The sequence below is a fragment of the Candidatus Acidianus copahuensis genome, from assembly GCF_000632495.1.
Classification (GTDB): Archaea; Thermoproteota; Thermoprotei_A; order Sulfolobales; family Sulfolobaceae; genus Acidianus; species Acidianus copahuensis.
Window position 1 is genome coordinate 1 of the sequence record NZ_JFZT01000066.1, and the last position, 42,147, is coordinate 42,147.

General features: G+C 36.2%; 32 protein-coding genes, 1 pseudogene and 1 CRISPR repeat array. Of the genes and pseudogenes, 23 read left to right on the forward strand and 10 right to left on the reverse strand.

The genetic code is table 11. From position 1 onward, the window contains the following. Window positions 1-36 precede the first annotated feature (36 nt). Window positions 37-5,530: direct repeats of the CRISPR family, unit length 25 nt; unit sequence CTTTCAATTCCTTCTAGGATGCAAC. Between the two features lie 1,024 nt (window positions 5,531-6,554). Then, window positions 6,555-8,039, forward strand: coding sequence for a D-glyceraldehyde dehydrogenase (locus CM19_RS12035; protein WP_048100700.1), 1,485 nt, complete (start codon window positions 6,555-6,557; stop codon window positions 8,037-8,039). Between the two features lie 208 nt (window positions 8,040-8,247). On the opposite strand, the gene CM19_RS12040 is transcribed toward CM19_RS12035, so the two are convergent. Then, the gene (locus CM19_RS12040) at window positions 8,248-8,994 is read right to left on the reverse strand and encodes a zinc ribbon domain-containing protein (protein WP_048100701.1); all 747 of its coding nucleotides are present in this window, start codon (window positions 8,992-8,994) and stop codon (window positions 8,248-8,250) included. A gap of 429 nt (window positions 8,995-9,423) precedes the next feature. Between CM19_RS12040 and CM19_RS12045 the strand changes: the two genes are divergently transcribed. The 3 genes from CM19_RS12045 to CM19_RS12055 all read left to right on the forward strand — a co-directional run bounded on the left by CM19_RS12045 (window position 9,424) and on the right by CM19_RS12055 (window position 12,893). Further along, window positions 9,424-10,176, forward strand: a complete 753-nt coding sequence (locus CM19_RS12045) for a plastocyanin/azurin family copper-binding protein (protein ID WP_048100702.1) — start codon at window positions 9,424-9,426, stop codon at window positions 10,174-10,176. Between the two features lie 847 nt (window positions 10,177-11,023). Then, the gene (locus CM19_RS12050) at window positions 11,024-12,400 is read left to right on the forward strand and encodes a selenium-binding family protein (RefSeq protein WP_048100703.1); all 1,377 of its coding nucleotides are present in this window, start codon (window positions 11,024-11,026) and stop codon (window positions 12,398-12,400) included. Beyond that, window positions 12,369-12,893, forward strand: coding sequence for a hypothetical protein (locus CM19_RS12055; protein ID WP_048100704.1), 525 nt, complete (start codon window positions 12,369-12,371; stop codon window positions 12,891-12,893). The genes CM19_RS12050 and CM19_RS12055 overlap by 32 nt, the downstream gene beginning before the upstream one ends. Before the next feature lie 673 nt (window positions 12,894-13,566). On the opposite strand, the gene CM19_RS12060 is transcribed toward CM19_RS12055, so the two are convergent. The 4 genes and pseudogenes from CM19_RS12060 to CM19_RS12070 form a co-directional block, all read right to left on the reverse strand. Continuing rightward, entirely contained in the window at window positions 13,567-14,247 is a 681-nt protein-coding gene (locus CM19_RS12060; protein WP_150111450.1) for a hypothetical protein, read from the reverse strand. A gap of 546 nt (window positions 14,248-14,793) precedes the next feature. Then, window positions 14,794-15,174: a heavy metal-binding domain-containing protein gene (locus CM19_RS12065; RefSeq protein WP_048100726.1), complete on the reverse strand. Its 381-nt coding sequence runs from the start codon at window positions 15,172-15,174 to the stop codon at window positions 14,794-14,796. 108 nt (window positions 15,175-15,282) lie between these two features. Continuing rightward, window positions 15,283-15,354 (reverse strand): annotated as a pseudogene (locus tag CM19_RS13350) (zinc-ribbon domain-containing protein); the annotation flags it as partial. 624 nt (window positions 15,355-15,978) lie between these two features. After that, window positions 15,979-17,415 carry an MFS transporter gene (locus CM19_RS12070; protein WP_048100706.1) on the reverse strand — a complete coding sequence of 479 codons (1,437 nt, stop codon included), beginning with the start codon at window positions 17,413-17,415 and terminating at the stop codon, window positions 15,979-15,981. 894 nt (window positions 17,416-18,309) lie between these two features. On the opposite strand from CM19_RS12070, the gene CM19_RS12075 reads away from it, so the two are divergent. Beyond that, window positions 18,310-18,975: a helix-turn-helix domain-containing protein gene (locus CM19_RS12075; RefSeq protein WP_160164889.1), complete on the forward strand. Its 666-nt coding sequence runs from the start codon at window positions 18,310-18,312 to the stop codon at window positions 18,973-18,975. Between the two features lie 446 nt (window positions 18,976-19,421). On the opposite strand, the gene hypF is transcribed toward CM19_RS12075, so the two are convergent. From hypF to CM19_RS12090, 3 genes are all read right to left on the reverse strand, one after another. Further along, complete coding sequence (gene hypF, locus CM19_RS12080) at window positions 19,422-21,656, reverse strand: carbamoyltransferase HypF (protein ID WP_048100708.1); 2,235 nt, start codon at window positions 21,654-21,656, stop codon at window positions 19,422-19,424. Between the two features lie 357 nt (window positions 21,657-22,013). Beyond that, a complete protein-coding gene (locus tag CM19_RS12085) occupies window positions 22,014-22,769 on the reverse strand; it encodes a P-loop NTPase (protein ID WP_081801293.1) in 756 nt (251 codons plus the stop codon). Next, complete coding sequence (locus tag CM19_RS12090; protein ID WP_048100709.1) at window positions 22,744-23,178, reverse strand: hydrogenase/urease maturation nickel metallochaperone HypA; 435 nt, start codon at window positions 23,176-23,178, stop codon at window positions 22,744-22,746. The genes CM19_RS12085 and CM19_RS12090 overlap by 26 nt, the downstream gene beginning before the upstream one ends. A 281-nt stretch (window positions 23,179-23,459) precedes the next feature. On the opposite strand from CM19_RS12090, the gene CM19_RS12095 reads away from it, so the two are divergent. The 16 genes from CM19_RS12095 (at window position 23,460) to CM19_RS12170 (ending at window position 36,994) form a co-directional block, all read left to right on the forward strand. Further along, window positions 23,460-24,713, forward strand: coding sequence for an NADH-quinone oxidoreductase subunit B family protein (locus CM19_RS12095; RefSeq protein WP_048100710.1), 1,254 nt, complete (start codon window positions 23,460-23,462; stop codon window positions 24,711-24,713). A 5-nt stretch (window positions 24,714-24,718) separates the two neighbouring features. Further along, entirely contained in the window at window positions 24,719-25,549 is an 831-nt protein-coding gene (locus CM19_RS12100; RefSeq protein ID WP_150111452.1) for a hypothetical protein, read from the forward strand. Next, on the forward strand, window positions 25,549-26,907 hold the full coding sequence (locus CM19_RS12105; protein ID WP_048100712.1) for a (Fe-S)-binding protein: 1,359 nt from the start codon (window positions 25,549-25,551) through the stop codon (window positions 26,905-26,907). The genes CM19_RS12100 and CM19_RS12105 overlap by 1 nt, the downstream gene beginning before the upstream one ends. Window positions 26,908-26,987: 80 nt before the next feature. Beyond that, complete coding sequence (locus CM19_RS12110; protein ID WP_048100713.1) at window positions 26,988-28,889, forward strand: nickel-dependent hydrogenase large subunit; 1,902 nt, start codon at window positions 26,988-26,990, stop codon at window positions 28,887-28,889. Beyond that, window positions 28,886-29,209, forward strand: a complete 324-nt coding sequence (locus CM19_RS12115) for a Rieske (2Fe-2S) protein (protein WP_052349558.1) — start codon at window positions 28,886-28,888, stop codon at window positions 29,207-29,209. The genes CM19_RS12110 and CM19_RS12115 overlap by 4 nt, the downstream gene beginning before the upstream one ends. Then, window positions 29,202-29,822 carry a hypothetical protein gene (locus CM19_RS12120; protein ID WP_048100714.1) on the forward strand — a complete coding sequence of 207 codons (621 nt, stop codon included), beginning with the start codon at window positions 29,202-29,204 and terminating at the stop codon, window positions 29,820-29,822. Before CM19_RS12115 ends, CM19_RS12120 begins: the two co-directional genes overlap by 8 nt. Further along, complete coding sequence (gene hypD / locus CM19_RS12125) at window positions 29,823-31,010, forward strand: hydrogenase formation protein HypD (RefSeq protein ID WP_048100715.1); 1,188 nt, start codon at window positions 29,823-29,825, stop codon at window positions 31,008-31,010. Beyond that, entirely contained in the window at window positions 31,010-31,324 is a 315-nt protein-coding gene (locus CM19_RS12130; protein ID WP_048100716.1) for a HypC/HybG/HupF family hydrogenase formation chaperone, read from the forward strand. The genes hypD and CM19_RS12130 overlap by 1 nt, the downstream gene beginning before the upstream one ends. Next, window positions 31,317-32,324, forward strand: coding sequence for a hydrogenase expression/formation protein HypE (gene hypE, locus CM19_RS12135; protein ID WP_048100729.1), 1,008 nt, complete (start codon window positions 31,317-31,319; stop codon window positions 32,322-32,324). The genes CM19_RS12130 and hypE overlap by 8 nt, the downstream gene beginning before the upstream one ends. 8 nt (window positions 32,325-32,332) lie before the next feature. Then, window positions 32,333-32,551: a hypothetical protein gene (locus CM19_RS12140; RefSeq protein ID WP_048100717.1), complete on the forward strand. Its 219-nt coding sequence runs from the start codon at window positions 32,333-32,335 to the stop codon at window positions 32,549-32,551. After that, window positions 32,548-32,976 (forward strand): hypothetical protein, encoded by a 429-nt coding sequence (locus CM19_RS12145; RefSeq protein WP_048100718.1) that lies wholly within the window; start codon window positions 32,548-32,550, stop codon window positions 32,974-32,976. Before CM19_RS12140 ends, CM19_RS12145 begins: the two co-directional genes overlap by 4 nt. Further along, a complete protein-coding gene (locus tag CM19_RS12150; RefSeq protein WP_048100719.1) occupies window positions 32,961-33,440 on the forward strand; it encodes a hydrogenase maturation protease in 480 nt (159 codons plus the stop codon). Before CM19_RS12145 ends, CM19_RS12150 begins: the two co-directional genes overlap by 16 nt. A 37-nt stretch (window positions 33,441-33,477) precedes the next feature. Then, window positions 33,478-33,975, forward strand: a complete 498-nt coding sequence (locus CM19_RS12155; protein WP_048100720.1) for an NADH-quinone oxidoreductase subunit B family protein — start codon at window positions 33,478-33,480, stop codon at window positions 33,973-33,975. Next, complete coding sequence (locus tag CM19_RS12160; RefSeq protein WP_048100721.1) at window positions 33,975-35,507, forward strand: nickel-dependent hydrogenase large subunit; 1,533 nt, start codon at window positions 33,975-33,977, stop codon at window positions 35,505-35,507. The genes CM19_RS12155 and CM19_RS12160 overlap by 1 nt, the downstream gene beginning before the upstream one ends. Before the next feature lie 136 nt (window positions 35,508-35,643). Next, entirely contained in the window at window positions 35,644-36,051 is a 408-nt protein-coding gene (locus tag CM19_RS12165; RefSeq protein WP_048100722.1) for a hypothetical protein, read from the forward strand. Between the two features lie 550 nt (window positions 36,052-36,601). Then, the gene (locus CM19_RS12170) at window positions 36,602-36,994 is read left to right on the forward strand and encodes a hypothetical protein (RefSeq protein ID WP_048100723.1); all 393 of its coding nucleotides are present in this window, start codon (window positions 36,602-36,604) and stop codon (window positions 36,992-36,994) included. A 207-nt stretch (window positions 36,995-37,201) separates the two neighbouring features. Here the strand turns inward: CM19_RS12170 and CM19_RS12645 are convergent, their stop codons facing one another. Then, window positions 37,202-38,116 (reverse strand): energy-coupling factor transporter transmembrane component T family protein, encoded by a 915-nt coding sequence (locus CM19_RS12645; RefSeq protein ID WP_052349559.1) that lies wholly within the window; start codon window positions 38,114-38,116, stop codon window positions 37,202-37,204. Between the two features lie 620 nt (window positions 38,117-38,736). Continuing rightward, window positions 38,737-39,135 carry a hypothetical protein gene (locus CM19_RS12180; RefSeq protein ID WP_048100724.1) on the reverse strand — a complete coding sequence of 133 codons (399 nt, stop codon included), beginning with the start codon at window positions 39,133-39,135 and terminating at the stop codon, window positions 38,737-38,739. Window positions 39,136-40,030: 895 nt separating this feature from the next. On the opposite strand from CM19_RS12180, the gene CM19_RS12185 reads away from it, so the two are divergent. Both CM19_RS12185 and CM19_RS13160 read left to right on the forward strand, forming a co-directional pair. After that, window positions 40,031-41,260, forward strand: coding sequence for an MFS transporter (locus CM19_RS12185; protein WP_048100725.1), 1,230 nt, complete (start codon window positions 40,031-40,033; stop codon window positions 41,258-41,260). Window positions 41,261-41,860: 600 nt separating this feature from the next. Continuing rightward, a complete protein-coding gene (locus CM19_RS13160; RefSeq protein WP_160164890.1) occupies window positions 41,861-41,998 on the forward strand; it encodes a hypothetical protein in 138 nt (45 codons plus the stop codon). Window positions 41,999-42,147: the final 149 nt, after the last annotated feature.

Below are 42,147 nucleotides of genomic sequence, written 5' to 3' on the forward strand. Positions count from 1 at the left end.
ACCAAAAGGCAGTCTCGCCAGCCAACGCCAACTCAACTTTCAATTCCTTCTAGGATGCAACAGCAACCAAAAGGCAGTCTCGCCAGCCAACGCCAACTCAACTTTCAATTCCTTCTAGGATGCAACAATATCAAATCGGTCGAAAGGGACAAGAAGTACACCTTATCTTTCAATTCCTTCTAGGATGCAACATCTGACTATTCACTCGCTGTTTCAGGTGGTATTAACTTCTTTCAATTCCTTCTAGGATGCAACATTATGACTTCTACAATTTTTACCGCTCGAAGCTATCTGACTTTCAATTCCTTCTAGGATGCAACTCGAATTGACATATAAAATTATGTATGAAGAAGTTTTTGACTTTCAATTCCTTCTAGGATGCAACACGTGACAAAGAAGATAGAGAGTAGAGACAAAGAAGAGTCTTTCAATTCCTTCTAGGATGCAACTGCGGATGATACAGAACACCTATATCTCGCGATACTGTTGCTTTCAATTCCTTTTAGGATGCAACTCCCGTTCTGTATTTGGGGGAAGGATTGAAGTTTAACTTTCAATTCCTTCTAGGATGCAACATTCATTGCTGACAGTGCTATTTATTATTATTGCAACAATCTTTCAATTCCTTCTAGGATGCAACTTTTCTAATGGCTAAGCATTTGCCATTGCTTGTTTGCACCTTTCAATTCCTTCTAGGATGCAACCACTAGGTGGCATTAGCAAATCTGGTACGAACAACCAATCTTTCAATTCCTTCTAGGATGCAACCTTCAATCCTCTCGTCCACATATGGACCAGTCTCTAACTTATCTTTCAATTCCTTCTAGGATGCAACATGATTTTAAACAAACAAACGAGATAGAAAAGAAGTTATCTTTCAATTCCTTCTAGGATGCAACAAGAAATAATGAAGGTGATAGAATAAATGCAAGTTTTTTTCTTTCAATTCCTTCTAGGATGCAACGTATAGCACAGGCACAACCACCTGTGAAACCAAAAGGCTTTCAATTCCTTCTAGGATGCAACATGGGTTCAACCCAGTATAAGGATACTGTGATGCGTTTCCTTTCAATTCCTTCTAGGATGCAACTAGACAACGGTAAAGGGATATATCAATTAAAGCATTTATTCTTTCAATTCCTTCTAGGATGCAACACAAGGAACTAATGCCAGTAGTTATATTGGCATACAATAACTTTCAATTCCTTCTAGGATGCAACAAGGATGTGTGGCGCATAAAGGTAACCAGAGGGGTAGTCTGCTTTCAATTCCTTCTAGGATGCAACGAAATTAACTGAAATTTGTCTCTGGTATATCTGTTATCATCTTTCAATTCCTTCTAGGATGCAACAATCAAAAAGAAATAAAGATAAGATATTATGGAGAGGGGGCTTTCAATTCCTTCTAGGATGCAACACATTACTGTTCGTGTTCGTATTAAACTGCTGTACACATATGGAGAGGGGGCTTTCAATTCCTTCTAGGATGCAACGCGGTGGTGATGTTTTAGTGAAGCACCTAGAGTTTAAAGTCTTTCAATTCCTTCTAGGATGCAACTACTGTAGCATAACGTTCCTTAGGGATAATGTTAATGGCTTTCAATTCCTTCTAGGATGCAACCTGGCTTTAGCAGAGTTATTGAGCAATGATGTTTGCTTTCAATTCCTTCTAGGATGCAACTTTACGACGGGGTTGCAGACAGCAGTGACACTTTCTGCTTTCAATTCCTTCTAGGATGCAACAGTTGGCGGAAGAATGGATGTTAGAGTCAATTGGTTTGAACTTTCAATTCCTTCTAGGATGCAACATGATTTGTGGTATGATGGGGTATACAGCAAAAGTGCTGTCTTTCAATTCCTTCTAGGATGCAACATTAACGGAACTGGGAAAGAGAGTTGTTAAGGAGTTCTGCTTTCAATTCCTTCTAGGATGCAACAGCGTACATAGGGACTATCACAGACAGAGACAACACTATACCTTTCAATTCCTTCTAGGATGCAACTGATACGTGGGGCGTTGATGTATTGGCTGGAGAAGAGGCTTTCAATTCCTTCTAGGATGCAACACTGATGAATGGGAAATATCACTAAGTATCAGCAAGGCTTTCAATTCCTTCTAGGATGCAACTACGGCTAGCCAACGACATACCTCATCGTCGAATCTTGATCTTTCAATTCCTTCTAGGATGCAACTAGCCCCTTCAAGATATGACGTAGAAGGCGGAGTGTGTAGCTTTCAATTCCTTCTAGGATGCAACATTAATTTCAACAACAACACTATTACTGCCGTAACCAACGCTTTCAATTCCTTCTAGGATGCAACGAGGATTAGTCACCGCGAACCCACCGCAAGAACTCGAATCTTTCAATTCCTTCTAGGATGCAACAAGGGTTCCCGCCAGAGGATATCCCCTTTATTGCCAAGACCTTCTTTCAATTCCTTCTAGGATGCAACGGGATATATTAAGAGTGTTGAGGGCGACAAATAACCAAGTTCGCTTTCAATTCCTTCTAGGATGCAACTTTTTGAAATTGGCACTATCTCTATTAGCAAAATCTTATCTTTCAATTCCTTCTAGGATGCAACCGAAATTGAAAATCCTTACACTGTTACCAATAGGGTTGTCTTTCAATTCCTTCTAGGATGCAACACAACGAAACACTGTCAACACTTGCCGGCGTACTAACGAAACTTTCAATTCCTTCTAGGATGCAACAAACGTCTGTATTGGTTCTAAATATTCGCATCTCACTTTCAATTCCTTCTAGGATGCAACAACGAAGTGAAAACGAATATCTTCTAATAGTTCAAAAATACTTTCAATTCCTTCTAGGATGCAACACAGTATGAGCGAGGTATCGCTCATCACTTATTATCCGCCTTTCAATTCCTTCTAGGATGCAACCTGAAATAAAGGTAAACGCGTAGTAGTATATGACGAAACTTTCAATTCCTTCTAGGATGCAACCCCACACTCCCCCTGTCCCCCCCCACTCACTCTCACTCCACCTTTCAATTCCTTCTAGGATGCAACCCCTCAGCATCGCCTTTTGGATAGGAATGTAAAAAATGAACTTTCAATTCCTTCTAGGATGCAACATAATGATTTTGCATATTAGGCCTACTAGGCCCCCCTATGCTTTCAATTCCTTCTAGGATGCAACGCAATTTATAACGATAGCTGGTATGCTAACTTAACAAATAACTTTCAATTCCTTCTAGGATGCAACATCGCTTAATGCTTCCTTGTAATAGTCGGAAATTTCCTCACTTTCAATTCCTTCTAGGATGCAACTGGCTTCAGTTCACCAAAGCTTCTCACACTTACCCAACTTCTTTCAATTCCTTCTAGGATGCAACTTAATAGGATTACTATTGCAAGATGAAAAAAGGAACTTTCAATTCCTTCTAGGATGCAACATGAAAATCAACTAGGAATTGTTTACGGAGGGAGAAACTTTCAATTCCTTCTAGGATGCAACCCTCATTAAAATATCAACTGTCCAATGAAACATACCCTTTCAATTCCTTCTAGGATGCAACGAGCACACAGTAACGGTTTGTATTAAGGAATGGGTTGAGGCTTTCAATTCCTTCTAGGATGCAACCGTTATTACTCTTCTTTGTTGACGCCCGAAGAGAAAGCAACTTTCAATTCCTTCTAGGATGCAACTACTAGATACTACGTTCAATACCCTAATGATGTGGCATTTCTCTTTCAATTCCTTCTAGGATGCAACTCCGTGAAGGAGTGGTAATGTAACCTGCAAACCAGCATTAACTTTCAATTCCTTCTAGGATGCAACTGTCAGTACAATATTTGCTACAACATTCTATTAAACTTTCAATTCCTTCTAGGATGCAACATACCACTTTATAAACTCGTTAGGTCTGTCAGTCACACCTTTCAATTCCTTCTAGGATGCAACATAAAGCAGAAGGCGAGAGTATGAGGCCATGGAAGACCGCTTTCAATTCCTTCTAGGATGCAACATAAAGATAGGGGTGAAAAAGAATGAGCAACCAAAACCACTTTCAATTCCTTCTAGGATGCAACTATATCAATCATTTGTTAGATTTAGTAATAGGAATAATTACTTTCAATTCCTTCTAGGATGCAACAAGGAAAGAGGAAAGAAGCAAGAGAAGAAATACAGAAGTTCTTTCAATTCCTTCTAGGATGCAACGATGACAAGTTGCTACCGTATGGCGTGATAAAGCCAAACCTTTCAATTCCTTCTAGGATGCAACATATAGGATAATCCAGGATGCAATAGAAATTATACGTAACTTTCAATTCCTTCTAGGATGCAACGCTTTAACCGCAAATCCAATATTGTAGTGAGATAGTCATCTTTCAATTCCTTCTAGGATGCAACTCAAAATTTCGCCATTCTCCCGATTTACATAAACACTTTCAATTCCTTCTAGGATGCAACTCTGCAACTTTATCGTAATTAATTGTAGCTGATGTGAATCTTTCAATTCCTTCTAGGATGCAACAAAGTTAAGAGGGAATTAAGACTGACTTAAGAGAAAATTACTTTCAATTCCTTCTAGGATGCAACTTAACATGCACAAGTGCTAGTGGTAATAACACGAGCAAAACTTTCAATTCCTTCTAGGATGCAACAACGGTAGTAATATATTTCCATATTATCAAAGTTTTGCGCTTTCAATTCCTTCTAGGATGCAACGGGTGCTGATCATAAATTATAGGAAAACAGAGACTGGGGACTTTCAATTCCTTCTAGGATGCAACACTTCTCCATTTGCCATTCAAAGATTGTCCTCATTTCATCTTTCAATTCCTTCTAGGATGCAACACTATTTGATATATACAGTCATCAACCCGTACTCTGCACCTTTCAATTCCTTCTAGGATGCAACATAAATAAGTCTATGTGTACATATTTTTAAGGCGATGAACTTTCAATTCCTTCTAGGATGCAACGGAAAACTGAGCGTTATTATAGCGACAACACTTGCCTTTCAATTCCTTCTAGGATGCAACGTGAGCCCCTACGAAAATTAACAACACCAAGGATAGTTACTTTCAATTCCTTCTAGGATGCAACAATGAATACAGACGGGACTTACTCTATTGCAAAAAGAACTTTCAATTCCTTCTAGGATGCAACAGACGTTATGCGTGACAATGAAGTTACGTATTATCTTAGTACTTTCAATTCCTTCTAGGATGCAACATGTATAAATTGCACTATTCCAATCGTCCGCAGTTAGCCGTTCTTTCAATTCCTTCTAGGATGCAACGGTTAATCTTTATAATGCTTATTCAATTTCCTCGCCATTCTTTCAATTCCTTCTAGGATGCAACAAATGGAACATATCCAGTGACATTTAGCATTTTAAATTTCTTTCAATTCCTTCTAGGATGCAACAAACAAACGAACTCATACCCCTTCTCTTCTTCCCCCGTCTTCCTTTCAATTCCTTCTAGGATGCAACGCAAACTGGCGAGGAAATTACGGTAAAGAACGCAGTCTTTCAATTCCTTCTAGGATGCAACTGATGTATTTTTATACTACTTATCTTCATTTCTCCCTTTCTCTTATTTATTTTTATCTGTTTTAGCCAACCCATCATGCGACCAAATTTGTTGTAAAGATCTAACGTCGTTTCAGTCGCAAGGACTTTTAATTAAATTGAAAACCTCTTTACGTTTATAAATGTTAACCCCCCTCTTTGTAATACGCACTAGTCGCATTGAGACTCGCATTTTAACGTTTATTATCTCAACGAAAAAAGTGGAAATTTACGCTTCTAACTTAAAACTCTCCCTTATCATAAATAGAAAAGGGATCGACAAAACTTTTTAGTCAGATTAACTAATCTAACTAACACTTTAAATTTTCCCTTCTTCAAAAGCTTATAACCCCTATATTAACCCTAGCAATTCACGATACGATTCACGTTCATAATACCGAAAAGTGTTTAACGCCCTTACTTTTCTCCCTACTTTTCCTGCTTACTTCTATTTATTGTGTCTAAAGCAAGATAAAATTATAGACAGCAGTCTATAAAAAGTTAAGTTATAATCAAAAAAGACTATTTATAATATCTAGAATAAAAAATTTTAAATATTAAGTAATATAAATAATAATAAGAAACCTAGTCAGTTTATATAACTAAATTGAATTAGAGGACATAGTTCAAGTATATTAAATTACATTATATACAAGACTTAATTTTTATATTAATTTTTCTAATTCTTGCAGTTAATGGAGGAAAGTTCAGCGTTAAGATGGATATCATCCATAAAGAAAGTGTATTAAATCGCTTTTAGATAACAATAATGAGACGTTAACGCAACCCTTAGTTTTTTACTGAAACGAATTAACAAGTTAAAAATCAAATTGGAGTTAAACCTTGATCTAAACACCCTGCAAGAGAGGATGAGAAGAGATCCCATAATTAGGGATTCCTCTTAATGCTTAAAATAACATAATTTTAATCATATCCCATTTAATATTAAAAAACTTGATGACACTTAACGCTATACGTTTATAATACATGAATGATGACATTATATCATGGAAAAAATTCAAAATCTTTTCATTAATGGAGAGTGGACAAAACCTTCGTCTGAGGAATACCTAGACAAATATAACCCGACTACGGGAGAACTCTATGGTAAATTTGCCTCAGCTTCTAGAGAAGATGTCGATAGATCAATAGATTCTGCATATGACGCCCAAAAGAAGTGGGAGAGGTTAACTTCAGTTGAAAGAAGTAAATATTTATATAAATTAATAGATTTAATTTCTCAAGATAGAGAATATTTGACAAATATCCTAATGGACGAAGTAGGAAAACCTAGGGTAGAGGCTGAAGAAGAAGTTGATGGAGTTTTAGATCAATTACAATATTATGCAGAGTTCGCAAGAAAAATAACTGGAGATGTAGTGGAAGGTACAAAGCCAGAAAGGATCATCTATCAGTACAAAGTACCTTATGGTGTAGTCTTAGCTATAACTCCTTGGAATTTTCCCGCAGCTATGGTAGCTAGAAAAATTGGTCCTGCTTTAATATCTGGAAATACCGTAATAATTAAACCAAGCTCTGACACGCCTTTTGTAGCAGGGTGGATCGTAGAAAAAGTTAGGCAAGCCGGATTTCCTCCTGGAACTGTTAACTTAATAACAGGGAAAGGAAGCGTGATAGGCGATTATATGACTTCACATAAGAAAATTTCTGTAATAACTTTAACAGGTGAAACAAAAACTGGAGTTCAAATTATGAAATCCTCTTCCTCAATAATGGCAAAATTAATTTTGGAACTAGGAGGAAAAGCCCCCTTCATTGTATGGAAAGACGCTGATCTTGAACTTGCTGCAAGAGTTTTAATGTGGGCTAAATATTGGAATTCGGGTCAATCCTGTATAGCCGCAGAAAGATTGTACGTTCACGAGGACGTTTATGATAAGTTTATCAATTTGTTTATAGAAAAAACTAAGACTTTGAGGATAGGGGATCCAAGAACTAACGACATGGGTCCTTTAATAAATTCAGGTCAACTATCTAAAGTCTCTAGCTTTGTAGAAAGCGCGGTTTCTGAAGGAGCTAAAATAGTTTTTGGAGGAGGAAAACCTCAACTTCCAGATAAGTTCTCAAAGGGATTCTTTTACATGCCAACTATATTAACTAGGGTTAAACAGAATATGAAAATATTTAGAGAAGAAATATTCGGGCCAGTAATAGGTGCAATGAAAGTTTCTGATGACTTTGATGAAGTTATAGATTTAGCAAACGATTCTGATTATGGTCTAGCCTCATACTTATTTACTAAAGACATTTCCTTAGCTATGAAAGCTTCAAGAGAAATAAAATTCGGCGAACTTTACATAAATATGCCTGGGCCTGAAGCTAGCCAGGGATACCACACTGGCTTTAGGATGTCTGGACAAGCTGGAGAAAATTCGAAGTACGGAGTGGAGGAATACGTAAAAGTAAAGAACGTCTATATAGATTATAGCAAAGATTCGACTAAAGGAGAAGTAATTCCTCCATATACGTAATATTTTTAAAAAAAAGCCTGATCTCTCATCGATTTGCATAGAGATTTCTAAACAGCATTGTTAAGCGCCAGGAAAGCTAATTTATTCTCTATATGAAGGCTAAGGAGAAAAAGAAGAATACTATAGTAGGTTTTCCGCCATCTTAACCCTTAGAGAAAAAGATTAGACACAACAAAAAATGCTCAGGACTCTATAACATTAAAAAAAATTACCTAGTTTCAGCTGCTAATGCATTGGAAAGAAGAGTTACATATGGGGAAAGCAACCAGTTTACGAAAGGAATTATCATTACAATAACCATGACTATAGTGGATGTGCTGTCAACGTTATACGCTTTGCCAAGGTTATCTAAAGCAACGGTGAAAGTATCAAATCCTTGACCTCTTCCCAATAGTTGCATAGTATATGCATGAATTAGAAGGAGTGTTAAGAGTCCACTTAGAATAAAAGAAATAAACGGAACAAGCGAAAATAGGGCATTAATTACTATATATAATAGAATTATAGGCAATATCGTCGACAATCTTGAAAACGTTACGTTTATTGCTTGTCCAGCTTCTATCCTCGAGTTATTGAGAAAGAGGGAATTAGCTTGAAGATCAAGGGCATATATCAAAGCCGAAAAGATTGCTGACTCAACCAATCCTATTACTATACTAACAATAATTATCACTGAAAATGAGTAAAAACCAAAGGTTGGAAATAAATAGAACATTATTGCCCTATCAATAGCGAAAAAAACTAATGCTACAACCAATTCTATTATTGGGATAATAATTAACCATAAGTTGGAGAAATACACGTTAAGCATCCTTGAATAGAGTGGCTGAGTTGTTGGCGGAGGTGGAGGGGAATACGGTTGATTAGGCTGTGAAAAAAGTGGAGAACCGCATTTTATGCAAAAAGACGCATCATCTGGATTTGGATACCCACATTGAGGGCAATACTTTACCATTTAAGTCATGTCTATTATTACGAATAAAAAATCTTTCCTTGATGAAACTTATAAACGTAATAGATTGTTTGAAAGGAAACTTAAAGGAATTTATGTCTTTGAGGAATAGAATTAATAGGTAAGGCAAAAGAACTTAGGGTTTTGAGAGGAGACAGCAGGTAGCAAATCATTTTCTCTCTCTTTCCTTTTCCTGATGAAATATAACACAGTGAAATGGATTGAGAAAATATAACGAGTAAGGATAACTATCCCTTACTGAGAAAACAAGATAAGCAGTGAAGCCTAACAGAAAGGTCTGAGTAGTTCTCCGCAGGAAGAAAAATTTTTAACAATTCGGCTTTTTTTTAAATAGTACATCTCGACTTAGACATATACGAAAATGATAAAATAGTAGAAAATACTTATTTTGGAGTATAGCCATTATTAATTATGAGAACAAAACTTCTTATTTTGTTAATAATAGCTATAGTTTTAGGATCAATAGCTTCATACGGTTACTATACCCAAATTTATGTTCCTCAAGTTTATAGCCAACAATCGATAAACTACTATAATTCCCAACTAGGCATGATGGGCTACTATAACAGGGTTGCTGGAGAGGGAATGATGGGAGGATATAGAATGATGGGTTCATACAACGGTTATACTTCAGAGTATTCTCAACAGATCTCCATTTATCAAGCTGAGAGCTATATAAATGATGTGCCTTCTTATGCCAAATTATTTCCTTCAAATGATACAATAATGTTTACATCTAACGATATAAATATAGTCGTATTATCTATGGGACACGGAAGGGCAATAAATCTGACTCACTATATCCCACCTTCTTTTGCTCACGCTCAACACAATGTCTTTGTAATCTATAATCTAATCAATCCTACGCTTATAATACCTCAAGGGGCAACAGTTCATATAACCTTAATTAATCTCGATGCTGGGGACTATCATAATCTAGCAATAACCCCAATTCCTCCACCTTATCCCTATTATGCAATGATGTCTATAAGGATGAATATCCTTGGGATGACACCACTTTTACCTTACGCTAACTACGCTACTGGCAATGCTTACTCTTTCTCCTTCACAGTTACTTTTCAACATCTAGGTACATTTTATTATGTCTGCGAGTATCCAGGTCATGCTGAAATGGGAATGTATGGAGAAATAGAAGTCACGTGATTCATTAACTCATATGATTCAATTTTCTTGGGAATTGAAATCCTGGAGAGATAGTGGAGTTTGAGTCTTACGGACATTTATTGCCTTGTTCGTGAACCCTTGGGCTTCACCACGTTCTGAACAAGTCCCATTATCACGATCAATTAGCTGGATAACCTACACGGCCGAAGCGGATGTGAGAAAACCCGCACACTTTAGTTTCTCTTACCTAATCTTTTATAGTTTGTTCTTCGGTTCTACTTACCAACCTCAGGAACAAATTATTTTTGTGTTTTTAAAAATAAGTATTTTGATAGAAAAAATCTTGAAATGCGTAAAATCTCACGATTTAAAAGAAACTGCTTTCCATGGCAATACTTCATTGCGTGGTTATAGTCTCAAGAAAGCTAACCACCGTGTTTCCATTAGCGTACACTGTGGTTATGAGGCTGATATGGAAGTTAATGCTTCTGAGAAGGTAAGGAACAGGGAAGTAGAGAGAATCAAAGGTTCTCGCTACGAAAGAAAACGCAAAGGATCTTTTTTCCCCTTTTCCTATTTACCCTACAAAGTTGGGTTCATGAAGAGGGATGAGAGGTAGAAGGTCCTTGATCACATCTGTAATCACCTTTCAAGTTTTAAGTTGCCCGTACCCTCCTGTTATGTCCCTAGTGGACTTGGCGAGGTAGTGATGCTATCTCTTGAACTCACCATCGTCAATTACTTTTAGTGAGTCTTGGATGATCTAGTTCATGACTTCATATCAAGGTTAAGACGAAAGATGTTTATATCTTTTAAACTTTGCTTTGAAGGCAAATTTTGCAAATATAATAAGATACTTATATATCGTATGTAAAGATAATTAAATATGGGCATCTCATTAAAATTAGATCCGACGTTTTATCCCTCAGCAAAGGAAGCAATGAAAGCTAAGCCTGAAGATCTGGCTTACGTAGCTTGTCTCTACGAGGGAACAGGCGTAAAGAAGCCTGATTTCATAGCCGTGGTAGACGTAAATCCAAGATCACCCACATACTCTAAAGTAATAGGGAAAATTGATCTCCCTTACGTTGGTGATGAACTCCATCACTTTGGATGGAACGCCTGCAGTTCTAGTCTTTGTCCCAATGGTAAGCCAGGGTTAGAGAGAAGATATCTAGTTGTCCCAGGACTTAGGTCGTCTAGAATATACATAATTGACGTAAAGGAAAACCCTACGAATCCAAGGATAGTTAAGGTAATAGAACCTGAAGAAGTAAAGGAAAAGACAGGATATACTAGACTTCATACAGTTCACTGCGGGCCTGATGGGATATATATAAGCGCTTTTGGAAATACCGAGGGTGAAGGACCAGGGGGTATATTGATCTTGGATCACTATTCCTTCGAAGTACTGGGTAGGTGGGAGATAGATAGAGGAGACCAATACTTAGCATATGATTTTTGGTGGAATTTACCTAATGGATTTTTGGTTAGTAGTGAATGGGCCGTACCTAACACAATTGAGGATGGACTTAGAATTGAACATCTTAAAGATAGGTATGGAAATAGGATACACTTCTGGGATCTCAACAAGAGGAAGAAAATGCATTCACTTTCGTTAGGTGAAGAGAACAGAATGGCATTAGAATTGAGGCCCTTACACGATCCTACTAAAATGATGGGCTTTATAAACATGGTAGTTAGTTTAAAGGACCTCAGCAGTTCTATATGGTTGTGGTTTAATGAAGAGGGAAAATGGAGATCGGAAAAGGTCATAGAGATTCCTGCAGAGCCTGGAGAAGGATTGCCTGAGATATTAAAGCCTTTTAAGGTTATCCCTCCTCTCGTCACCGACATAGACGTGTCTCTAGACGATAAGTTTCTTTTCGTGAGTTGCTGGGGAACAGGAGAAGTGAGAAAGTATGATATTAGCAACCCGTTCAAACCCGTTTTAGTAGGTATCGTAAAATTAGGCGGTATAGGAAAGAAGGATTCAAACGCGCTAGGCTTAACACTTACTGGAGGTCCTCAAATGCTCGAGGTAAGCAGAGATGGAAAGAGAATCTATGTAACAAATTCTCTATATAGTACATGGGATAATCAGTTTTATCCAGAAGGTTTAAGGGGATGGATGATAAAAATCGATTCAGATGAACGTTTTAATATTGATAAGGACTTCTACGTAGATTTTGGTGATGCAAGATCTCATCAGACGAGGTTGAGGGGAGGAGATGCATCTTCCGACTCTTATTGCTATCCTTAGCTCTGGGATGATAGATGGAATTGACGTTTATAAGGGAGGACTTTTTTCCCTATATTTCAAGAGAGTTGGTGATGAATTTAGAGCGTTAATCTCTCCATTATTCTATACTTTAATGGAATGTCTCCCTTGCGTAGTAGCGTTTTGGCTATGGAACGATTTTTCAAGGCCTGAGATCATAATTTTGTCTGGAACTCTCTTAAGTTATGCAATAATGAGAATACCAGTGGATAAGTATATTCACTATGTAGGAGATGTTAAGCCTACACTGAGAGGGCTAGCGAAGTGGTCATGGGTTAACTCCCTTTTGTGCATGGACTTTATCCCTCCAGTGATCTTTCTTCTCATTGGGAAGGGCTATTTTCTTGCATTTTTAATTGGAAATATTACGTTTAGGTATTTAGCATATAAGATTAACGTTCGCATACTTAGGATAAACTTTAGCGCATTATTTTCGCTAATAATAGCAATTACAGCAGTAATCATACTCTTTTAAGAGGGTTAAGCGTACATTATAAGGCGAAATACTTGTTGTTCGATCTCAGGTTTCTCAACCAGATCGTTGCTAAATGGGAGAAAGCAACTTCTCGAGAATCAAGATTTTCACATTATGTAGAGAAGTTGAAGAAACGAAATGAGGATAGTAGTGTAACCATAATTCTCGTACATAAAACATCACTAGATATAGTTATCTCTTATACTAAACCAAAACGTGGTTAAGTTCTTGAAGTATGTACAGGATTTACTTCTGGTCCCTTCACTTTTATTTGTTATCTATATATCAAAAAAATCTTAGCGATCTTCTTAATCTTACGTTGTCTTACTCTATACTGTTTATCACTAGAGGACTTTAGGTTGTTCAGCGTATTTTAGTCCTTCTAAGACTTTTTCCTTACCCATACCTTCAAGAATAGCACAACTACCTCCAGTATGGTTCAAGGACCCGGAACAACGGCGCGAGGATCTATGTATAATCCCGCATCTTTGTGCAGTGCATGTCGTCAGTGTGAGAATCGTCGTAAAGATTTCTCTATCTACTGCAAAAATCTTTACCTACTCTAGTGCCTGAAAAAGTTTCACGAATTTATCATGTCTTACTACTAAAAACGGTAGTTTTCTGCTTTTATTATTTATTTAAAGATAAAATTAATATATATCCTATTATAATACTATTTTGATAATTTAAATATATCAATTAAATTTATATTAGAAATATCTTGCAAAATTTGCGGTATAGAAAGGTTATAGAATTGAGTTATAAGCCGGTCTTCAAGTAAATTTTTGATGATAATTTTCGCTTCATGGAAAAGCTGAGTAAGGTTAGTGTTATTAGACTCCATCGATGTAAAGGTAGAGGGTTGAAAATTTCCAATATTTATCGCCATTATAGATATATTCCAATAATATATGTAGAAAACTCCAGAGGCTGGAGATGCTATAACCATAAGTTCCATGGACGCTCCTGAAAGTATATGTGAAGAATTAATTAAGAAACCTACTGATGAATATCCATATCCTATTTTCACTGATGGAATGTAAAGAGCTCCGTTCGAGTAAATTGTCTCAATTTGATTGCCTATAATGAGAGAAAGGGATGATAGATGATAAGAAGAGAAATCTAAAGGTATTATGTAAAGAGAAAGGGGTCCAATATAATCTGTTATGTTAAAAATGGCAGGGCAATAAGTAGAAAGGGAAATTACTGTAGAAGAAACGTTATTTGCTGAGTTAATCTGGTCGTTAATATATAGGACATTACCGTAGTTAAAGGGTTCCGCCTTTATTATATAAGTTGAACTTATACTCGTATAGTTACTAGAAAAGTAAATTACATCGGAATAAGTTTGCAAGGAAATCAAAAGGAATATCAGTAGTAAGGGCAGCAGTCTCACATTTTTCATGAATTATGTTTATATATCTAGAGTTAAGTAGTTAACTATATAGTTCTAAGCCTTGGAAAGATCATTTAACTAATTCTTAGATAGACGTATGTAATCAGAAAGTCCTTTTTGTTGTATTTCCATTCTAGTTAATCCCACATATACTTCAAGGACCTGTCTACTTTGTGGTTACGTAAAAAGGGAAATTCCTCTCTCATATAGGTCTTTCGTCTGTAAAGGTGATGTTATAATGCAGATCGTGATCTAGTTGGTTCTCTTAACGTTTTGTTAGCGAAGAGTAAAAACTACCTTTGATCCCGTTGAGTTGACCTCCCTACCTTGACAAAACCAAGGCAAGAGTTAACGAGGAAGCAGAAAGCCCTGACCTTCATATCAGGGTAGTTCATAGTTTAAACCATTGTTAATCTTGACTTACTCATATTTGTTCCTATTAATTACTAATTTTGGTCACTGTTCATATTATCATTTAGAATTCTTAAAATTTCTATTTTTGTCCTAAGTCTTCTTAATGAGTTTAACTGCTGTACCATAAGCTATTATCTCATCCATACTCTGGGCTATATCGTTACTATCAAAGTAAACCTGGATAACAGCATCCGCACCCAAGTTTTTTGCCCTATAAGCCATTCTCATTAGAGCTTGTTCCCTCGCATTTTCAGCAAGTTCAACGTACTCATTTATCTCTCCCCCAAAAATGCTTCTAATACCTGCTGCAATGTTCCCTCCTAATCCTCTACTCCTAACTGTTATCCCAGCAACAACTCCGATAATCTCAGATACTTCATAACCTGGAACGTAATTAGTTGTTGATATAATCAAGCCGTAGTTGTTATAGTGCCATTGCCCTGAGTATGAACCAAAAGGGTTTTGATTCATCTGTTGAGGTTGGTAGTTATATCCTTGTCTATTTGTTTGAGCTGAGTCTGGTTGGTACGGTTGTTGAGGCCCAGCATAATTCTGCTGACTAGACGCACTATCAAGTTTATATCCACATTTCGCGCAAAATATAGAACCATCAGGATTTATATATCCACATCTAGCACAGACTATTCCCATAAATAAACCTCTATGGAGATTAATAAAAATTTATCTTCGTTATTAGGTCTCTTGAGTGCTTTTCAATATTTTTATTATCTTTTGTTTTTGTTTAGAGTTTAAGGGATTTTTGATTTACTAAAAGTTGATTGTTAGTTTTACTGTATTTTTGCGTTATCTTGTGTATTGATAAGCTTGTATGGATTTCAATTACTTCACTGGATTTTTATCATATTCTCTTAATCCCAATGTTTGAATCTATTTTTATAAATATATCACATTTCATCATATTTTAAGGTAAATTATTTTATCAGAGGTATTTTATTCAACGTTCTTGCTATTCTTGGTTCAGATAAGGTTACAAATGCTTTAGTCCTACTCCCTTATTTAAACTGGTTAGATTTCTCTTTGAATTGTTTTCTCCTCTCATAACTTTAAGGTCGTACTTTATATAGGTGGGTTAAAGAGGAAGACTACCATAAAGTAACTTACAATTCGAACTTGTTTCCTTCAACATCCGGTTCTGGCTAGAAACCGCCCCAATCCTGAGTTTTTCCTACTTTGGCAAGATGAGAATTAACTGTGAGGAAATAATATCTACAGAAAGATTTAGGTAGTTCACCTAGTTTTAAACTTTAGCTAGGATTATTGCCCTGATAGCTTAATCTCATTGGTTGGCATAATTTCTTTGATCTTCGTGGCTAGGATTATCACTGCTAAAACTGTTATTGCTGCTATAAAAAAGGAATACTCAAATGAATATCTCGATGGAATAAAAGTAAATATTGGTATCTGATTATACATGTAGACTAAAAGGGGAGTTTTGAACGTATCTTCAAGCGAACCTGCAACTATAGGACCTATTGCGTTCCCCATCAGTCTCATTGCCGTGTTTGTTCCAGTTATTGTGGCCATTCTCCTCTTGGAAGAAGATGCTACGAGTAGAGTTACTCTAGTAACGTTCATTCCAGCTACAAAGAGAAGCGTAAAGATCAGAATTGTCATTAGTTCATCAACGCTTATATCTAAAGTAACTACTGACGCTAAGATCAAGATTGTAATAAGGGAAAGAACAGAGGCTGAAATTATTATCTTTTTATATCCAATAACTTGAACTAGCTTACCGAAGAGGGGACCTCCTACAAGCATTACTAACGCTATAGGGGCTAAAGTTAATCCAGTCTCAAAAATTGTCATACCATATCCCACTGGCTTAGGTAATTCAAAGAGAAAAATTAAGGATTGGAAGGTTAGGAACAATCCAAATCCAGTAACGAAAGACGAGAGAAGCGGGACCGCTATATTAGGATTCTTAAAATCATCCGGATCTATTAGAGGTGTGCTAACTTTGCCTATGTGTCTTACAAACATAAAAAGGGAAATAAAACTTATAATTAACGTTAAAATAAAGGGGATGGAAGTCCAACCCCAATTTGGCGCTTCCGTTACACCGATTCCGAAGACTAGGAATCCTAATGAAAGGAGGAACAACCCCATTATGTCAATTTTACTTCCTTTGTTCAAATAAGACGAAGAGGGAAGCACTTTGTATGCTATGATTGAGACTATTATTAGAAAAGGAATGGCTGTCTGATACGCGACTTCCCAGCTAAAGAACTGGGCTATGTAGCTACCTATCGGAAGGGCTATTGCTGCACCTACAGCGAAAGTTGAGGCAATAATACCTTGAGCTATAGGAAGTTCCCTATCCGATAACTTCTCCCTTAATAGCGTGTAAGACAATGGATTTATGCTAAGGCCAAGACCTTGTACTGTCCTTGCTAAAAGCAAGAGAGAAAAGTTAGGAGCAAATGAAGTGAACGAGACGCTTATGGTGTATACTATTAAGATATACATCAAAATGTTCTTCCTCCCTCTTGTGTCTGCAAGTTTTCCAAGTAAAGGAGCAAAGACCATTCCAGCTAACGTCTCAGAGGAGAGAATCCATGACGATTCAGCTTCAGTTATATCAAACTGTTTCTCTATTTTTGGCAGAGAGGGTAACACAACCATTTCAACATACATGGTTAAAATTGATATACCGGCCAAGACAGCAACGTACCTGTAGAAGTCGCGTTGCATATAGATATATCTATTTGATTCATTATAAGAGATTTACTGTACTTTCAATTCTTCTATGATTCGAATAATTTGGTTAAGAATAAAAGATTTGTCAATAGAAATAGTGAGTGCTTGTTTTGGAATATGTTATTACAGTAGTAGTTCTATGAGGATATTTGTTAGTGAATTACCGACCTTTCAGTCTATCTTAGTGGCTTATCCTCAGACTCTATCCCATAACTGCGGAGGTCTCCCTCAAGGGACTATTTCAGTAAAGTCCTTGCTATGTAGAAGTTACGGAGGTATTGGAGACCATAGCTTAAGTTCCCCATTCCTTAGGTACCACTCAGTGAGACATATTCTCTAATTAGTATCAAAAAAGTAAGGAATTAATGTTCTATAAGATGTTATTTATCGTTTGTCCCTAGATGACTTTAGGTTGTCTAGGGTACTTTGGTCCTCTAGGACTTGTCCCCCATCCTCATTTTCATTGGTAGTACGACTACCTCCAGTGTAGGTTCAAGGATCCGGAACAACGGTATATTCCCCTCAGACATATATCAACCTTTACCTTTGAGCATGTACAATATCAGCTTTTGGTTTATCATAAAAATGATTAGCATTAAGAGCTATTTGTTAACCTAGAATCTGAAACCGCTTCACTACCCATCCTACTCTTTCACCCCATCAAAACCTTTGAGATAAATCGTAAGGAGTTAACTAGAATCTGGGGGAATAAGATTTTTTATTATATATTTAGTTTTTTTCTAAATCTCTACTAAATTCCTCGAGCTTGGTCTCTTTAAAGTGTACTCTATATTGTTATATCAATGCTATATATAAAGTACGTGTTTACATTCCTTTCATTAAAACGACTAAGGACATATTTTTAAACTACTGATGAATAAAAACCTAATGGAACCGAAGAAGTACATAGTGGTTGCAACCATTGGGTTCACAATTGACTTTGTAATGAGGAGAGTATCCGACCTTGGAAGAGAGAATGTATCAAGAATAATCGCGGTGTCTCTAGATATAGGTGACGAAAGTGCAAGGAAAAGGGTTGAGGGAACGTTTAACGTGATTTCTAGGTTCCTCCTAGGAATGAACATACAGCCAGGACTTCAATTTATACAAAGCGGAAAGTCTGCGATATCTAGTTGTAGGAAAATTCTTGAAAATGCAGTTTCTCTATCTGGAAACGAAGGGATAGTTGACCTTTTTCTTACCGGTGGATCGAGAGTTCTAGTAACTTCCATGCTAATCTCCGCTTTAACATTGGAAAGGAATCTAGCAAAGAAGGTTCAAATAACAAGTTATGGAGAATCGTTCGATACGAAATTTATAATGAACGTAGGACAAATAAGCGCTTTTATAAGCCTTGGCGAGACTCATAGGCAGATCCTTGAAGAAATTAAGAAAATAGGAAAAGAAGATTTTTCTCCATCTGATATAATACAGAAACTAGGTATACCTAAAAGTACATTTTACAAGAAATTAGATGAGTTAAGAGAGTCAGGTCTTATCACTAGAACTAATGGAAGGTGGGTTATAGCGGAGGGAATACTTGATATACTTTAGTCTGTTCGAGAAAAATAATACTTATATTGTAAGGAAATCTCAAATTTAACCTTTATTCTGATTTATCCGTCATAATATCACTACTCGTGGTTATATTTTAGAGGGAGATCTAGGAAAGATTCACGCCAAAATCTCTCCCTTGAAGGAAGTAATTGAGATGGAGTGAATTACTTAAACCTTTTGGTACTAACTTCCTTTCATCCTTCATGTGATCTCCCTATCACTATAAGAACTCCTTTTTGTGAACGTTTTTAATTCCACCAGAAATAACGGCTCGTATTACACAAGTTTACTGTTTATTGTTTTAATCCACTAAATTTTCTTCAATCCCTCTTAGCTATGCCCAGAGGGTGTTTAAGATCGGTTATAAACTTTCTATATGGGACATCTATCCTACCCTCACGTTGGGTCTTCCTAATCCCTAACTCTCATACTGATAAAGGACGTTAGTCCGCTAAAAAGCTAGAATAATAAATCTGGCCAAAAGCTATCCCACCATCACCTGCAGGAATCCTTTTAGGAGTTAGTACTTCAATTCCTTCGGAGTTTTCTTCAATTCCTTTTAATATATATTCGTTTACGGATGCACCTCCCGATAAAAATATTTTCTCTGGATTTACTTTAAGAGCTAATTTGACTAGAGATTCTCCAAGTCTATACTGGATTGTATAAGCTAGATCCTTCACGTTAAACTTATCCCTCTCCTCGATTAGCCATTTAAAAGCTTCATTCGTAACTATCTCCTCTCCATTTGTTTTGAAGGAGAAATCTAGCAATTTCCCTCCATAGCTCGAGGCTTCTAGCTTAATAGCAGGTTCCCCTTCGTACGTTCTTTCTTTGCATATGCCTAAAAAGGCTGATACAGAATCCAAGAACCTACCGACACTAGATGTTAAAAGTCCTTTTTTCTTAGTAGCGTTCTCTAAAAACTTTAATTCGATATCATTCAATCCAACAAATTTTCTTATCTCCTCCCAATTCATAAAAGTCGATAGGAAGAGAGCTAACATTCTCTCAGGCTTTTTAGCGTTTATATCTCCCCCAACGTAAGGTATGTATTGGAGATGGGATATTCTTTCATACTTTTCTTTATCAAAAGCAATGATCTCTCCTCCCCAAGCATTACCATCATCCCCAAAGCCCATACCATCTATAGCTATTCCTACTCCATTTTCGTAACCGTGATCCGCTGCAACGCTTAATATGTGAGCATAATGATGTTGAACTCTTATTAGATCCGCCCCATATTCCCTCGCCATCCTTTCAGCCATAATAGAGCTTTGATAAGCTGGATTCTTATCTGCAACTACAATTTTAGGATTTAACGAGTAAGCCTTAATGAAGTAGTCTAAGTATTTCAAAAGGTCGTTTAACGTATCTACTTCGTCTGTATCTCCAATGTATTGTGTTAGTACTACCTTATTGTCAAATCCTATTCCTCCAGCGTTCTGTAGTTCTGCCCCTACTGCAATTACGTCTTTGATTAACTTTTTCCGAATTTTTATCCATAGAGGAGCGTATCCCCTACTTCTCCTTAAAAGGAAAGTTCTGTTCCTAGATATTCTAATTACACTATCGTCGACTCTATTTACTATTTTCCTATTATAATAAAGAACGTAGTCTACTACTTGACTAAGTTTTTCCCTGACGCAGTCCTCATTTACACACATAGGAGAGCCATGTCTATTCCCACTGGTCATTACCAGCATGTGTTTTGGGAACGCCTCTAATAAAAGAAAATGTAATGGAGTATAAAATAGAAAGAAACCTTCTCTATCTAGATTAGGTGATACGTATTTAGAGAGATCGTAACCTTCCTTTCTCTTCATGAGGAGAACAATTGGTCTTTCATGGGAAGTTAATAACCCCTCTTCTTTTTCACTGATAAAGGCTCTCCTCCTTATCTCGTCAATGCTAATTGCCATGATCGCAAAGGGTTTTTCTGGTCTTTTTTTCCTCTCCCTAAGCCTCAGTACCGCATCATCATTAAACGGATTGACTGCTATGTGAAAACCTCCAATTCCTTTAATGGCTACTATATAACCTTCCGAAATTAGTTTAGCTGTTGTAATGATTGGATCTCCTTCCACTCTCTCTCCACGAATTGTTTCGAGGAAAAGTTTAGGCCCACAAGTTGGACAACTTATTCCTTGAGCGTCAAATCTTCTCTCATCATTTGGATCTTTGTACTCAAGCGAACATTGTTCGCATAGCGGAAAATCGTTCATAGAAGTGTTTTCCCTATCGTATGGTATAGAATATAAGAAAGAAAACCTAGGCCCACAGTAAGCACAACTATTAAACGCATACCTATATCTTCTATTAGACGAATCCAGGATCTCTTTAAGGCAGTCGTCACATATAGCTATATCTGGAGGGATCTGACTAGGTTCCTTCATTGAGTATCCGCTTTTAAAAATGAAAAAGTTCTTAAAACCTTCTACTTCTTCCTCTAGGACTTTTATTTCCTCTATCTTTGCTGGTTTTGGCATTTTGGTGAAAAGGAGTTCAAAGAACTTTCCGATTTCCAGATTATTTCCTTCAATCCTTACTTCGACTTCACTCCCTCCTAAATTTTTAACATATCCCTTGACCCCAGATTTTACTGCAATTCTATATATAAACGGTCTGAAGCCGACACCTTGAACTAGACCTGAGAGAAATAGCCTGTATGAGGTCAAAATCTTTCCCCTAAGATATTTATGCCTATAGATAAAAAAGCGTGGCTAATGTTCTTTTTTAAAGGCTGTTTGTTTTCTTATTATCGAATAGTTTAAAGAGTTCTCCTTTAAAATTAATTATATAGTAACTTCTTTCAGGTTCTACTTTGCGATTTTAACAAGGGTATAATCTCTTATGATCCAAGTCTTTACACTTACATTTTTAAAGAGAACGTCTATGTCAACCAGATCTTCTATTGGCTTAAAGTTAGACAACGATTCTATTACTATTTTCTTTCCATTCAAATCCTCAATTTTAGTTTGATGTGCCTTAGTATTTAATTGATAAATATATCGAAGGGAATATTTATCAAAAAATCATGGATTTGAATAGAATAGACTAGTAACTACTTCGTCCGTCTTTACTTTAACGCTGCCTTTGTATTCGATAATTTTGCCAACGTAATCTTCTACATTAGGATCTATTGGAAATTCAAAGAAATTAACGTTATATTCGTTAGCTAAACTTCTTACTCCATTCATTTCACCAAAAGGTCTAACAATTTCTCCATTACAGTCAAAGTAAGCCATATTTACTATAAGCGATGGCTTAACTCTTTTTTCATTGACTAGATATTTTATTAAATATTCAACCACCTTTGTTGAGATTTTTGAAGGAGTAGTTACTACTATTGGGAAATATTTTGAAATTCTTTCTAAAACTAAAATTTCGTCTCCCATACCAGGGGGTAAATCAAAAATAACGTTTTTAGAACTCTTTATATTAGCGTAAGCAATCAAGCCTTCCATAACTTTGCCTTGGTTAATCCCTGGCAGAAGGACGTAATTATCCCTTACTACTCCACTCAGGCTAAATACCCCTAAATTACCGAAAGAAAATGGTTCTATACCGTTTTTCGTCACCTCGTGTAGTCTTCCTTCAAGCCCGAAAAGCTTTGACATTGCCATTGTATGTATATCTAAGTCCACAATAGAGGTATTTTCCCTTTGTGAAAGAGTGAACGCAAGTAAGGAGGAGATTACACTTTTCCCTACTCCTCCTTTGGCGCTCATTACAGCTATTACTCTTTTTCCTTCAAGTTTTTCCTTAGCTAGTTGTCTTAACGGCTCCACTTTCCTTCACCAGTATTTCATCTATAGTTATATCTTCGGCTTGAGCTATAACGTCGTGAGACCCACATTTAGGACATCTAATAAATGATGGGGCAAGGGCAGGCATTAGATGTAAAGGATATTCCTCTCCAAATTCTTCCCTCACTCCTTGTAATTGATCGCTGACTTCATTGATAGTAAATGTATATCCGCAATTTCTACACTTAAAAGTTGGATCCTTAATTTTTACTTCTAGTTCCGCATTACTCAGCCCGCTATCCTTCTTCATTTCGTTAAATGCATCCTTTAATATGTCCAAATCAAGAAATGAAAAAGAAGGAATACCTATTGTAACTTTTAAGACCTCTTTATCTCCAGCCCAGCTCATTACAGTTCTGATTATCGAATATGCTACAGACCACTCATGCATAAGAAATGATAAATTCTGTATATAAAAAATCTATTTTATACCTAATAGAGTTAGGGGAAGAAAACCACACCAAGAGGAGGAGTTCTTAGAGATAGTATATAAACTATTTTTAGATAATCAATTCATCATAAAATAAAGAAAACTTAAGCTACTTATTGAGGAATCAAAATTTTTTGTATACGAATTTACGATAACTCTCTTTTTAATACTGTTAATTAACTTGAACCTTAATTTATCTGAGAGGAGAATTTAAGTCTAGTATGTAGTGTAAAGACGAGAACATGTCCTTTAAGATCTCTAGAAGGGACTTTCTTAAGCTTACACTTACTGCAACAATGGCTTCCGCTCCAGCATGGGATAAAGCTATTGCAAAAGCTGTTAGCTTAATAAAGAACGGTGATGTAAACATAGTTTGGTTTGAAGCCCAGGCATGCGAAGGTAACACTACTGCGATTATACAAGCTACAGATCCAACTGTCGTTCAAGTCCTTTTTGGAGCGAGTCCCTTGATAGGTCCAGGAAGCGTTAAAGTTTCTTTTTGGCCAAGTCTAATGCCTCAACAAGGCGAACAAGCAATAGATGTATTAAACGATATAATTGCAGGAAAATACAACCCTTATGTGCTCGTCTTAGAGGGAAGTTTTCCAGATGAAGCTACAGCCAAGCAGTATAATCCTAACGGTTTTTGGGGAAAACTAGGACCGAAAACCCTCAATGAATGGGTAGCTCAGCTGTTACCAAATGCTGTAGCTGTTTTAAGCGTAGGGAATTGTGCGTCATATGGAGGGCTAATAGGTGACAAAGTGTATCAACCACCTCCTAAATTCATAACTCCAAGCTGGTCTCCTTCTACAACTGGGGCTGTTGGCTTTTTCGATGACCCTTTAAGGGGATATAAAGGCCTTCTAAGCAGGTTCTATGAGGACAACTACTTAAATGCAAAAAGTGGTGCGTCCCCATTTTACACTTTCGTAAAAAACCCTAATTCAAATCTAGATATCACACCTTCTCCTTCTGCATCTATAAAGCCAGCCATTGCTGTACCTGGATGTCCAGCAAACGGAAATGGGATAATGAGGACTTTAGCTAACTTAGTACTATGGGCAGGAGGTTTAGCTCCCTTACCAGATCTAGATCAGTATTGGAGGCCGAATTACTTTTTTAGGTACACTGTTCATGAACAATGCCCAAGGGCAGCTTGGTACGCAGCAGGTGAATTTAGAACTCAAGCTGGGCAGCCCAATGCTGCTTGCTTGTTTGAAGTTGGATGTAAAGGACCGGTATCTAATTGCCCATGGAATAAATTTGGATGGGTCGGAGGAGTTGGCGGACCTACTAGAACCGGGGCTGTATGTATAGGTTGTACAATGCCTGGTTTTTCAGATCTTTATGAACCTTTCTATAAGCCGTTACAAGTGCCAACTCCTTCCTCAACGTTAACTACTGCAGGTTTAATAGGTGCTGGAGTTGTATTAGGCGCGCTTGGTGCTTTTGCTGAAAAGAAACTTGTGAAGAGGCAAGGAATTAAGAAGTGATGATAATGCAACTATTTTTAGGTCCATATCAAGTAGGAAACTCCCTATATCCATTAGCTTTAGACCTGTTTATTCCTACTATATTTTTCTTCTTCTTCGGATCGGCTTATAGGGTTGGAAGATATCTTATGACTTATAAAAAGCCATTTGTAGCTGTCCCTATAGCGAGTCAAGAGGTAGTTAGGGGCAAGATTTCCTCAATAGAAAGAGTGAAATCCCTAGTTGACACTTTCTCTAATTCAAGTAAAGTAGGATTAAAGAGGAAACCTGTAACCACTACTGCCGGTCTTTTAATGCACCTAGGCCTAGTAGTTATGATATTTTTGCTAGCCCAGCACATGGTATTCTGGGCTTATTATTTACCACCATATAGAGTTCTCTTTCCTTTAGCTATTCCAGAGAGTTCAACCGATGGCTTACTTTCTTTAACAATGTCTACATTTCCTAGAACTCCTACTCCTTACCCGTTTGTTCACGATATATGGGGGCCATTAACTGTTATATTAAATGGACAATACATAAGTTTCCTTTTACTCGTACTTTTAGGAATATATTTAGGTCATAAATTTCATGCGTTTGCGGATGGCTTGTCATTAAGGGCTGGAGACTGGTGGTTTTTCTTGTTACTATACGTTGATATAGTCTTAGGTTTACTTGCAACGTCTCATATACCAAACAATGTTGTATGGTATGATAATCTTCTTGGTGGTCATATCTTATTAGCTGAGATTATAATCGCAACGCTACCTTTCACCAGAGGGTTTCACATGTTCGAGTTTTATCTAGGCAAAATAAGAGAATGGTACTTCATGCTATATAGAAGAGGCGAGAAGTAATGGAGGCTATAAACAGTTCTGTGAATTTAGATGCTTTAAATAAGGCAATTGATGAGGTCTTCTATGGGGAAATAGATTCAACCATACTATATTATTTACAGTCATGCGTTAACTGTAAGGCGTGTGAAGCGGCATGTCCTTTTACTCCAACCTCTCTGAAGTACTCTCCTGTAAATAAGGCTGAAGTCTCAAGAGAGCTTTATCGTTACAGATTTACAGTGTGGGGAAGAACAGTAGGCAGATTTGTAGGAGGTAGCAAAAAGTACCTCTCTTTAAGCGAAGCTGAAACTATGTTTGACTATAATTGGCATTGCACTAATTGTGGGGCTTGTATGTTTGTTTGTCCAATGGGTATAGATAGTGGAGCGCTAATAAATTTGATGAAGGAAGCTGCCTTTAAGGCAGGAATGGTTCCAAAGGTGTATTCTGATATAGCTAATCTGGAAGTATCTGGTAATTATTGGGAAATTGATGTGTTCAGACAAGCTTGGAACTCTTTAATCTCTAAAATGAAAGAAGCTGTAGGAGAAGTTCCACTAGATAAGAAGGGTAGTGAAATTCTATTTTACGCTAGCTTATATGAAGCCTTTGTTTATCCAGAAGTTCTAATTAATGTTGCAAAAATACTCACTAAGCTTAAAAAGGATTGGACGTTCATGTCAAAACCCTTGGGTGTAAGGCCTCCCATAGGAATGGTACTAGGGGATAAAGATGGCGCACTAAATGTGATGAAAAGGGTCTATAATTACTTTACAGATATTTCTCCAAAATACATTGTAATGACAGCAGGAGGATTTGAGTATCTCTCATTAAAGTATACAATGCACGAAACTTTTAAGGTAAAGCCAAAATATCAGGTAGTTCACATAACTGAATTTCTAGCTAAATTATATACAGAGGGTGAATTCGAGATAGAACCTATTGACAAAGTTATCACTTGGCATGACCCCTGTCAGCTAGGAAGAAGAGGAGGAGTGTATGAGGCTCCAAGAATTTTACTAAAGGCATTATCAAAGAAATTTAAGGAATTGCCTAGCCATGGAGTGAATAGCTTCTGTTGTAGCAGGGGAGGAGGAGGATGTGGAGTTCCAACTCTTGTCGAAAATTTAGCTAAGATGTTAAATATTTCTATATCTCAAGAAGATAAGAAATTCCTAGATAACACTCTTTTACCTTTAATAAATGCTGGTGAAATTAAGGCTGACGAAGTAAAGAAGATAAAAGCCAAGGAAGTTGCTACTGGTTGTCCAGTATGTATAGAAAGCATTGAGTTTAGCCTAAATTATTATCACGTTGATTCAGACGTTTTACACATTATTAACCTGCTTACAGATAATATAAAGGTGAGAAATAAATGAAAAATTATAGTTCGTTACAAGTCATATTCCTTTTTTATATATTTAAATTTGTTTTAAGAATTATATATTAAGGTGAGAAAATGTCCTCAAATCAAAATCAAATAAAACTAGTCGTAGATCCTGTAACTAGAGTAGCAGGTCATTTAGGTTTAACAGCATCTGTTAATACCGATACAAGGCAAGTGATTAACGATGATGCCTATACTTACGTAACAATGTTCAGGGGTTTTGAAGTATTTCTAAGAGGAAGAGAACCACCAGACGCTGTTCATATAACGTCTAGAAGCTGTGGAGTGTGTGGAGCTGCCCATGCTAATGCATCGGTTAGAGCTAATGATATGGCTTTAGGCGCAGTTCCATATCCCCTAGGTCAATCATTAAGAAACATGGCTTATGCTATGACAGATATGATTTATGATCATTCAATAATACTTAACGTATTAGAGGGACCTGACTTCTCAGCTCAAGTTATACAACAATATTATCCAACATGGTGGGCTACAGCACAACAGACTAAGGCAGAATATACTGACATTCATGGGTTCTCCACTATAGCTGACATAATGACTGCGCTAAATCCATTCTCAGGATCCCTGTGGGTAAACGCTGTAAAAGCGCAGATCTTAGCTAGGGAAGCGGGAGTACTAATTTACGGTAGGCATTCTCATCCACCAATGCTAATACCTGGAGGTATCGGTACGGACCTTTCTGTAGGCGAATCGCTCTTTTCCGAGTATATGTATAGGTTAACTTCTTTAACTGCCTGGGTAAAAGTCATAATTTCTTCTTGGATGGACTTAGCTAATTTTCTCATAGAGAACTTCGATTATGAACTTCAAGGATTGACATATGAAAATCCAACATACATTTCTTCCTATGGATATGAAAGCCCTGTTCTTTACAGTGAATTAGGAGAAAGCGATAGTGAAATTTATGGAAATTATGATAATCTTTCACAGAACGCCAGTGAAGGACCTCAGTCAATCTTTAGACCCGCAATAGTAAGAAATGGTGAACTTTTAAGTAAGAGTTTCATAGACCTAAACGTCGGTCAACTAGAGTTTGTAAATTCATCATATTACCGCGATTGGGCCAAAATTACTTCCCCATTTTCTGAAACTGATCCCATTGGAAACAAGTTAGCTTGGGGTCTAACCGCAGAGGATGGGACTCCACTCTACATGTACCATCCTTGGAATAAAACAACCATACCTAACCCACAAGGACAAAACTTTATGGATAAGTATAGCTGGGATGCTGAACCTAGATTGGTTTGGAAAGATGGAACTATTTGGGCGTACGAAACTGGACCTTGGGCAAGACTTCATGCAGTAGCTCACTTCCATCCTAGTAGTCCAATAGTTAAAAACGGAAAAATACACATAACCCTACCTGCAATAAATAGTATACCTTCATGGTTACCTTCTGGGTCGATGCCGGAGTGGACTGTTGAATGGGATCCTCCAAACCATTCTACTACGCTATCTAGGATATTAGGGAGAGCCGTAGATATGGCAGCTGCTATATTTGCAGCGTGGGACAATTTGCAGTATGGTCTAGAGGTTTTCATGAAGAATCAGACAAGTCCTAAGACTTCAAGACCTTGGAAACAACCATCATTTTCCTTAGGAGTTGGGCAATATGAAGTTCCTAGAGGAACTAGTAGACATTGGATGGTTAATAAGAACTATTCCATAGCCAATTATCAGTATCAAGCCCCCACAACAGCTAATGTAAGTCCTAGGGATAACAATTGTCAAGGTAGTTGGTGTATCAATGGACAGGCAATAGGACCGTTTGAGATGTCAGTTATTAACACTAAGGTTATGGAAGAGGTTCCACCTAGTCAATGGGTAGGTTACGATTTCCTTAGAGCTATAAGGAGTTTTGATCCATGCCTAGTATGTGCTGCTCATTTCGAGATAAAAGGAAAAGTAAATAGAACGCTAGATCATGTAATTACGCCGGTGTGTAACTCTTGACATCATTAAGGATAAGAAAAAACGAGATACCAGAAGGATCAATGGTGGAGTACTTTTTCCCTGATGGAAAACCGTGGGAAAGGAAACCAGTTCTTTTGGTTAACTATAAAAATCAAATCTATGCTCTAGAAGCGTTATGTACACATGAAGGCTTTTCTTTAGAGGATGGGTTCATAACTGATGATGGTAAAATAGTTTGCATATGGCACGGTTCTATTTTTGACATAAAATCAGGAAAAGTTGTGGATGGACCTGCAAGAAGGAACTTGAAAATTTATAAGGTTGAACAAAAAGATGAGGAGGTAATGATTAGTGAGTGAACTAACAGCTTCTGGCTTTACTGGCGTTTTTACAGTTAGAATTTTCTCTGATCCTGATCTCTACGCTTTTGCTGGAAGACTGGCAGGTTTAGGCTATTCCGTAGCTCAAATCAGGATAAGTGGAACCAGCGGTTACATATACTTACCTCTAGAAGGTGGTTCTTTCGCAAAAAAGAACTTTGCTGAAATTTATTATCAGCCTAGGTCTTTTACAGTGGTCTCAGAAGATTTTGGAAACTTTCAATTGTCATCAGGGGAATTAGTTAGGGCAATAAAGGAAAGTGGAACTTCAGGTTTAGATTACGCTGAGTTAACAGTAAATTTCGAGAGAACAATTTCTCTTCCTAAGATATCCATGGATAGTTGGGACTTTAGAGGGATTATAATGAGTAGAAATAAGGTCAATTCTAAATCATATGAGCAAATATCAGTCTCAAGGATAAACGACGAACTTTCAAGGTATGCTATAACATTGTACTTAAGAGACGAATATGAGATAGTCGCTAATGTAATTTCTCAATTAAGGAGTAAAATGGATGAAAGTAGAGACCTCATGGAAAAATATATTCTCTGGCTTTTTAAACCAGAAAAAAATAATATACTAGGTGATTAAATGGACTTACCTAAAGAAATAGAGATACTTTTCAGAGAGAATTCCGAACTTGCAAAGAAATTGTCTGAGGAGATTTCGAAGTTAACTCCAAAAGTTATAGAGAAGACCGGACTAGAAAGGATTAAGATCATGAACTTTTGTGGTACCCATGAGTGGACTACAACGCATTATGGAATAAGGTCATTGATGCCTGAAGAAGTTGAGTTAATTGCAGGACCTGGATGTCCAGTTTGCGTAACTCCTTCAAGCGATATAAAGAATATGATAAAATTAGCTATGGATGGATATGTGGTATATACCTTTGGTGACGCTTATAAATTACCTACAGTTAGTCATTATAAGGAGGGTATAGGAAGTTTAGCCTCAGCAAAGGCGTCTGGCGCAGACGTTAGGATAGTTTATAGCTTCGTTGATGCTATAGAGGACGCAAAAACTCACGGAAAACCTTCAGTGTTCTTTGGCCTTGGATTTGAAACTACTGCTCCTAGTTACGCTGTGCTTTTCAAAAAAGAAGTGATTCCTAAAAACCTAATGTTTTACTCTTCATTAAAATTAACAGCTCCTGCTGCAATTTATGCCATAAAAATTCATAAAATGAGCAAAAGATCTCCTGTATCTGGAGTTATTGGCCCTGGTCATGTCTCAACTATAGTGGGCTCGAAGGGATGGGACTTTTTCCCGGAAGAATTTGGGATACCAGCTGTTGTTTCAGGATTTGAACCTGTTGATATATTAACTGCGGTGTTAACAATATTAAAAGATCTATACACAGGGAAGGCAAAGTTAACTGACTTGGAGTATAAACGCGTTGTCACTAGGGATGGTAATATATACGCACAAGATGCTGTGAGAGAAATTTTTAGAACTACTGACACTATCTGGAGAGGGATAGGAAATATACCTAACAGTGGACTAGATCTAAGAGATCCGTTCAAGGAATTTAACGCAAAACTTCAACTTAACATCAAGGAAAATCCTTGGGATTACGATCTTCCTCCTGGATGTAAATGTAACGAGGTTACCTTGGGTACTGCATATCCAACAGATTGTCCTTTATTCATGAAGGCCTGCACTCCATCAAGACCTTGGGGTCCATGCATGGTTTCATTGGAGGGATCATGCGCAGTATGGGCAAGATTTGGTTCGTCTCAAAGAGTATTAAATCTAATGAAAGAGGTGAGGGAATAATGTGTTGGGCTGTTCCAGCTAAAGTTATCTCTATAGAGTCAGACCTTATAGCTACTGTAGACCTTGGGGGGAATACAATCAAAAAAGTTGCTGTTGGCGTCGATAACGTTAGGTTAGGAGATTTTGTCATGGTTCATGCCGGAGTAATTATATCAAAGCTTAGTAAGGAGGAAGTAATAGAAAACATAAAGTTCATAGCTGAACAAATAAGAGAAGTATCAGAAATCACAGGAGAAGATCCTGAAAAGACAGTAAAAGAATACACAGATTCCATGTATAAACTTTTAGGACAACTAGATGAGAAAAATGGATAAAATAACAATAGCTCATGGAAATGGAGGAAAGGAAACTCAGCAGCTATTACAGAGATATCTCTTCTCTAAATTACCTGAGGAACTAAAGAGGACACCAGGTGGAGTAGGAATAGATTACCCTGACGATGGAGCATTAGTTAGTAACCTGGTTATCTCTACGGATTCTCACACGGTTAATCCTTACTTCTTCCCGGGCGGGAGTATTGGGAAACTAGCGGTTTCAGGGACTTTAAATGACGTGATAATGATGGGAGGAAGACCTACGGCGATCTTAGATTCGATAATAGTCTCCGAAGGATTTCCATTACCGAGTTTAGACAAAATTATTGATGATATGATCTCTGTTTTAAGGGAATATAAAATTCCATTAATCGGAGGAGACTTTAAGGTAATACCGAGCGATTCAATGAAAGGTATTGTAATAAATACAGTAGGATTAGGAATCTCAAAAAGACCTATTGTGGATAAGATTAGACCTGGAGACTCTATAATAGTCACGGGACCTATAGGAACACATGGTGCAGTAATAGCAGCGTTGCAATACGGAATAGGTACTTCCTTAGAAAGTGATGCAAAACCATTGATGAAACTCTTAGATTTGTTTGAAAAGTTTGATCAAGACATACATGCAGCTAGAGATCCTACGAGGGGAGGGTTAGCAGCCACGTTAAACGAGTGGGCTCAACTTTCAGGGGAAATGATAGTCGTAGAAGAAAAGAAAATTCCGGTTTTAGAGGAAGTAAAGTCAATTTCGTCTATGACTGGAATTGATCCTCTAAGCCTAGCAAGCGAAGGAGTAGGAGTAATAGCTTTACCCTCTGAAAAGGAAAATGAAGTTTTAGAGGAACTAAACAAATTAGGTTTTACTCCAGCAGTTATAGGCAGGGTATTAAATCCTAAGGACATCGAAAATAACAGCTTAGTAATTCTGAGGACTTTAGCTGGAGGAACAAGGATTTTAGAAATGCCTGTAGGAGATATTGTACCTAGAATTTGTTAGGTGATTAGATGAGTTCAATCATTGATGTAATTTTAGAGTTATTTACCATAAAAGACATAGTTAGGAAAGAAATACAAAAACCATTAAATGAAGAGATTCTGGATATAATCTATGATATAAATCCAAGTAAAAAAGAGGCAAACATAGACGAGATCTTGAAGTCATATAATGCGAAAGACATGTTAGAACTCGTTAACAAAATCAAGGATAGTATGGTGAAGAAATGAAGGTATTAATAGGCTTCATTCCATTTTTCGGTACTCCAGACGGGCAAGTTATAGAGAAGGTTTATGATATTTGGAAAGAAAAGGAAAAAGTAGTAGATCTAGAGACTGATCCTATAGATGCTGCAGAGATTGTAAAGAACTTTAAGCCAGAAAATGTTCTACTAGTTGGAAGCAGTAGGTATGTGCCAGAGGGGATAACTGAAAAGGAATTTGTATTAGAATCAAAAGATCCTTGGGAAATGCTCGAGCTTATTAGACCTGGTCTTGATGGTAGATATTATGTTGAGGATATAGCTTATGGAATTCTAATTTTTGCGGGCTACCCTGTTGTGCACGCGTTGTACTATAAGGGAAACTATTCAGATAATGCAATTGAGACTCTAAGTAGAAAAGTTGAGGAGAAAAGGAATTGGCTGTCAAGGTAATAGGTATAGGTAATAGATTATATGGAGATGATGCAATCGGATCTTTGGTAGCAGAATGTCTAAACTTTTACGATGCTGAAGCTAATGGATTTCAGGCATTGTCGTTTATTAAGAAGGAGGATATTATCTTCTTTATTGACGCCATGTTGATGGATGAGGATTACGGTTTATTCAAAATAGACGTTAATAAGGAATACGAAGTTGATATTTCTGATCCTCATAGACTATCTCCAGTTCAAGTCATATTTCTAGCAAAAAGATCTGGAGAACTTCCTAGCGAAGCTTATATTCTCGCTATTAAACCAGAGAGAGTAGACTGGCCAGGGCTCTCAGAGAGGGTCATACAAAGAGCTGAGGGTCTATTTACAAAATATAGAGAGTTTTTAAGTAAATACGGAATAGAAGTTAATCCTAAACAACTTAAGTCTTGTCTAAAAAGTAAGGAGAAGATAACGTGGACTTAGTCTAAGTTTTTTAACCAATAGTCTTAAAGTAACATGTATGGACTATTGTACAGCATTTAAGGAAGTACTAAAAAACAATATCGTGTGGATCGAGGCGCAATCCTGCTCTGGGGAGACGGTTATGATGTTAAAGGAGGGTTGTGAGGGTATTGATGAGCTTTTCTTTCATTCTTCTCCAGTGAAGTTTATTTCGATTGCTACAGAAGAAAAGGCTGGTAAGGAAATGTTAGATGATATACTTTCTCAAGATCATTACTTGCTTGTAGTAGAAGGAGCGATACCTAAGGAGGATAAGATATGCAATTTTGCAGGAATGACGTGTAGGGAAATTTTAGAAAAACTTTCAAAGAAAGCTATTAGCATAGTTGCTGTAGGTTCTTGTGCTGTTAATGGAGGAGTTATTAGAGAGTTAGGAGACCTTGGTGTAAAGGAATTCGTAAATGACAAGAAAATATACGAGGTACCAGGCTGTCCAGCATCAGATAAAATGATGATCGCCATGTTATATTCTGCACTTAAGGAGAGCGAAAAGTAATGAAAGATATATCTCTAGATCCTATAAGCAGGATTGAGGGGCATCTAGGAGTTAAGGTAAAGTACGATCACGGAGAATACGTTGATGCTAGAGTAGAAGTTACAATGTTTAGGGGATTTGAAAACCTGCTTCTTGGAAAAGAACCTCAAACAGCAATAAACTTAGCTGGGAAAATATGTGGAGTGTGTGGGGCTACTCATACCTTGGTGGCAACTGAGGCAATGGAAATGGCTTCTGGGGTTTATCCAAGCGAAAAGGTAATAGCTTTTAGAAATATAGCATACTCGTTAGCTGATGTAATGTATAATAACCTAGTTGTTTCCTTCCTTTTTCAAGGAATAGACTACTCAACAGAAATATTGAAAGAGAAATCTCCAAAGGATTACGAAAGAGGAAAAGACACATCTTGTCAATTCAAGGATATTCATGGATATAACAAGATATCTGACATAATGGATAACCTCTATTTCGGAAAGGAGATATACAAGGAAGCTTTTAAGTTGCAGACGAACTTAAGAGACTTAGCTACGCTAATATGGCTTAGATATCCACAGCCTCTGAGCTTAAGACCAGGTACATTAAGTATCAGGGATGAGTCAGCCCCACAAAAGATTAAAGAATTCCTTAAAGGAGATAAGATTATACAAAAGTTGCTTTACATAATGGCAGATCTTAGAGATTTCTATACAGGTTTCTACAAGGATATTGAGGAAGACTTTGTAAGTTACGGATTACTGGAGAGCTCTGATTATAACGCTGACTATGAGAATATGGATGACTGGGGCAAAAAGAGGCTTTTTCCTCCGGCCATCATAAGAGGAAGGGAAATTGTTGAAGACAGACTATCTAAGATTCTATTAGGTATCAGGGTCGACGTAGAAGGAAGACCTTATGAGAATTGGAAACAGGAATATACTCAAGACGAATTAGGAAATGAACTAGATGAGAAACATCCGTGGAATAAGGAGACTAAACTTGGAAACTTGTTAAATACTAATTTTATCCCAACTATTAAGCAGTACTACAACGGTCAAGTGTTTATGCCATCTACAGGAGATTTGGCTAGACTTTACACGATGAGACTACTGAAAGGAAAAGTAAAGGCATTAGGATATGAATGGGAACCTAGAGGAAATAACGTGATTGAAAGAACTTTTGCCCGAGTATTCACTATAGCCTTTCTTAAGGAGTTTTTAGAGGGAGTCGAGATTCCTCAAGGTAATACTGAAGTAATAAGAGGGCAAAGGAACTATAAGTTAGCTGTTGGAGCCCAAGACGCTCCTAGAGGGAGTAACGGTCACTGGGTAATAGTTGATGGAAATAAAGTAAAGAAGTATCAAATAGTAACTCCAAGCGAGAGGAACTTTAGTCCTATGGGAGGACCAGTTGAAAGGTCTATAATACATCAAAGAGTAGATGATGAAAGAGGAATAGAACTACATCCATTGAGGATAGTGAGGAGTTTTGATCCTTGCTCTGCCTGTTCTGTCCATTTAGAGTATAAGGACAAAAGAGTCATGATTCCGGTATAATCTATTTTTAAATTTAAAATTCATGAATATTCGATAATAAAGAAAAAATCGGCTTTTGTAAAGGACTGAATCCATTAAAGGATACAAAACGAATTCATAGCAAACGCTTTTTAAGGAATAGAATGAGAGAAAACTGATGGAAATCCAAGATCTCATATATCAACTATCCAGTAGGGATAAAAATGTAAAACATGAGGCATGGCTTGAAACAGAGAAGATAATTAATTCTGGTAACTTACAACTACTTCTTAATCTATTGTGCTTTACTGATCATGGAACCAGATATAGAGCTTGGAACTTATTACCGAAGTTCCTTGATAGAATAAAAGCTAATGAAGTAAGGGAAAGACTTCCATGTCTCCTAGAAATGTTAAAAGATGAAGATATAAATGTTAGGAGGCTTACGTGGTATAACGTTTTACCTCAAATTTTCCAATTTTTAGATAAGGAGGAACTTAAAAGGATTAGAAAGTATTGCGAGGAAGTAGCATCGGATGATTGGAAGGAACTTTTAGATGAAACATGTAGAGAAATTGAATTATAATATTTTAAAATTTTTATTTTCTACAAAGCGATTTCCTAATTAGTTCTAAGGAGTCTTTTATTTGGAAAACTTTCAAATAGCATAGTCCTGGTATGAGTATGTCGAAAATACGGAAATTAACTTTAATCTTTAAAGTAAACTATGGCGTTGATAGCAATTTCACTTAAATCGACATTTTTATTGTATATCATGCTTTTCCCCTTCTAAAACGCTTGTATATTAAAAAGAACAATTATTAATTTGTTACAGATATGAATTTGTAGACACAAATTGGGAAAAGGTGTAAACACTCCATAAAAACGTGTAGGTTTCCTCACAATCTAATGTTTTTGATAAGGCCTTCAAAGGCGTAGTAGGAGTTTCACTAATGGATAATGATCTTTGTTCAGAACGCGATAAAGTCCAAGAGTTTTATGACAATGACAATAAGTGTCCGTAAGACTCGAACCTTAATTCAGTTAAACGATCATTTGTTTTGCTATGCAGCAGAACTTAAAATTTGAAATAGCTTAGAGAAAATATATAAACTTTAGATTAAGACGACTTATTCATGCTCTATGAGATAGCGTTTTTTATTCATATAATTGGTCTTATAGGTTGGGGCGGAATAACAACAGGAGCTTATTATCTTTTGACCTTAACAAGGCCAAAGGATCTGACGTTCTTATCCGCTTATAGGAAATTAGTTTACTTAGAGATCTTCTCATTAATATCTATGACTATTTCGGGTTTATACATGTGGAAAGTAATTGGATGTCCCTCTTGGACTTATTATGCATTTTTTGTATCCCCTATTCTTGGCGCAGGAGAATATATACATTGGAGATTAACCTACGTGGAAGAAATTGAAAGTTTCTTTTCTAAAATGAGATATTTATCAATCTTCTATACTATTATTGCATTTTTTCTAATTTACGATATGGTTTTTAAGCCAACTATCTAGCGAAATATGCTAACTTTAATTAAATCTATGAATCTAATTATAGGGTGTTTAAGAAAGCAAATAGTCCCATTGCCTCAAGTATAATTATATATTAATACTGTTCACTTAAAACATAAATTCAAATATCTCGGAATTTATCTATAGATATAGTAAACATTAAAAATCTAATAAAAGGTCATCGGATTAAAAGGTTATAAAAGAATTTTATTATTCTAAAAAGGCAAAAATTCCTATAAATCCTATAGAAAAAATTAATACTATTAAATCTCTCCAATGGAAGCCAATAACTTTCAAGCTTGTCCTGGATGAGAATGCCCTAAAACCTTTCAAATCTAAAGCCATAGCCATATTTTTTGATGACTTAGCCATATGGACGAAAGTAGGAATTAATGAAAGGAAAAAGGCATAAATATAAATTAATGGATACAGAAATTGTGGTTTTCCAAAACCTAGACCTCTAAATATCTGAAGTTTGATTGCATTATCAAGTTCTCTAAAGGTTTGTGGAATTACCTTTAAAAACACGGAAAATATTAAGGTCAGCCATAGTGGAACCTTTACTTCAGAAAAAGACCTAAATAGGTCAGAGACAGAAGTGGTTGATATAAAAGTTATTCCAGCAAGTGAAATAGCGATAATAGGATTCTCAATTGACATAATGGTAGCCTTGATTAAACTTCCGGACGTTACAAATTGAGAATATCTCATTAAATGAGAAAACCAGGAAGGCCATACCCATAGAACTAATCCTGTGGAATGAATGGAATTTAGCCAATTCCACAAATACGCTAAAAAGACTGCTACGGCATATATCCCTGAATATCTTACTCTTTCCTTCCCATTAGGCGTAAATAGTAATATCGTCATTAGTACCGATAGTATAGCTATAGAAAGGAAAAGTCCTGCTTTAAGCTCATATGCTCTCAATAATACGAGAAATATTGATATCTCAAAGAAAATCTTTACTAAGGGATTAATCTGATGAAAGGAAGATTTTCCCTTCTTGTATTCCATAGCAGTAGCGATACCATCTAATCCTACTACCTTGGTTAGTAAGTAAACTACAAGAAATATAGTAATAATGAAGAAAATTAAAGGAATGTAGTCTAATAATGCTGTCATTATCTAAATTTTATGTAAAGGGTAATAAATCTTAAAGGAAAACAAAGAGATCTTCAGATAATATTAGCTGATCTTCTCTACTCTAGAGGTAAGGATTTAAGTATTAACAATGGGAAACATGATCCTATCTTAACAGAGATTAAAGAGAGAAAACTTATCAAAACGTCAAAGACCAGATATCTGCACTTAAAAAACAATCATGTATTCCTTATTTGTTCAGCTTTTGTCCTTCTCATGGACGGTACATAAAATAAAAGAGTTCTGTTCTAATCTCTCTATTCTTCTAAGGATCTTTTAGATTTGTCCTACAACTCATATGTATTAAAATATTTAGAAGATTAAAGATGACGTTAAATAGATCAAAGGAGGGATATCGCCATTTTCCTAACCTTAAAATCTGACCTTTGTAGAGTTAAGCAGTTTTGTTCTTCATGAATATGACTTGATGTACATCAAAGATATCATTCAGTAATCTCATATTTAATGAAATTACTCCAGAAAACTGTAATGGAAAAACAAGTTCTGTTTTTCGTCGTATACATAGTAGTTTGAGTAGTTTCGATAAACATTTGTATTATTGTAGAAACTGTAGATTATTATTTCTTTATTTCAATCTGTTTTTATTTTGTAAATTGAATAACCATTGAATAGGATACTATTGAGATAACCCAGAACAAGGCCATAAAAAAGGAATAGTAATTATTAGAAAACCCTGTATACATGAAGAACAAACCATTTATTCCTGCAATTATTATGGAAATAAGGCCTATAATGCTAAACAACCTACCTCTCTCTGGTATAAACATCAATAACGCTATCCCTAAAATACCAAGGATTACCCCTAGCGCTATATGTAACATTAACATTCCCATACTACCTGATGCCATGAAATTCATCATTGATGAAAAATTGAACTGAGGAAATGCTGCGAATAAATTAAGCCACATCCCAACTATAAACTCTATTATTAGGATAATGAGTATTGCAAATACAATTTTTCTTGAATAAATACTTTCCATAGTCTTTAATCAGAATACATATAATAAAGCTTTATCTCTATGAAGGTCGGGGAGTGGAAGACCGAGGGTAGAGAGGGATAGTCTACGTTATTTTCTATAAAAGGAGATAGACAGATAAAATATAAAAAGAGATCAGAAGTAAACCCACCATATCCATCGCATATATCAAACCTCATTTAATTTATAGTTATAAAAAGGATACTCTTACTTTCGTAGAAGACCTTTATCCGCAAAAGTTGTGATGCCTACTTTCATGACTCTTAGATTCCCTCAATGTTTAATTATATGCTTAGTGTTAATCATCTAGGATTCTGGAGTCTCTCCCTTCCTTGGCAAAAGGCAATTGTTAATTATGAAGCAGTAAGATCAACAGAAAGGTCAGGATAATTCCGTCTTGAGATATAGCATACTACCCTCTTTATCGGCTTTCGGTACTCTTTATAGTAAACAGAGTAGACACAAGTTGTATTATGACGTGATGAATATAATGGGAGTATAGTAACCAAAAATTTATGTTCTCCATGTAATCAAAATTGTTCTCTCTTGTCCTAATGAGCAGAACAGGCTTGAACTCACAATGGTACAACTTATGTTTATGTAGAGAACTGTTACTTTTCCCGCTTCTCGTAAAGATCTTCAACTTAGTTGAGTTCATTATTATGAACAAATATTGCTAAAATAAAAATAAAATTTTTCAATTAATCTCTTCTTCCTTAAAATCAATAATTTAATGCATTTCATTTAATTAGAGTCTTCAAACATGAAAGTTTTCAAATGTATAACCTCCTAATAGTAAAGGTTAAGAATAGTTTTCAAAGAATGTTGTTCTTTACTAATTTATTTTTAATGTATATATAACACAAATTTTTATATTTCTTCCTTTTCAAAAAAAGTAATGTCATGGAAATCTAATGGAGAATGGAATAATGTAACTACTTTAGCCTTTATATCTTTTTGTATAGGTATGTTTTTGGAATCTTTTATTTTTGGTCTAGAATCAATAGCAACGAGTTGGTATGTGGTGCCAAAAATCCTTACTAGTGTACTACTTGCATGGGCTCCTCTCTGGCTAATTGTTGGAATCGGCTTTGCAGGACCTCTTTCCGACAGAATAGGAAGGAGACCAACTTTTTGGATAACAATGTCTCTTTATTTTATAGGAGGTATTGGACTAATTTTTTCCTTCAATTATTTTTTAGTCCTCATTTTTACTGCTCTTATGTTGTTTAGCGCTGGTGGAGAGATGAATACAATTATGGTAGCAACGCATGAAATAATGCCTCAAGCGTATAGAAGTAGAGCTATGTTTTTCGAGATAAATTTCATAAACGTTGGTGGTGTAGCTTTAGGAGGGTTAGAACTATTAACTCAATTTTCCTCAATATTAATTCAAAGGCTCGTCCTAGGTTTGGTTATATTGTTTGCTGTTTTAGTCTTAATTTTTACTAGGCTTAGGCTACCTGAGTCAGAAAGATGGATAAGGGCTAAGAATAGAGTAGAGGATGTAAAGGAAAAATTAAATAAGGACACGTTATTTAAACTTTTTGTTACAACAGCAATAGCCTTTTCTAACGCAGCAGGCTTTGGGCTAATCGTTTACGTCTTAGGACCATACTTTTTCTCAAGTTTAACGGGGGAAATAATATTTGTAGCAGATTTAAGTGAATTTTTTGTTGGTCTTTTCATATCATTCTTTGCTGACAAGCTAAGTAGGAAGTCTCTACTTGTCTGGTCAAACGCTGGCATTGTGGTATTTACTCTCATTACATACTTCTTAATTCCAGAATGGGAATCGTTTTTGCCTTTATTTTGGGCTCTCCTTGTTACCATAAATGCTTTTACTGCTATACAATACTTAACTGAAGATACATTTAAAGGAGAGGTATGGTCAACGATAAGGAGAGGAACTTATACGGCAATAGCTAGAGTAGTATCTATAGGTCTCTATATTCCGACGATATTCTTAACGGCTTCACTCAGCTTATCGAATTACGTGCTGTTTAACGTAGGTATATGGGGTATTGGATTAGTAGCGGCGATTTTATGGTATATATATGGGTTTGAAACAAGTAAGTTTACTTCGATAGATGATATAGAGAAGAAAAAACCTAAATTAACCTCTTAATTTGGGTAAGAGATCTATAAATATCTTATTAACAAAAGCAAATGAGTATCTTTTTAAATCAATGATCTAAATAGAAATAGATTGTAGTTTTTTCTGAAAACTACTTGATATTTGAGTAATATTTTCCCTCAGTTCTCTAGTTAGTTCTAATAATTATATAGAGTGGGTCTCTACATTATTTTTAATAAAAGTTTTCACTCACTATAGCGCTATTTATTTTAATGTAGTTCAAGGGTGTAACCAAAACTTAACTATGATGAATTGCCCATAAGGTGTATAAACAAGTTTTTGACATCCTCTTTATGTCAATAGGAGAGTAATCGTAGCTGATTCAATGAAGTGACGTGGCACTCAATTAACAATTAACTTATGTTGACTTCACTGCAATTCCTAGACTAATGGAATTAAGGAATTTTCATAAAGAAAACTTCGCTGTAATGATAGAGGGGAGATTCAGGAAGATGAAGGAGAAAGTCCAAGTCAAAAAGTCGAGGTGGTTCAACATTCAAGTTTCCTTAAGAGATCAAGTTTTAATTTTATTGTAATTTTTCTGAATTATTAGCCAAAACTCTTTTAAGAGTTAAAACATAATATACAGTTATGTCAATGAATTCATATATAGATTTTCTAACTAAAGACAAGAAAAGTGATGAGAAGAGAAACGATCTAACAGAGATAGATCTTATAGCAGAAATTATTAGAAATGTTGAAGATAAATCTGAATCTGTTTTATCCTAGTCTGTCCCAAAATGTGAACTATCCTGACTTCTCAAGTAGATCTTCTTACTATGTTGTCAATATATCGAAAATCTAGTTGGAGCTTTATCTAGGTTCAGCTCTTCCATAAGCTAATGGGCTGAAGTCAGTAGGGTCATAGATCCTTTCAG

What these genes read in the sequence shown, in the direction of transcription:
- CM19_RS12035 (WP_048100700.1), top strand. Translation starts at nt 6,555, where the DNA reads ATGGAAAAAATTCAAAATCTTTTCATTAATGGAGAGTGGACAAAACCT.
- CM19_RS12040 (WP_048100701.1), bottom strand. Translation starts at nt 8,994, where the DNA reads ATGGTAAAGTATTGCCCTCAATGTGGGTATCCAAATCCAGATGATGCG.
- CM19_RS12045 (WP_048100702.1), top strand. Translation starts at nt 9,424, where the DNA reads ATGAGAACAAAACTTCTTATTTTGTTAATAATAGCTATAGTTTTAGGA.
- CM19_RS12050 (WP_048100703.1), top strand. Translation starts at nt 11,024, where the DNA reads ATGGGCATCTCATTAAAATTAGATCCGACGTTTTATCCCTCAGCAAAG.
- CM19_RS12055 (WP_048100704.1), top strand. Translation starts at nt 12,369, where the DNA reads ATGCATCTTCCGACTCTTATTGCTATCCTTAGCTCTGGGATGATAGAT.
- CM19_RS12065 (WP_048100726.1), bottom strand. Translation starts at nt 15,174, where the DNA reads ATGAATCAAAACCCTTTTGGTTCATACTCAGGGCAATGGCACTATAAC.
- CM19_RS12070 (WP_048100706.1), bottom strand. Translation starts at nt 17,415, where the DNA reads ATGCAACGCGACTTCTACAGGTACGTTGCTGTCTTGGCCGGTATATCA.
- CM19_RS12075 (WP_160164889.1), top strand. Translation starts at nt 18,310, where the DNA reads ATGGAACCGAAGAAGTACATAGTGGTTGCAACCATTGGGTTCACAATT.
- CM19_RS12090 (WP_048100709.1), bottom strand. Translation starts at nt 23,178, where the DNA reads ATGCATGAGTGGTCTGTAGCATATTCGATAATCAGAACTGTAATGAGC.
- CM19_RS12095 (WP_048100710.1), top strand. Translation starts at nt 23,460, where the DNA reads ATGTCCTTTAAGATCTCTAGAAGGGACTTTCTTAAGCTTACACTTACT.
- CM19_RS12100 (WP_150111452.1), top strand. Translation starts at nt 24,719, where the DNA reads ATGCAACTATTTTTAGGTCCATATCAAGTAGGAAACTCCCTATATCCA.
- CM19_RS12105 (WP_048100712.1), top strand. Translation starts at nt 25,549, where the DNA reads ATGGAGGCTATAAACAGTTCTGTGAATTTAGATGCTTTAAATAAGGCA.
- CM19_RS12110 (WP_048100713.1), top strand. Translation starts at nt 26,988, where the DNA reads ATGTCCTCAAATCAAAATCAAATAAAACTAGTCGTAGATCCTGTAACT.
- hypD (WP_048100715.1), top strand. Translation starts at nt 29,823, where the DNA reads ATGGACTTACCTAAAGAAATAGAGATACTTTTCAGAGAGAATTCCGAA.
- CM19_RS12130 (WP_048100716.1), top strand. Translation starts at nt 31,010, where the DNA reads ATGTGTTGGGCTGTTCCAGCTAAAGTTATCTCTATAGAGTCAGACCTT.
- hypE (WP_048100729.1), top strand. Translation starts at nt 31,317, where the DNA reads ATGGATAAAATAACAATAGCTCATGGAAATGGAGGAAAGGAAACTCAG.
- CM19_RS12140 (WP_048100717.1), top strand. Translation starts at nt 32,333, where the DNA reads ATGAGTTCAATCATTGATGTAATTTTAGAGTTATTTACCATAAAAGAC.
- CM19_RS12145 (WP_048100718.1), top strand. Translation starts at nt 32,548, where the DNA reads ATGAAGGTATTAATAGGCTTCATTCCATTTTTCGGTACTCCAGACGGG.
- CM19_RS12155 (WP_048100720.1), top strand. Translation starts at nt 33,478, where the DNA reads ATGGACTATTGTACAGCATTTAAGGAAGTACTAAAAAACAATATCGTG.
- CM19_RS12160 (WP_048100721.1), top strand. Translation starts at nt 33,975, where the DNA reads ATGAAAGATATATCTCTAGATCCTATAAGCAGGATTGAGGGGCATCTA.
- CM19_RS12165 (WP_048100722.1), top strand. Translation starts at nt 35,644, where the DNA reads ATGGAAATCCAAGATCTCATATATCAACTATCCAGTAGGGATAAAAAT.
- CM19_RS12170 (WP_048100723.1), top strand. Translation starts at nt 36,602, where the DNA reads ATGCTCTATGAGATAGCGTTTTTTATTCATATAATTGGTCTTATAGGT.
- CM19_RS12645 (WP_052349559.1), bottom strand. Translation starts at nt 38,116, where the DNA reads ATGACAGCATTATTAGACTACATTCCTTTAATTTTCTTCATTATTACT.
- CM19_RS12180 (WP_048100724.1), bottom strand. Translation starts at nt 39,135, where the DNA reads ATGGAAAGTATTTATTCAAGAAAAATTGTATTTGCAATACTCATTATC.
- CM19_RS12185 (WP_048100725.1), top strand. Translation starts at nt 40,031, where the DNA reads ATGTCATGGAAATCTAATGGAGAATGGAATAATGTAACTACTTTAGCC.
- CM19_RS13160 (WP_160164890.1), top strand. Translation starts at nt 41,861, where the DNA reads ATGTCAATGAATTCATATATAGATTTTCTAACTAAAGACAAGAAAAGT.